The 55,813-nt window shown below is 45.2% G+C and carries 43 protein-coding genes, 2 tRNA genes and 3 pseudogenes; 23 read left to right on the forward strand and 25 right to left on the reverse strand.

All coding sequences use genetic code 11. The annotated features are described in order from the left end of the window. Positions 1–244 precede the first annotated feature (244 nt). The 6 genes from AAEY83_RS08085 to AAEY83_RS08110 all read left to right on the forward strand — a co-directional run bounded on the left by AAEY83_RS08085 (position 245) and on the right by AAEY83_RS08110 (position 6,711). Positions 245–2,182, forward strand: a complete 1,938-nt coding sequence (locus tag AAEY83_RS08085) for an ATP-binding cassette domain-containing protein (RefSeq protein WP_025647251.1) — start codon at positions 245–247, stop codon at positions 2,180–2,182. A 626-nt stretch (positions 2,183–2,808) separates the two neighbouring features. Continuing rightward, a complete protein-coding gene (gene petA / locus AAEY83_RS08090) occupies positions 2,809–3,393 on the forward strand; it encodes a ubiquinol-cytochrome c reductase iron-sulfur subunit (RefSeq protein ID WP_025647252.1) in 585 nt (194 codons plus the stop codon). Between the two features lie 22 nt (positions 3,394–3,415). After that, positions 3,416–4,621, forward strand: a complete 1,206-nt coding sequence (locus AAEY83_RS08095; RefSeq protein ID WP_198013338.1) for a cytochrome b — start codon at positions 3,416–3,418, stop codon at positions 4,619–4,621. Beyond that, positions 4,621–5,334 carry a cytochrome c1 gene (locus tag AAEY83_RS08100; protein WP_025647254.1) on the forward strand — a complete coding sequence of 238 codons (714 nt, stop codon included), beginning with the start codon at positions 4,621–4,623 and terminating at the stop codon, positions 5,332–5,334. Before AAEY83_RS08095 ends, AAEY83_RS08100 begins: the two co-directional genes overlap by 1 nt. Positions 5,335–5,584: 250 nt before the next feature. Beyond that, on the forward strand, positions 5,585–6,199 hold the full coding sequence (locus AAEY83_RS08105) for a glutathione S-transferase N-terminal domain-containing protein (RefSeq protein ID WP_025647255.1): 615 nt from the start codon (positions 5,585–5,587) through the stop codon (positions 6,197–6,199). A 74-nt stretch (positions 6,200–6,273) separates the two neighbouring features. After that, positions 6,274–6,711 (forward strand): ClpXP protease specificity-enhancing factor, encoded by a 438-nt coding sequence (locus AAEY83_RS08110; protein WP_025647256.1) that lies wholly within the window; start codon positions 6,274–6,276, stop codon positions 6,709–6,711. An 81-nt stretch (positions 6,712–6,792) separates the two neighbouring features. Here AAEY83_RS08110 and dcd read toward each other — a convergent pair whose 3' ends face one another. The 6 genes from dcd to AAEY83_RS08140 form a co-directional block, all read right to left on the reverse strand. Next, entirely contained in the window at positions 6,793–7,368 is a 576-nt protein-coding gene (gene dcd, locus AAEY83_RS08115) for a dCTP deaminase (protein ID WP_025647257.1), read from the reverse strand. Positions 7,369–7,510: 142 nt separating this feature from the next. Then, on the reverse strand, positions 7,511–8,731 hold the full coding sequence (apbC, locus tag AAEY83_RS08120; protein ID WP_025647258.1) for an iron-sulfur cluster carrier protein ApbC: 1,221 nt from the start codon (positions 8,729–8,731) through the stop codon (positions 7,511–7,513). A 59-nt stretch (positions 8,732–8,790) separates the two neighbouring features. Then, the gene (locus AAEY83_RS08125; protein ID WP_156924004.1) at positions 8,791–8,946 is read right to left on the reverse strand and encodes a hypothetical protein; all 156 of its coding nucleotides are present in this window, start codon (positions 8,944–8,946) and stop codon (positions 8,791–8,793) included. Continuing rightward, entirely contained in the window at positions 8,931–9,083 is a 153-nt protein-coding gene (locus AAEY83_RS08130) for a hypothetical protein (protein WP_156924005.1), read from the reverse strand. Before AAEY83_RS08130 ends, AAEY83_RS08125 begins: the two co-directional genes overlap by 16 nt. A 201-nt stretch (positions 9,084–9,284) precedes the next feature. Beyond that, positions 9,285–9,914 (reverse strand): CoA transferase subunit B, encoded by a 630-nt coding sequence (locus tag AAEY83_RS08135; RefSeq protein WP_025647259.1) that lies wholly within the window; start codon positions 9,912–9,914, stop codon positions 9,285–9,287. 106 nt (positions 9,915–10,020) lie between these two features. Further along, positions 10,021–10,734 (reverse strand): CoA transferase subunit A, encoded by a 714-nt coding sequence (locus AAEY83_RS08140; protein WP_025647260.1) that lies wholly within the window; start codon positions 10,732–10,734, stop codon positions 10,021–10,023. Positions 10,735–11,368: 634 nt separating this feature from the next. Between AAEY83_RS08140 and metG the strand changes: the two genes are divergently transcribed. The 5 genes from metG to AAEY83_RS08165 all read left to right on the forward strand — a co-directional run bounded on the left by metG (position 11,369) and on the right by AAEY83_RS08165 (position 18,031). Then, positions 11,369–13,432, forward strand: a complete 2,064-nt coding sequence (gene metG / locus AAEY83_RS08145; protein WP_198013337.1) for a methionine--tRNA ligase — start codon at positions 11,369–11,371, stop codon at positions 13,430–13,432. 375 nt (positions 13,433–13,807) lie between these two features. Then, the gene (locus tag AAEY83_RS08150; RefSeq protein ID WP_025647262.1) at positions 13,808–14,842 is read left to right on the forward strand and encodes an ABC transporter substrate-binding protein; all 1,035 of its coding nucleotides are present in this window, start codon (positions 13,808–13,810) and stop codon (positions 14,840–14,842) included. Between the two features lie 148 nt (positions 14,843–14,990). Beyond that, complete coding sequence (locus AAEY83_RS08155; RefSeq protein WP_025647263.1) at positions 14,991–16,034, forward strand: ABC transporter substrate-binding protein; 1,044 nt, start codon at positions 14,991–14,993, stop codon at positions 16,032–16,034. A 252-nt stretch (positions 16,035–16,286) separates the two neighbouring features. Then, positions 16,287–17,186 carry an ABC transporter permease gene (locus AAEY83_RS08160; RefSeq protein WP_025647264.1) on the forward strand — a complete coding sequence of 300 codons (900 nt, stop codon included), beginning with the start codon at positions 16,287–16,289 and terminating at the stop codon, positions 17,184–17,186. Positions 17,187–17,236: 50 nt separating this feature from the next. Beyond that, positions 17,237–18,031, forward strand: coding sequence for an ABC transporter ATP-binding protein (locus tag AAEY83_RS08165; RefSeq protein ID WP_025647265.1), 795 nt, complete (start codon positions 17,237–17,239; stop codon positions 18,029–18,031). Between the two features lie 375 nt (positions 18,032–18,406). Here the strand turns inward: AAEY83_RS08165 and AAEY83_RS08170 are convergent, their stop codons facing one another. From AAEY83_RS08170 to AAEY83_RS08190, 5 genes are all read right to left on the reverse strand, one after another. Continuing rightward, positions 18,407–21,073 (reverse strand): copper-transporting P-type ATPase, encoded by a 2,667-nt coding sequence (locus tag AAEY83_RS08170; protein WP_025647266.1) that lies wholly within the window; start codon positions 21,071–21,073, stop codon positions 18,407–18,409. Between the two features lie 53 nt (positions 21,074–21,126). Continuing rightward, the gene (locus tag AAEY83_RS08175) at positions 21,127–21,600 is read right to left on the reverse strand and encodes a DUF305 domain-containing protein (protein ID WP_025647267.1); all 474 of its coding nucleotides are present in this window, start codon (positions 21,598–21,600) and stop codon (positions 21,127–21,129) included. 236 nt (positions 21,601–21,836) lie between these two features. Then, the gene (locus AAEY83_RS08180; protein ID WP_351058857.1) at positions 21,837–22,751 is read right to left on the reverse strand and encodes a copper resistance protein B; all 915 of its coding nucleotides are present in this window, start codon (positions 22,749–22,751) and stop codon (positions 21,837–21,839) included. A 105-nt stretch (positions 22,752–22,856) separates the two neighbouring features. Then, a complete protein-coding gene (locus AAEY83_RS08185; protein WP_025647269.1) occupies positions 22,857–24,560 on the reverse strand; it encodes a copper resistance system multicopper oxidase in 1,704 nt (567 codons plus the stop codon). Positions 24,561–24,616: 56 nt separating this feature from the next. Continuing rightward, positions 24,617–25,213, reverse strand: coding sequence for a DUF411 domain-containing protein (locus AAEY83_RS08190; RefSeq protein ID WP_413771585.1), 597 nt, complete (start codon positions 25,211–25,213; stop codon positions 24,617–24,619). Between the two features lie 257 nt (positions 25,214–25,470). Between AAEY83_RS08190 and AAEY83_RS08195 the strand changes: the two genes are divergently transcribed. Beyond that, positions 25,471–26,181: a heavy metal response regulator transcription factor gene (locus AAEY83_RS08195; protein ID WP_025647271.1), complete on the forward strand. Its 711-nt coding sequence runs from the start codon at positions 25,471–25,473 to the stop codon at positions 26,179–26,181. Continuing rightward, positions 26,178–27,659, forward strand: a complete 1,482-nt coding sequence (locus tag AAEY83_RS08200) for an ATP-binding protein (protein WP_025647272.1) — start codon at positions 26,178–26,180, stop codon at positions 27,657–27,659. Before AAEY83_RS08195 ends, AAEY83_RS08200 begins: the two co-directional genes overlap by 4 nt. A 197-nt stretch (positions 27,660–27,856) precedes the next feature. Here AAEY83_RS08200 and AAEY83_RS08205 read toward each other — a convergent pair whose 3' ends face one another. The 3 genes from AAEY83_RS08205 to AAEY83_RS08215 all read right to left on the reverse strand — a co-directional run bounded on the left by AAEY83_RS08205 (position 27,857) and on the right by AAEY83_RS08215 (position 32,643). Then, the gene (locus AAEY83_RS08205; protein ID WP_227501917.1) at positions 27,857–28,597 is read right to left on the reverse strand and encodes an aldehyde dehydrogenase family protein; all 741 of its coding nucleotides are present in this window, start codon (positions 28,595–28,597) and stop codon (positions 27,857–27,859) included. Between the two features lie 209 nt (positions 28,598–28,806). Next, positions 28,807–30,843, reverse strand: a complete 2,037-nt coding sequence (locus AAEY83_RS08210) for an alkyl/aryl-sulfatase (protein ID WP_025647273.1) — start codon at positions 30,841–30,843, stop codon at positions 28,807–28,809. 105 nt (positions 30,844–30,948) lie between these two features. Then, positions 30,949–32,643 carry a GMC family oxidoreductase gene (locus AAEY83_RS08215; protein ID WP_025647276.1) on the reverse strand — a complete coding sequence of 565 codons (1,695 nt, stop codon included), beginning with the start codon at positions 32,641–32,643 and terminating at the stop codon, positions 30,949–30,951. Positions 32,644–32,890: 247 nt separating this feature from the next. On the opposite strand from AAEY83_RS08215, the gene AAEY83_RS08220 reads away from it, so the two are divergent. The 3 genes and pseudogenes from AAEY83_RS08220 to AAEY83_RS08230 all read left to right on the forward strand — a co-directional run bounded on the left by AAEY83_RS08220 (position 32,891) and on the right by AAEY83_RS08230 (position 35,730). Further along, entirely contained in the window at positions 32,891–33,961 is a 1,071-nt protein-coding gene (locus AAEY83_RS08220) for a helix-turn-helix transcriptional regulator (protein WP_025647278.1), read from the forward strand. Between the two features lie 260 nt (positions 33,962–34,221). Then, positions 34,222–34,500 (forward strand): annotated as a pseudogene (locus tag AAEY83_RS08225) (manganese efflux pump); the annotation flags it as partial. Positions 34,501–34,564: 64 nt separating this feature from the next. After that, positions 34,565–35,730: pseudogene (locus tag AAEY83_RS08230) on the forward strand (IS3 family transposase). Between the two features lie 508 nt (positions 35,731–36,238). Here AAEY83_RS08230 and AAEY83_RS08235 read toward each other — a convergent pair. From AAEY83_RS08235 to msrB, 4 genes are all read right to left on the reverse strand, one after another. After that, positions 36,239–36,315, reverse strand: a tRNA-Asp gene (locus tag AAEY83_RS08235). Positions 36,316–36,351: 36 nt separating this feature from the next. After that, positions 36,352–36,427 (reverse strand) — tRNA-Val (locus AAEY83_RS08240). A 409-nt stretch (positions 36,428–36,836) separates the two neighbouring features. Further along, a complete protein-coding gene (locus AAEY83_RS08245; RefSeq protein ID WP_025647284.1) occupies positions 36,837–37,325 on the reverse strand; it encodes a glutathione peroxidase in 489 nt (162 codons plus the stop codon). 141 nt (positions 37,326–37,466) lie between these two features. Further along, on the reverse strand, positions 37,467–37,892 hold the full coding sequence (gene msrB, locus AAEY83_RS08250; protein WP_025647286.1) for a peptide-methionine (R)-S-oxide reductase MsrB: 426 nt from the start codon (positions 37,890–37,892) through the stop codon (positions 37,467–37,469). A 402-nt stretch (positions 37,893–38,294) separates the two neighbouring features. Here msrB and AAEY83_RS08255 point away from each other — a divergent pair, with 402 nt between their 5' ends. Further along, a complete protein-coding gene (locus AAEY83_RS08255) occupies positions 38,295–40,013 on the forward strand; it encodes an aminotransferase class I/II-fold pyridoxal phosphate-dependent enzyme (protein ID WP_025647288.1) in 1,719 nt (572 codons plus the stop codon). Between the two features lie 108 nt (positions 40,014–40,121). On the opposite strand, the gene AAEY83_RS08260 is transcribed toward AAEY83_RS08255, so the two are convergent. Together AAEY83_RS08260 and AAEY83_RS08265 are read right to left on the reverse strand one after the other, a co-directional pair. Further along, on the reverse strand, positions 40,122–41,732 hold the full coding sequence (locus tag AAEY83_RS08260) for an inorganic phosphate transporter (protein WP_025647290.1): 1,611 nt from the start codon (positions 41,730–41,732) through the stop codon (positions 40,122–40,124). 562 nt (positions 41,733–42,294) lie between these two features. Continuing rightward, on the reverse strand, positions 42,295–43,938 hold the full coding sequence (locus AAEY83_RS08265) for an ATPase (RefSeq protein WP_025647292.1): 1,644 nt from the start codon (positions 43,936–43,938) through the stop codon (positions 42,295–42,297). Positions 43,939–44,736: 798 nt separating this feature from the next. On the opposite strand from AAEY83_RS08265, the gene AAEY83_RS08270 reads away from it, so the two are divergent. The 5 genes and pseudogenes from AAEY83_RS08270 to AAEY83_RS08290 form a co-directional block, all read left to right on the forward strand. After that, positions 44,737–45,450: an FFLEELY motif protein gene (locus AAEY83_RS08270; RefSeq protein ID WP_025647294.1), complete on the forward strand. Its 714-nt coding sequence runs from the start codon at positions 44,737–44,739 to the stop codon at positions 45,448–45,450. A 101-nt stretch (positions 45,451–45,551) separates the two neighbouring features. Continuing rightward, a complete protein-coding gene (gene ubiE, locus AAEY83_RS08275) occupies positions 45,552–46,667 on the forward strand; it encodes a bifunctional demethylmenaquinone methyltransferase/2-methoxy-6-polyprenyl-1,4-benzoquinol methylase UbiE (protein WP_025647296.1) in 1,116 nt (371 codons plus the stop codon). 48 nt (positions 46,668–46,715) lie between these two features. Then, positions 46,716–47,417: a ubiquinone biosynthesis accessory factor UbiJ gene (locus AAEY83_RS08280; RefSeq protein ID WP_025647298.1), complete on the forward strand. Its 702-nt coding sequence runs from the start codon at positions 46,716–46,718 to the stop codon at positions 47,415–47,417. A 73-nt stretch (positions 47,418–47,490) separates the two neighbouring features. Beyond that, the gene (locus AAEY83_RS08285; RefSeq protein WP_025647307.1) at positions 47,491–49,152 is read left to right on the forward strand and encodes an ABC1 kinase family protein; all 1,662 of its coding nucleotides are present in this window, start codon (positions 47,491–47,493) and stop codon (positions 49,150–49,152) included. A gap of 109 nt (positions 49,153–49,261) precedes the next feature. Further along, positions 49,262–49,543 (forward strand): annotated as a pseudogene (locus AAEY83_RS08290) (FAD-binding oxidoreductase); the annotation flags it as partial. Positions 49,544–49,657: 114 nt separating this feature from the next. On the opposite strand, the gene ruvB reads toward AAEY83_RS08290, so the two are convergent. The 5 genes from ruvB to AAEY83_RS08315 form a co-directional block, all read right to left on the reverse strand. Continuing rightward, entirely contained in the window at positions 49,658–50,641 is a 984-nt protein-coding gene (ruvB, locus tag AAEY83_RS08295) for a Holliday junction branch migration DNA helicase RuvB (RefSeq protein ID WP_025647309.1), read from the reverse strand. Positions 50,642–50,802: 161 nt separating this feature from the next. Continuing rightward, positions 50,803–51,423: a Holliday junction branch migration protein RuvA gene (gene ruvA, locus AAEY83_RS08300; RefSeq protein ID WP_025647310.1), complete on the reverse strand. Its 621-nt coding sequence runs from the start codon at positions 51,421–51,423 to the stop codon at positions 50,803–50,805. A gap of 65 nt (positions 51,424–51,488) precedes the next feature. Continuing rightward, positions 51,489–52,526 (reverse strand): class II fructose-bisphosphate aldolase, encoded by a 1,038-nt coding sequence (fba, locus tag AAEY83_RS08305; protein ID WP_025647311.1) that lies wholly within the window; start codon positions 52,524–52,526, stop codon positions 51,489–51,491. A 281-nt stretch (positions 52,527–52,807) separates the two neighbouring features. Beyond that, complete coding sequence (locus AAEY83_RS08310; RefSeq protein WP_025647312.1) at positions 52,808–53,194, reverse strand: hypothetical protein; 387 nt, start codon at positions 53,192–53,194, stop codon at positions 52,808–52,810. Positions 53,195–53,417: 223 nt separating this feature from the next. Next, on the reverse strand, positions 53,418–54,632 hold the full coding sequence (locus tag AAEY83_RS08315) for a phosphoglycerate kinase (protein WP_025647313.1): 1,215 nt from the start codon (positions 54,630–54,632) through the stop codon (positions 53,418–53,420). A 656-nt stretch (positions 54,633–55,288) separates the two neighbouring features. Here AAEY83_RS08315 and AAEY83_RS08320 point away from each other — a divergent pair. Next, positions 55,289–55,618, forward strand: a complete 330-nt coding sequence (locus AAEY83_RS08320) for a TraR/DksA family transcriptional regulator (RefSeq protein WP_025647315.1) — start codon at positions 55,289–55,291, stop codon at positions 55,616–55,618. Positions 55,619–55,813: the final 195 nt, after the last annotated feature.

The raw sequence follows: 55,813 nt of genomic DNA on the forward strand, positions 1-55,813 counted from the left end.
AACGACGACTAGAACACAGCTTTGATTAACTAGTAGCGATCAGCAGTGCGCATTTGTGAATGTTCAACACGCCCTAAGTCACAGCGATAAAAAAGCATGACGCATCCTAAAGTCCTCTAGGCTCATGTTATACTGCTGACTATTTGCTAGTCTCTATAATTTATTATCAATTTATGATTAATAATGGGCAACTCGCTATTTTATCATCTATTCCACTCTCTTATATATAAGCTTAAGACATTCTATGGCACTGATACATCTAAAAAACATCCACCTCGCTTTTGGCGTAGCACCTATCCTTGATGGTGTCGACTTTAGCATTGAGGCTGGCGAACGCGTCTGTCTGATCGGTCGTAATGGCGAAGGTAAATCCACTTTATTCAAGCTTATCAACGGCTCTATGCAGCCTGATAGCGGCGAAGTCATTATCAATAGCAGCGTGCGTGTTGCTATGCTTGAGCAGGATGTTCCTGAAACTTCGGGGCGTATACTAGACATCGTCATGGGCGGCAGTCGGCAAACCGCTGACCTGCTCATGGCCTATAACCAGCAAACCGATCTATGCGCTGAGGGCGATATGGATGCCTGCGAGCGCATGGCGACTTTGCAGCACGATATCGACGCGGTACATGGCTGGGATTTAGAGCGTGAAGCGACGCGGCTGATTACCACTATGGGGCTTAACGCGGATGATGACTTATCCTCGCTATCGGGTGGTCGTAAGCGCCGAGTGCTGTTGGCAAGAGCCTTAGTCACTAAGCCTGACGTATTATTGCTTGATGAGCCGACCAACCATTTGGACGTCGATAGTATCGAGTGGCTGGAGCGCTTCTTGTTAGATTGGCAAGGTCTGACGCTGCTATTTGTCACTCACGATAGAGCCTTTGTCAATAAGCTGGCAACGCGCATCGTCGAATTAGATCGTGGTCTATTGACCAGCTATGATGTCACTCAAGGCGCTAAAGGCTACGCGCGCTATCAAGAGCTAAAAGAGCAACAACTGCTCGCTGAAGAAAAAAGTAATGCCAACTTTGATAAAAAACTGGCGCAAGAAGAAGTGTGGATTCGCCAAGGAATCAAAGCCCGCCGTACACGTAACGAAGGCCGCGTGCGCGATCTAAAGGCCCTGCGTGAAGAGCGTAGCCAGCGCCGTGAGCAAGTCGGTAACGTCAACATCACAATGGATGCAGGCGAAAAAAGCGGTAAGCTCGTTTGTAAGGTCAAAAACCTTCATCTTGAATACGATGGCAATGTGCTCGTCGACAACTTTAGTACCACCATTATGCGTGGTGACAAGATAGGTATCATCGGTCCTAACGGCGCTGGTAAAACCACCTTAATAAAAGCGCTACTCGATATGTCTGACGATGAAGTCACCAAGAGCGGTACTGTGGAGCTAGGGACTAATCTGCAAATCGCTTTCTTCGATCAGTTGCGTGATCAGCTCGATCTAGAAGCTAGCGTTGCCCAAAACGTCTCTGAAGGCTCAGACTTCATCGAAGTGGGCGGCCGAAAGACCCATATCATGAGCTATTTGCAAGACTTCTTATTTGCTCCGGAGCGAGCGCGCACCCCTGTCAAAGCCTTGTCCGGTGGTGAGCGCAACCGCGTATTACTTGCCAAGCAATTATTAAAGCCTGCCAATATATTAGTGCTCGATGAGCCTACCAACGATTTGGACATGGCGACCCTTGAGTTATTAGAAGAGTCCGTCAGTAACTTTAATGGCACGATACTACTTATCAGCCATGATCGCTCGTTTATGGATAACGTGGTTACCTCTACTTGGGTGTTTGATACCGATGAAGACGGTAACGGCGTGGTCGATGAATATGTGGGCGGCTATCAAGAATACTTGATTCAAAAGAATCGCGCGCAAGCGTCTAAAGCGCCGAGCCGTCCTCATACTTTTAAAGCCAACCAAAAACCAGCTGCAACACCCGCTAAACCTGTTAAAGCGCAAAAAAAGCTCAGCTTCAATGAGCAGCGCGAGCTTGATTCGCTACCAAAAGAAATCACTAAGCTAGAAACAGAGCAAGCCAAGCTACAAGACAAGCTGGCTGATGGCTCTTGGTTTACCGAGGATTTTGATGCCGCGACAGCCGCCAGTGAGCGCTTAGCGGTCATTGAGGAGGAAATGATGACAAAGCTTGAGCGCTGGGAAGAACTTGAGAGTGATTAATGATAAAAGTCAGGTATTGTCCTACTGTCTTTTATCTTCTCACTCTCTCATTGCTATTGACTTGCATGAGAGATTAAACAAAATCGGTTACGTAAAGGTGCTGAAAGTTAGTGAACATTGGGCTGATTTCAAGTATCATCGCCTATAAATAAATATCCTTATCATTTATAAGGTAATCTTATTACTCAAAAGGTGGTATCGATTACCTTACGATGAGAGCAGTCTTTGAGACTTTACTAGTCATTACAGATACTTTTAATAGTGCTTATATTTAATAGTGATTATATTTAATAGTGATTATAAATGCTATTTAACTGAATATGCCAATGGCGCGTACCGTTCAGTCGATACGAATTCAATGCTGATTATTCTGATAATGACTTAAGACTTTTAACAGTGTAAAGCTAATAATAATGCCCGCAAAGGTCGCGTTATTTTTGGCGTACCAATTTATTTTTTAACCAAAATAGCTTAGAATAGTAACAATTAGCAAAATTAGGCATAGCTGATGTGGCTTGTCTCTTTATATTGTCAATATAGTATGAACCAATACTAGATGTTTTATATTTCTAAGTCACAAACCCAGTGTGGGATAATCCCATTTCATTCACCTGGAGGAAGTATTAATGAGCCAAGCCGAAGGCGTTAATGTACAACGCCGTAGAGTTTTGATTGCTTCAACTGCCGTAATTGGTGCAGCTGGAGTAGCGGCGGTAGCCACCCCTTTTGTTCGCTCTTGGACGCCAAGTGCCAAAGCTGAAGCTGCTGGTGCTGCGGTTACTCAAGATATCGGTTCTATTGAAGAAGGACAAATGATTGTCGTCAAGTATCGCGGCAAACCTATCTATGTCGTCAAACGTACTGAAGATATGGTGAGTACTTTAGAGCCTGTTGAGTCTTTACTCGCTGATCCCGACTCAAGCGCATCGCTACAACCTGAATATGCCAAGAACCAAACTCGTTCTATCGAGCCAGGTCTATTAGTGGTTGAAGGCGTTTGTACTCATTTGGGCTGTGCCCCAAACTATCGCCCTGAAGTTGGCGCAGCTGACTTAGGTGGTAATGACTGGTACGGCGGATTTTTCTGCCCTTGCCATGGTTCTAAATATGACTTAGCGGGTCGCGTTTATAGCGGCGTACCGGCACCAACCAATTTACCCGTCCCAGAGTATAGTATGGATGGTACCATCTTGACAGTTGGGGAGGCTTAATATGAGTATGGGTAAAAAATTAATGCATTGGGTGGACGCGCGCTTTCCTGCGACTGAAACCTACGAATACCATATGTCCAAATACTATGCACCAAAAAACTTCAATTTTTGGTATTTTTTTGGTGTGTTGTCGATGGTGGTATTGGTTAACCAATTGGTAACTGGTATCTGGCTGACCATGATGTATAACCCAAGTGCTGAAGGCGCGTTTGCCTCGGTCGAATATATCATGCGTGATGTCAAAGGCGGCTGGCTCATCCGTTATATGCACTCGACAGGTGCATCAGCGTTCTTCGTAGTGGTCTATTTGCATATGTTCAGAGCCTTGCTGTATGGCTCATATCAAAAGCCACGCGAGCTACTATGGCTGATCGGTATGGGTATCTATCTTGCCTTGATGGCAGAAGGGTTCTTCGGGTATCTATTGCCTTGGGGTAATATGTCATTCTGGGGTGCTCAGGTTATCTTGAACTTACCAGCAGCGTTGCCGGTCATTGGTGATGGTCTTGCTGAGTGGGTACGTGGTGATTACATCATCTCAGGTATTACGCTGAATCGCTTCTTTGCGCTACACGTTGTAGCTATTCCGCTAGTCTTAGTTGGTTTAGTATTTATGCATATCGTGGCTTTGCATCACGTTGGTTCTAACAACCCTGATGGTATCGATATTAAGAAGCTCAAAGACAAGAATGGTGTACCGTTAGATGGTATCGAATTCCATCCGTACTACACTGTGCATGACATGGTTGGTATCGTAGTATTCTTTATCTTGTTCTTTGCAGTGGTGTTCTTCTTCCCAGAGGGCGGCGGTTATTTCCTTGAGCCACCAAACTTTGAGACAGCGAACTCACTGAAAACACCAGCACACATTGCACCAGTATGGTACTACACGCCATTCTACGCTATCTTGCGCGCGGTGCCGAATAAGCTGGGCGGGGTCATCGCCATGGGTGCGGCCATCGCTGTACTATTCTTGATACCGTGGCTCGACAGATCACCTGTACGCTCAATACGCTACAAAGGTATCTTGTCTAAGATTGCACTAACTGTCTTTGCTATTAGCTTTATCGTACTTGGCTATTTAGGTGCGACACCTGCCACGCCAACTGCGACTATTATGGCTCGTGTATTCACGATTCTATATTTCTTATTCTTCTTACTAATGCCGTTTTACACTGCTATTGAGACGTGTAAACAGCCACCAGAACGCGTTACCGGAGGTCACTAATGAGAACCCTAATCAAATCCCTAGCTGGTCTAGGCTTAGGCGCGGCATTGACCTTGACGGCTGGTAGCGCAATGGCAGCTGGTGGTGGATGTGGTACATTCACCAACGCTGAAGGTGTGGAAGAGCATTTGGCTTGTAGCGACGCTCCTATTGACTTCACTAACAAGGGTTCGCTACAAAACGGCGCAAAAATGTTTATGAACTACTGTGCTGGGTGTCACTCGGCGAAGTATGTTCGTCACTCACGTATCGCCAAAGACCTTGAAATACCGCCAGAGCTGGTCGAGAAATATCTGATGGTGACCACCGATCAAATCGGTGATCATATCGATGCTGAGATTGACCCTGAGCTACAAGCGTCTTGGTTCGGTGCGGCGCCTCCTGATCTATCTTTAGTCAACCGTTTACGCGGTGATGATTGGGTCTACACTTACCTGTTATCTTTTTACGAAGATCCTAGCCGTCCTTGGGGCGCGAACAACCTAGTGTTAGCTAACGCGGCTATGCCTCACGTCTTGCACAACCTGCAAGAAAGCGTGAGCCAAGAAGAGTTTGAGTCTGAAGTCGGCGACTTAGTTAACTTTATGGCTTGGATGGGTGAGCCGGTTCGTCATGATCGCCGTGTCATCGGTGCTTTTGTCATCCTATTCCTACTAGTATTGCTCATTCCGGTCTACTTACTCAACAAAGAGTTCTGGAAAGATGTTAAATAAGTAAGCGCTAAAGCTAACTGATTTGTACTAAAAAAAGCATTACCTCGGTAGTGCTTTTTTTGTGCAAAAAAAATGTGCAGACAATGTTTAATAGCCATAGACCATTGGGACAGCAGAGAAACCCTCAAACTGGCTACGCTAACAAATTATAGATAACCGCGTGGAATTGGTTAGCATTTACGCTTACTGTCTTGATTAACAAGGTGAGTTTGTTTACGATGACAGCCTTAATAATGAATATTAGGCTGCTATGATTGATGCGAATGACATTCCCAGTAGTCAGCTGATCTTATATGCTGATGATGGCTACGATAGCCATGTCGTGCGCTTATTACTGGAAGAAAAAAAACTAGAGTATTACCTATCGCGCTTGCACTCTGAGCGCCCTGAAGACTTAACTGAACTAAACCCTTATCATACTTTGCCAGTACTACAGCAGCGTGAGACTGCGTTATATGAGATCAACGTTATCTTTGAGTATTTAGAAGAGCGTTATCATGCCAATAAATTACTCCCTGAGACCCCGCAAGAGCGCGCGCAGTTTCGACAATTGGCTTGGCGCATTCAGCGTGATTGGCTAGTCTTGGGTAAACGTCTGCTGATGCACCCTGATAGCTTTAATAAAGCTCAAGCAGCGCTGGCTAAGAAGCAACTAGCCGACTCGCTGATTACTTTAGCGCCCCTATTCGCTCATAAGCCTTACTTTATGGCCGATGAGTTTGGCTGGTGCGATGTCTTGTTAGCACCGCTGTTATGGCGATTAGAAGAGATGCAAATTGAGCTACCACGCAATATCAGTCGCCCATTGCTGGACTATCAAGAGCGGTTGTTTGAACGTAAAAGCTTTCGGGCCAGTGTGCGCTAACCTTTTGCCGTACTTTTATAACTTGAGAATACTTGTTACTATTATTTTGTAAAATATCAGTAGAGGAATAAAAAATGAGTGATACCCCTATCGCTACTACCCCAACGCGCCCTTATATGGTACGTGCTATCTACCAGTGGATAGAAGATAATGCACTAACCCCTTACTTGATGGTTGATGCCACGGCAGAAAACGTACAGATTCCAACTGAGCACGTGCAAGATGGTCGTATCGTCCTCAATATCGCCAGTCGTGCCACCGGTAATATGAGTATGGAAAATGATTATATTCATTTCAGCGCGCGTTTTGGCGGTGTGTCGCAAGAGATTTGGGTACCCTTGCAAGCGGTACTTGGCATCTATGCTAAAGAAAACTCGCAAGGGATGTTTTTTGATCCTAACGAGTACGATAACTATGAGCCTGAAGAAGAGGCTAGCGCGGTAGCGAATAAACCAAAAGCTGCGACTAGACCTAAACGCGATAACAAAGCGGGCTTAAAGATACTCAAATAGTCTGCACAAGATAAAGCATTAAACCATAAAGAAGGAGCCTTATAGATAGGCTCCTTTTTTATTAGCATATGTTTAATCAATCTAAGTTCTAGGCAAGGTCACTCCGCGTTGACCTTGGTATTTACCGCCGCGATCCTTGTAGCTGGTCTCGCAGACATCGTCGCTATCGCTTTGGAAAAACAGCATTTGCGCCACGCCTTCTCCGGCATAAATACGCGCTGGCAAATTGGTGGTATTACTGAACTCTAGCGTTACATGCCCTTCCCACTCAGGCTCTAGCGGCGTGACATTGACGATGATACCGCAGCGCGCATAAGTCGATTTGCCTAGACAAATGGTCAGCACATCACGCGGAATACGGAAATATTCCATCGTACGTGCTAAGGCAAACGAGTTTGGTGGAATAATGCACTCATCGCCAACGATATCAATGAAGCTTTTTTCATCGAAGTTTTTGGGGTCGACGACGACTGAATGTACGTTGGTGAATACTTTAAATTCAGGAGCGCAGCGCACATCGTAACCGTAGCTTGAGGTGCCGTAGCTGATGAGACGCTCACCTGCGTCATTGAAGCGCACTTGACCGGCTTCAAAAGGCTCAATCATCTGCTGATTTTCAGCCATTTCACGGATCCAGCGGTCAGATTTGATAGACATTTTTATTCCTTAGCAAATTTTTAATAGCGACGATTATACGGAATTGATGACTGAATTTACAGGGTCGTCATCACTTTAAAAGTGGCGGCATTATAAAAGCGAGCCTTTGCATAAATGCCTTACCCAATCACACTTTTGACCTTCAAAAAATCCGCTTATCATCGCTAGGTTTGGCAAATTTATTGATATTTTTTTCGATGTTTTTGGCAATGCTCAAATAGTAAGTCGCAAATTCATCATCAGCCAAAACGCTTGGCTCACCTTTATCTACTTGGGCGCGGATACCACTGGCGAGTGGTAGTTGTCCTAATAGTGGCACCTGATACTGCTCAGCGATAATCTCACCGCCGCCCGTTCCAAAGATGGCTTCGGTATGCTGGCAGTTACTGCAAGTATGTAGCGCCATATTTTCAACCACACCCAGTACGGGAATGTTGGTCTTATTAAACATCTCAATGCCTTTTTGTGCATCGAGCAGTGCGACATGCTGCGGGGTTGTAACAATTACTGAGCCAGTCACCGGAATGCGCTGGGCAAGCGTTAGCTGAATATCACCGGTACCTGGCGGCATATCGATAACTAGGTAATCGAGCTGCGGCCAGTTGGTCTGATTATACAGTTGCATCAGCGCGCCTGTCGCTTTGGGACCACGCCAAGCCACTGGCGTATTATCGCCATCGAGCAAGCTGCCGATAGAGAGCATCGCTAAACCGTGCGCCTCGACCGGAACGAACTGATCGTTTTCCAGCTCAGGCTTAACATCGGCAACCCCAAGCATCGTTGGCATACTAGGGCCATAAATATCGGCATCAAGCACCCCAACCTTGTGACCTAGTTTCTGTAATGCCAAGGCAATATTGACCGTCGTTGTTGATTTGCCGACGCCGCCTTTACCTGATGCCACGACAATAATGTGACGAATACGCGGATGCGCGGCTAGAGAGGCTTGGGTGGGAGCGGCCTTAGTGATAGCGGGTTCAGCATCGCTACGAGCGGCCTGTGACGGTGTACTGCCCGCCATAGCATTAGTGGTCTTTGGCATCGAGGTCGCTGACGATTTGGGCAGGCTTGCGCTCGAAGCTTTGGGAGGCGCAGGCAAGCGGACATTCATATGAATAACCTTAATACCGTGAGGACGCAGCAGTTGCCCAAGCTCCTGCTGAATCACTTCAGGGTCACTACTGTGCGGCAAACGCAAGTCTAAAGTGAGCTCATGATCATTACGCTCAAGGCCGGTGACCATAGTCGCAATGCTCGCATCACCGACGTGATAGCTCAGCAACACCTTATCAACCGCGCTATCACGCTGCGCTTGCTGCTCTGGAGTTTCAGGTTTGGTCTTTTTTTTAATAAAATTAAACATAGTTGCCTTTATCATTATTATCAGTATTTGTCGTTATTATAACATCAATAAGACGTGTCTTAGCCGATAGCCAAAAACCTCGAGGCAATAAATAGGTAGATAAGCACACCTGAGGCATCGCTGATTGAGATAATCAAAGCCCCAGCGGTACGCTCGGCATAAGCGGCAAGCCTGCGAATATCCTCTCGCTGCGCTTGCGCTAAAGCAACTGCCAAGCAGAACTAGGGTTGATGAGCGCCAGTATATCCGCAATATCAATGGGTCGTAGCGCTTCAACCTGATCGGCTGCTTTATCATATTGTTGTTGGTCAATAGCACTACTTATCTTTAATGCAAAAGCTTCATTATCCATTCTTTTACTCCGAGCAGCCTAAACGATGCACTTAGCAATCATAAAAAAGAGCCAATAGTATGAATAGTATTGGCTCCAATTAATAGATGTTATCTGTCAGTGCCAAGATCGAATGTTCAACACGCCCTAAATACTGCTCTTGATTTTTATCGAGCAGTAGCTGTTGGTTTTAGCTATCGCATTATAACGACTGAAAAACAGCTATTGAGCAATGGCTACTGGCGTCTTTTCTTGTAGCTCAGCAAAGCTGACGCCCTCGGCCAGCTCAACCAGTTGTAAGCCGTTATCAGTGACGTCCAACACCGCAAGCTCAGTAATGATGCGATCGACTACGCCTTTACCAGTCAAAGGCAGCTGGCACTCGGCTAGTATTTTAGGATCGCCATGTTTGTTAACTTGCTCCATCAGGACAATCACCCGCTGCACGCCGGCGACCAAATCCATCGCCCCGCCCATACCTTTGACCATCTTTTTGGGGATCATCCAGTTGGCCAGATCGCCGTGTTCCGAGACTTCCATCGCGCCTAGTATGGCAAGATTGACATGCCCGCCGCGTATCATCGCAAATGACTCTGAGCTACCAAAATAGCTTGCGCCAGAAGCTGCGGTAACCGTTTGCTTACCAGCATTGATCAAATCGGCGTCGACGGCATCTAATGTAGGGAACTCACCAATACCCAGCAAGCCGTTCTCTGATTGTAGCCATACGTCTACGCCTTCAGGAATATAGTTAGCGACTAGCGTTGGTAGACCAATGCCTAAGTTGACATAATAGCCGTCTTGTAGCTCTTTTGCCGCGCGCTGTGCCATCTGCTCTCTTGTCCATGCCATGTCGTACTCCTTTTTTGATTACTTTTTAAAGTTGCTTTTTTAAGCGACTATCATTCATTAACACTCTAGTTATTACCACGATCTAAAGTTACTCCAAATCGCGTATTCAAGCGCTGCCAGCCTCTTTGACCGTGGTTTTTTCGATGCGCTTTTCAGGGCTAGCATTCAATACAATACGTTGCACAAAAATACCGGGCAGATGCACTTCATCTGGATCAAGCGCGCCGGTCTCGACGATTTCTTCGACTTCGACGATGGTGATTTTTCCCGCCATCGCGCAGTCTGGGTTGAAGTTGCGAGCGGTCTTATTAAAGATAAGGTTGCCAGCTTTATCGGCTTTCTGCGCTTTGATAAGAGCCACATCGGCAGTTAAAGAATGCTCAAGCACATAAGTACGACCATCGAAATTTCGTGTCTCTTTACCCTCGCTAACTAAAGTGCCGACACCTGTTGCGGTATAAAACGCTGGAATACCTGCCCCGCCTGCGCGTAGTTTTTCGGCGAGCGTGCCTTGCGGAGTGAGCTCAACCTCAAGCTCGCCTGCTAAGTACTGACGCTCAAATTCTTTATTTTCGCCAACGTAGGATGAGATCATTTTTTTAATTTGCCGCGTTTGCAGTAGTAGCCCTAGGCCAAAGTCATCGACGCCAGCGTTATTACTGATACAAGTTAAGTCCTTAACGCCGCTATCCCGTAGCGCTGCGATGAGCGCTTCAGGTATACCGCAGAGCCCAAAGCCTCCTATAGCAAGGGTTTGGCCATCCTTGACGATATCTTGTAGAGCGCTCTTTGCACTGTTGTACACTTTTGATTGACTCATGCTTATCTCCTTTAAGCTATTTTTTTCATTTATTTTCGATAATCACTTACGCATTTTTTTATTTTAAAAAACATAGACTTAACGATAAAAATTAAACGGTAAGCGTATTACACTAAAAAGATACGTATCATATCGTTATATATTATTTAAAAAGATTATGCTAACTTACCATAATATTTTGATAGAGCCTAGAGAAAAACTCAAAGCCGTAATAATGAGTTGTAGCAACTTATACCGACAGCAGTACTAAGTCATCCCTCGCTGCCTTTTATTCGCTTTTTGACGCTACTCTTTATCAAATCATTATTTCAGTTAGCAGTGAGTATATCTTACTCATTATTTTTTATGCCAAGGAGAGGCGGTTATGTTTAGTACCTTTGCTATTGTTATTACCTTGCTACTACTGATGTTCTTCGCTCACCGGGGATATTCAGTACTGATTTTGGCCCCGATTGATGAACCGCTGTTGTTTAGATAATTACTAAGCACTATCACATAAATGATAGATTTACGGTATCATAGACAAAATTTTTAATTTAGAAATATCTCATTATTAGGATCGATAACGATAAAGCTTGAAAAGTCGAGCCGTGAGATAATCAACCCATTTATATCGATAACAAAGGTGATAAAAGTGCGTGAAATTTTAGTAACTAGTGCCCTACCTTACGCCAATGGCTATATTCATTTAGGCCATCTTGTAGAATATATCCAAACTGACATTTGGGCGCGGGCAATGAAGGCACAAGGCCATCAAGTCACTTATGTTTGCGCTGACGATGCTCATGGTACGGCTATTATGCTAAAGGCTGAAGATAACGGCATCACGCCAGAGGAGCAGATCGCTTCGGTCAAAGCCTCGCACGAAGCTGATTTTGCTAAGTTTTTGATTGAGTTCGATAATTATCACAGCACTCACTCCGCTGAAAATAAGCACTACTCAGAGCTAATTTATCGTCGGCTCAATAGCGCCGGTCACATCTCAACCCGTGACGTCGAGCAATTATTTGACCCTGAAAAGCAGCTGTTTTTGGCCGATAGATTTGTCAAAGGCGAATGTCCTGAATGCGGATCGGCCGATCAGTACGGGGACAACTGCGAGGTTTGCGGCACCACTTATGATGCCACTGAGCTGAAAAACCCGCGCTCAACGTTATCGGATGCCACGCCAGTACTTAAAGTCTCTAAGCATTACTTTTTTGATTTACCAGAGTTCGAGCAGTTCTTACAAGATTGGACACGCAGTGACAAGCGTCTACAGCCTTCAGTTGCCAATAAACTACAAGAATGGTTCGATGCCGGTCTTGCCAGCTGGGATATCTCGAGGGATGCGCCCTACTTTGGCTTTAAGATACCAGACACCCCTGAGGGCGAGCCGGATAAATACTTTTATGTCTGGCTGGATGCGCCTGTCGGCTATATGGCAAGCTTTCAAAACCTGTGTGATAAGCGCGCAGGCACGGACAACGCGCTCGAATTTGATCGCTACTGGGCGGCTGAGAATGAACATAAAACGGAAGTTTATCATTTCATTGGTAAAGACATCGTTTATTTCCATGCTCTATTTTGGCCGGCGATGCTTGCGGGTAGCGAATTCCGCACGCCCACTGGCGTCTTTGCTCATGGCTTCTTGATGGTCAATGGCGAGAAGATGAGTAAGTCGCGTGGTACTTTTATTAAGGCTGAGACTTATGCAGAGCACTTACACCCTGAGTACCTGCGCTATTATTTTGCCAGTAAACTATCAGATAAAGTCGAAGATATTAACCTAGATCTTGAAGACTTTATGCAAAAGGTCAACTCTGACTTAGTCGGCAAAGTGGTCAATATCGCCAGCCGTAGCGCCGGATTTATTGTCAAAAAATATGATGGCATGCTCACTGAGGTTTGCGCGGAGCCTAAACTACTAGAAGACATCACTAAGACTGGTGATGAGATCGCCACCGCTTACGAGAACCGCGAGTTTAGCCGTGCTATGCGTCTGATCATGCAGTGCGCGGATAAAGCCAACGAGTACATCGACGAGAAAAAGCCTTGGGCGCTTGCCAAGCAGGAGGGCACTGAGCAAGAAGTACAAGACGTCTGTTCAGTAGCGATTAATATCTTCCGTCAATTGATGGTGTATCTGGCTCCGGTATTGCCTGAGCTAACCCATAATGCCAAAGCGTTTTTGAATATCGATGATTTGAGCTTTCATAGCCGTAACGAGTGGCTGCTCGGTCATCAGATTAATAAGTTCAAGCCGCTGATGCAGCGTATCGAAGAAAAAGATGTCACTGCGATGATTGAAGCCTCAAAAGCGTCATTGGGCGAATCAAAAGAGGAACCAGCTGCAACTGATAAAGAGGACAACAGCGCTGAGCAAGCCGACTATATCGGTATCGAGGATTTTAGCAAAGTTGAGATGAAAGTCGCGCACGTTTTAGAATGCAGCCACGTCGAAGGCGCAGACAAGCTTTTGCAGTTTACGCTCGATGTCGGCGAAGACAAGCCGCGCAATGTGTTTAGCGGTATTCGTAAGTTTTATGAGCCTGAGCAGTTGATCGGTAAAAAGGTGATATGCGTGACGAATCTTGCGCCGCGTAAGATGAAGTTTGGCACCTCAGAAGGAATGGTGCTCTCTACTGGCAATCCTAAGACTCAGCTCACGGTCGTGACTTTGCCTGATGCTTGTGTGGTTGGTGATTTGCTTGCTTAGTTTTATATTTACAAGCTCATATACATTGAGTCTTATAAACCCTAAGTCTAAAAAGGTGCCTAGCTTGGCACCTTTTTAGACTTAGGATTCAACCTTAGCGCTAAATCTTTTGAACATTTTAAAACTCAATAGTATTGAGTGATAAAATCATTAAAACATCTGACTTGCCGAATGATAATTTTAGCGGTTTTTTGAACTTATAAAACTTATCCGCTAATTTTTTATTGCGAATCGTTACATTACTGTCATAATATAACCAATTATATTTATGAATCCTCTATTTTATCTCAGTCAGCTGCAGGCGCGCGCCGAAAGTGGCGCTTGGTTAAGTGGACGAGCTGACTTGCATTTTCCAACCGAAGAGTTAATTTGATAATGACTATTGCTACCCCTCTACGCCTAAGCCTATGCGGAGCTGCTCTCAGTGCCATCAGTATATTTGGCTTAGTAGGTTGCTCAAACTCGGCTACTGAAACCACCACTGATGATGCGGCTACTGGTAGCGAAAAACCAGCCAAGACTCTCGCTATTACCCAAATCGTCGAGCATCCATCACTCGATGAGATCAGACGCGGGCTTATAGAAGAGCTGGCAGATAACGGCTACGTAGAAGGCGAAAACCTAACGGTGAATTTTCAAAGCGCGCAAGGTAATCTAGCCACCGCCGGACAGATTGCCAAACAGTTCGCCGGTGACCTGCCAGACGCTATCGTCGCTATCTCAACGCCCTCTGCACAGTCTATTGTCGCTTCCACGACTCAGGTTCCTGTCATTTATACCGCTATCTCTGATCCATTAGCTGCCAAGCTTATCGATGAAAACGGTGTCCCTGCGCAGTCTAATGTCACGGGCTTATCGAGCCAGCTGCCTATTGAGCCACAGTTAGATCTCATTCAGAAAGTTGCGCCTAATGCCAAAACTATTGGCTATGTTTATAGTCCTGGTGAGGCCAACTCAGTCACTGTGCTCAATCAGCTCAAAGCAGCGGCTCCTGCGCGCGGGCTCGAAATCTTGGATCTAACCGCTAATCGCCCAACCGATGTGGCGATGGCGACTCGTAGCCTAGATGGTCGCGCCGATGTCATCTATACCTCGCTCGATAATAATGTCGTCTCAGCGTTTGAGGCGATGGCAAGCGCAGCAAACGAGCTCAAAATCCCAGTCATCGCCTCTGATGAATTCAGCGTTAGACGCGGCGCCACTGCCGCGCTTGGGGTCAATGATTATGACTTTGGCCGCGTCACAGGTGAGATGGTTTACCGAGTATTGAACGATGAAGCGGTCGCGACAGTTAAACCTCAAGTGATGAATGATCTGACTTTATATGTCAGTCCTAAACATGCACAAGCGCAAGGCGTGACTTTATCTGACGAAGTACTAAAAGGCGCTATCAACGTCGATGACCAGTAAGCCTAGGACGTTGGCGATAAAAGATTAATTGAAGCATTATTAAAATGAGTATAGGAATTAGCAAAGGATTTGCTAATAACTACTGATTATGACCCTATCTTCCTTTACTGGTTGTATGGACACATTTTTATCTTTAGGAGTAAGACCTATGTTGTATCAGAAACGAGCTAGCCGTTTTAACTTTACCAAAGCTTTAATGCTAGGCGGCGTTTGTACCGCTATTTTGACCGGCTGTAATCAATCGCCAAACGATGACCCTGACACTATCGATGGTGCCGCTGGTGGTGAAGTGGCCACAGAGACGAAATCAGTCGCTATTACTGCTATCGTTGAGCATCCAGCGCTAGATGATGTACGTAAAGGCGTGGTTGATGAGTTGGCCGAACAAGGCTTTAACGACGGTGAAAACTTGACGCTAAACTTCCAAAGCGCGCAAGGTAATACCGCCACTGCCGGCCAGATTGCCAAGCAGTTCGTTGCTGATGAAGCCGACGTCATTGTCGCTATCGGTACACCATCAGCGCAGTCTGTAGCGGCGGCGACTAGCACGATTCCGCTAGTATTCTCAGCAGTAACCGATCCTGTTGAGGCTAAGCTTGTTACTACGCTTGATGGCTCTGGTACTAACGTTACAGGCGGCTCTGATGCGCTCCCTTATGAGCCGCAAATCGAGCTGATGCGCCAAATTATCCCAAGCCTAAAAAATGTCGGCTACGTCTATAGCCCAGGTGAGGTCAACTCAACCATTACGCTCAAAAACCTAAAAGAAAAGCTCTCACCGATGGGCATTAATGTCCTAGAAGCACCTGCAGCTCGTAGTAATGATATTGCTATGGCAGCTCGTAGCCTAGAAGGTAAGGTCGATATGATCTACACCTCAACCGATAATAATGTGGTTTCAGCCTATGAAGCGCTTTATCAAGTCGCTAAAGAAAGTAAGATCCCACTTATTGCCTCGGACACGAGCTCCGTTGAGCGCGGCGCTATCGCAGCCTTAGGCGTTGATTACTATAGCTTAGGCCGCGAAACCGGTAAAATCGTTGTCAATATTTTAAATGGTGAAAACCCAGGCGCTATTCCGGTTTATACCCCGCAAAACTTAAACCTACATGTCAGCCCAAAACATGCTGAAGAGCAAGGTATTACTTTGCCGCAAGCGGTTATCGATGACGCAGAAGAAGTGGTAGAATAGGCTTATTTTGCTGCTCGCTAAGCTTAGAGACAGCCCAGCTATCCCTTTATAGACTGGGCTTGTTTTTTGATGCTATTATTTTGCTACTTTCTATTTTTTTTGCTACTGATAACGCTATAAAATAAAAGCTTGTTATCTCTTAGCGAATACACGCTTTGGTTCACCCTAATCGCAGATTGCATAATCTGTTTAACCCACCGCTTAGTCGCTGCTAATGTTAGGTAGCACTTGGTTATGACTTACTGATTACTTATGTCTTTAATTGCTTTTTTTGGTGCGCTTGAGAGTGGTCTAATCTACGGTCTTGTCGCCCTAGGCGTCTTAATATCCTTTCGAACCTTAGACTTTCCTGACTTGACCGCTGATGGTAGTTTTCCTCTAGGCGGTGCGATTGCTGGGGTCTCTATCGTTGCTGGGGTTAGCCCTTGGCTCGCTTGCGCCCTTGGTATGCTCGCAGGTTCAGTTGCAGGCGTAGTCACCGCTTGGTTGCATGTTAAGCTTGGTATCTTGCAGCTACTGGCCAGTATCCTTGTGATGGTGGCGCTGTATTCTGTCAATCTGCGCATTATGGGCGCGCCCAACCTGCCACTCTTAGGTGAGACCACTGTCTTTAGCTCACTGGTCACAAACGATAATGGCTTTTGGATGCGCTGCTTGATTATCGGCGCTGTGGTGATGCTAGCCAAGCTGTTTTTGGACTGGTTTTATAGTACTGAGTCTGGTCTATCGATGCGTGCAACCGGCTCTAACCTGCGTATGGCGCAAGCGCAAGGCATCAATACCTCATGGATGACCATTATCGGTATGGCGATCTCTAATGGTTTGATTGCACTAGCCGGAGCGCTCTTTGTTCAGACGCAGGGCGGCGCGGATATCTCTATCGGTATCGGTACCATTGTCATCGGTCTGGCGGCAGTGATCATTGGTGAGACCATTATTCCTGCTAAGCGTATTTGGCTTATTACTTTAGCCGTCATTATTGGCGCGGTGCTCTACAAGCTATTTATCCAAGTGGCCTTGTCGAGCGATACGCTACGTAGTATAGGTTTTGGGCCGCAAGATTTGAACTTGATTACAGCACTGTTGGTCGTGCTAGCATTAGTACTGCCTAAGGCAAAAACCAAGTTTTTATCGCGTAGAGTCAGAGCTTAAAGCAAGCAGACTATAAACCTAGCAATCTAGCAATATAGGCACTTACGATTATGATGCAAGCCAATGATTTACGCCTGACTTTTAACCCAGGCACCCCTATCGAAAACCCTGCTCTTCGCGGGATCAATCTCAATATCGCAGATGGCGAGTTTGTCACAGTCATCGGGACTAATGGCGCGGGCAAATCGACTTTTTTGAATGCAGTTAGTGGTACGACGCGCGTCGATAGTGGTTCGATTTTATTGAACGGTATCGATGTCACCAAAAAGTCAGCCCATCAGCGCGCGCACTGGGTAGCACGTGTGTTTCAAGATCCGATGGCGGGTACTTGTGAAGCGCTGACTATCGAAGAGAACATGGCCCTAGCTTATAAGCGCGGCGGCAAACGTGGTTTGAGCTTCGCTTTAAATCACAATAACCGCGAGCTGTTTCGCGAAAAGCTATCGGTATTGAAATTAGGGCTTGAGAATCGACTTACCGATCGCATGGGACTATTATCAGGTGGTCAACGTCAAGCGGTCAGCTTGCTTATGGCTTCCCTGCAGCCCTCCAAAATCCTATTACTCGATGAGCATACCGCAGCGCTCGATCCAAAAACGGCCGCTTTCGTCTTAGAGCTGACCGATAAAATTGTCACCGATAATAATTTGACAACCATGATGGTCACCCATTCTATGCAGCAAGCCCTCGCCCACGGTACGCGCACCGTCATGCTGCATCAAGGTCAAGTGGTATTAGATGTGGCAGGCGAAAAGCGTCAAGGCATGACAGTACATGATTTACTTGATATGTTTGAGCGCACCCGCGGTGAAAAGATTGATGATGATAGCCTGATTTTGAGTTAATAGGCTCTCGTTTAGACAGTAAGTATTTTTTTTAATGACTGGCCGACTGCTAAAAAACTCAAAGACGCGCGTTATTAAAAATAACTTCTGCTAAAAACCAATAAACGCTCTCACCGATAAAACAAAACCTCAAGGGCTAAATACGCTTAAGGTTTTTTATATAAAAAGGATAATTGCTTTAAAAGCTGACAGTTTATAGACTATCTAAAATTTGCGCTGGCAAAGACACCACATCAAACGCTAAAGCAAAAGGCAATAATACCAGCTTACCCGCTGTACTAGTGCCGCCGCTTGTAGTTTGTTACATCTATGTATTTTGACCAAAAGATTCATGGTATAGGGCTTACTTAGCGCTCGGTACTTAAATCTTACTATCTACTTTGACAAATCCAAAGTACGCAGTCTGAGCGCGTTGGCAATCACTGATACCGAAGACAGACTCATTGCCGCCGCTGCTATCATAGGACTAAGCAGTAGTCCAAACGCAGGGTAAAGTACGCCTGCGGCAATCGGTACGCCAATAGCGTTGTAAATAAAGGCAAAAAATAGGTTTTGTCTAATATTGCGCATGGTCGAGCGGCTCAGCTTATGGGCTTTAGCAATCCCCATTAAGTCGCCTTTGAGTAGCGTCACCCCAGCGCTCTCCATCGCCACGTCAGTCCCCGTACCCATTGCAATGCCGACATCGGCTTGTGCTAAAGCTGGCGCATCATTGATACCATCGCCTGCCATCGCAACCAATTTACCGCTATCTTGCATCTCTTTAGCGATACGATTTTTATCTTCAGGTGAGACATCCGCATGCACGTCATCGATGCCTAATTTATTGGCGACGGCTTGCGCGGTTTTTTGGTTATCACCCGTTAGTATAATGACTTTTAGTCCTGCATCGTGTAGCAGTCCTATAGCGTTCTTGGTGCTGGGCTTGATAGGATCAGCTACGGAGATGACACCAGCGGCCTTGCCGTCTATCGCGACAAACATTACCGTTTCGCCCTCTTTTCTGCGCACGTCAGCCTTGTCTGATAAATCTTGATCATAGCTATTTAAGCTCTCCATGAGCTTTGAGTTACCGATAGCCACGGCTTTACCATTGACGATAGCTTCTACGCCCTCACCGGTGGTTGAATTAAAATTTTGAGCTTTAGGGATAGTCAAGGATTTATCTTGTGCAGCTCTCACAATCGCTTCTGCTAAAGGGTGCTCACTAGCGCTTTCTACTGCGGCCACTAATGCCAAAAACTCATCTTCATCTTGACCTGATAGCGCATCAATGGCCGTCAGCGCAGGTTGTCCTTCGGTCAGGGTTCCGGTCTTATCAACCACGATGGTATCAACTTTCTCCATAGTCTCAAGCGCCTCAGCGTTTTTGATCAATACGCCGTTTTGTGCGCCTTTACCTGTCCCGACCATAATAGACATAGGAGTGGCCAGACCAAGGGCACAAGGGCAAGCAATAATCAGTACTGCAATCGCGTTTACCATAGCGTAGGCCATCGCAGGCTCAGGGCCGAATATGGCCCAAACGATAAAGGTAATAATAGAGATCACAATAACAATAGGCACAAACCAGCCTGCCACTTGGTCAACTAAGCGCTGAATGGGCGCGCGACTACGCTGGGCATCGCTTACCATTTGCACGATTTTGGACAGTACTGAGTCCTCGCCGACATTAACCGCCTCAACCAGTAGCGTACCGGTACCATTTACCGTACCGCCTGTGACGTCGTCGCCTTGCTCTTTGGTCACGGGGATGGGCTCGCCTGTCACCATAGATTCATCAACACTACTACTGCCCTCAACGACCATACCGTCGACAGGAAGCTTCTCGCCGGGTCTGACGCGTAAGTGATCACCCGCGACCACTTCATCTAGTGAAACCTCCACCTCTTCCCCTTTGTCGTTAACTCGTCTAGCCGTCGGCGGTGCCAGCTCAAGCAGGGCACGAATCGCGCCTGAGGTTTGACTTCTGGCTTTGAGCTCTAACACTTGACCGAGCAGAACCAAAGTCGTAATGACTGCGGCCGCTTCATAATAAACGCCAACTTGACCGGATGCCCCTCGAAAGCTATCTGGGAAGATGCCTGGGAAGAAGGTTGCGACAATACTAAACCCAAAAGCTGCGCCGACCCCTAACGAGATTAGGGTAAACATATTAAGGTTGCGGCTTTGAATCGACTGCCAACCGCGCACAAAGAAAGGAGCCGCGCCCCAAACCACGACAGGCGTGGCGAGCACTAACTGAATGATTTGACCCATTTGCCCTGAAAGATCCAGCGGCCCGATCTGCTCAAAGTTAAGGCCGACCATCTCACCCATAGCATAAATAAGTAGCGGTAAGGTCAGCACAGTACAAATCCAAAAGCGACGCGTCATATTATCAAGCTCTTCGGTATCTTCTTCTTCGCCCGCTGTAATGGTCTCAGGCTCAAGCCCCATACCGCATATCGGACAGCCGCTGTTTCTGACGTCTCTAACTTCTGGATGCATAGGGCAAGTGTAAACCGTACCATGGTAATCTTTTGGTACTTTGTCGTACCTGCCGCCTTTAACGGATTTTACTTCACCACCGTCAGCACCTGCGCCGTGACAGTGCGCATGGTCGTGCTCATTAGCGTCTGAGTTGGTAGCTTCTTTAGCAACTTGGTCTTCAGGTTGCAAGAACATACCACATATCGGGCAATCGCTTTTTTCGACATCTCTGACCTCAGGATGCATCGGACAAATATAAATCGTACCGTTATAGTTTTCGGGAACTTTATCGTACTTGCTGCCCTTTACAGATTTTATGTCATTGCTATCCGCATCCGCTCCATGATTATTCTCATGGGGCTTATAGGGCGCATGATTATTGTCATGGCTATTAGCCTCAGTGACTTCGCTTTCAGGTTTGAGCGCCATGCCACATAACGGACAGCCATTATCCTCAATGTCTCTAACTTCAGGATGCATAGGGCAAGTGTAAACCGTACCATGGTAATCTTTTGGTACTTTGTCAAACTTGCCAGCTTCACTCAGTTTTTTGTCCATATTATGAGACATGACGCTGCTCCTTAAACACAGTAAACAACGGTACGTATTAGCACCATTACTCTTTATTCAAGCTCTTCGATTAATGCTTGCATCTCACCGATTTCGCGCTTTTGCGCTTTGATGATGTCATCTGCCAATTGACGAACACGTGGGTCATCGATATCGGCGCGTTCACTGGTCAAAATAGCGATAGAATGGTGCGGTATCATCGCCTGCATCCAATCCACCTGATCGACGGTTTGCTGTGAGCGTACGCCCCATAAGCCAAAGGCAAATAGCACGATACCAAGACCATAAATCATCAAATTGACTTTGGTTTTTTTGTACATATTACCCATAAAGGCGAGCATGATGACCGCCATCATCGCGCCCATATATAGCGCCATATAAGCACGCGTCTCACTAAAGTACACATGATCCCATTTATAGGTATTAAAATACATCATGATATACATGACGATGGTCGAGGTCAGAATCATCAGACCAAATTTGACATAAGGATTCATTTTTTGCTTATGGTTCATATCGTTGTTCATGCGATTACTCCTTTTTTATAGTTATATGGTTAAGCCAATTTAAAATTGATCTATAGTTGCTTAATCAAACCATTAATATACTTATTAAATTTTGCTAAATAATAACTTAACAAAAAAGCACCTTCTAAAAGGTGCTTGTTTAGTCGTTAACACGTTAGTAATAGTATCAAGGTTCATACTAACGTTAATCTCAGCACTCTAAATAATGAGATATTTGTGCATTTAGAACTAGGAACCTAGAACCAAAATTTTACCCCTGCGGTGACGCTACTGGTATCAACATCTTCGTTGTTTTGGCGACGTAAGTCTCTTGCATCTGATAATGCTGTCTCGTAGCTAAAGCCTGCATACGGAGAGAGCTGACGACTGAGCATTTCATAAGTGAGCCGAACTTCAGTTTCTAACTCATTAAAGCCTTTGGTAATGTTATTGTCAGTATCACCCTTGCTAAATACCTTTAACCCAGCTTCTGGGATTACCACCCAATGCTGGTCTAAGCGCCACTCATATTCTGCACCAAGATCGAGCTGGACTTGACCATCAGTATAGACATAGGCTCTAGCATCCGTCTCAATAAAGTAAGGCGCTGTGCCGACGATACCCGCCATTAATGCCGCTTTGTCGTTTTCGGTATTATAAGCGGCGCCGGCTTCACCATTCCAAAAGGTACCGAGCGGCTGCCAATAAGCAAGCGAGCTTAGACTATCGATTTCTTTGTCATCTTTAGTCGCGGCGTGACCTTCAGTACGTAATCGGAGACGCCTACTATCATCACCATACCAACCCTCTATCTCAAAGTTAATTTGATCGTCTTCGAACTGATAGCCTAAATCATCTACCGATATGCCCCAAGTAGGCAAACTACCCATCATCACAGGCTTACCATACTCGCCATAGCCCACGCCGTTTGAATAATCAGGGCTACGCGCATCAGCAGGCGGCTCGCCGCCTTGCATACCCGACATATCCATATCACCATGATCCATACCTGACATGTTCATGCTGCTATGATCCATACCTGACATGTTCATGCTGCTATGATCCATACCTGACATGTTCATGCTGCTATGATCCATGCCTGACATATCCATACTGCTATGGTCCATATTCGACACGTCCATACTGCTGTGATCCATGCTTGACATGTCCATTTCGGCTGCTACTAAGGGTGACGCTAGCAATGCGAATGATGATAAGCCAATGAATAGCAGACTTTTTTTAATTGTTTTCATAATAAACTCACATTCCACAATTCATTAAACGACAGCAACTTCTCTAAACATGCCGGTTTCCATGTGATAAAGCAGATGGCAATGCCAAGCCCAGCGTCCTGCCTCGCCCGTCACATCAAAACTCACCTTTTGCGCAGGATGTACTAAGATAGTATGCTTGCGTACTTGAAAGTCGCCATTAGGCGCACGCAAATCACTCCACATACCGTGCAGATGCATCGGGTGGCTCATCATGGTGTCATTGACTAAGGTAATACGCACGCGCTCGCCCGGTTTGATATTGACAGGCGGCGCATCCTTAAACATAATGCCATCGAGCGCCCATATATAGCGCTCCATATTACCCGTTAGATGAATTTCAACCTCGCGATTCGGTTTGCGCTGTTCGCTCATGATCTCGTTGCCAACAGAACGCAGCTGGCTATACGTCAGCACCTCTCTATCGATGTTACGCAGATTAATCCCAGGATCATCGAGATTCATGCGCGGACTATCGACGCGCATATCGGTCTTAAAGTCATACTCGGTCTTGGCATGGTGTGCGTCATAACCCTTGTCGCCCATAGCCCCCATCATATCGGCCATGGTGAGCCACTCGATGCCATCCATCTGAGGCGTGGCAGCGCGCGCGCCTTTGCGAGTGGCTAAGGTTGCGGTCACATAATCGGTACGATCGATGTTTTGCGCAAAGATAATATGGGCGTCTTTAGTTGGCGTGACGATGACATCATAAGTCTCAGCGACGCCAATGCGAAAATCATCGACCTCGACAGGTGCAACATCATTACCATCAGTACCAACGACTTTTATCTTAAGACCCGGTATGCGCACATCAAATATCGTCTGCGCAGAAGCATTGATAAAGCGTAGTTTGACCGGCTGCCATGCTTTGACCAGCTGCACCCAATTAGCGGCAGTGGTTTTACCATTGATAAGATAAGTAAAAGTCGTTTCCCCCGATAAATCACTAAAATCAGTCGGCATCATACGCATCTGATTCCACATTTTGCGCTTATCAAAAGCGGCCTCTATATCGGTGGCAGCGATATCGGATAACAGCTTTTTAAAATCGGGTAGATGATAATTATCAAAGTCAGCGCGCTGTTTGAGTAGTTTGAGTAACGTATGCGGATCACGGTGCGTCCAATCACTGAGCAAAATAACATGATCTTCTGCCACCGGATAGCGCTCCGCCGCTTTTGGCTCGATGACGATCGCGCCGCGCATACCCGTTTGCTCCTGAAAGCCTGTATGCGAGTGATACCAATAAGTCCCTGATTGTTTGAGTTTGAATTTATAAGTAAAAGTGCTATTGGCGGGTATACCATCGAAGCTGATACCCGGCACACCGTCCATCTCAAAAGGTACGAGCAGACCATGCCAATGAATAGAAGTCAGCTCATTCATCTGATTGTGCACGCGGATGATGACCGTATCGCCCTCTTGCATCTTCAGCGTTGGCGCCGGCAAGGAATCATTAATCAGCGTCGCTATACTCGACTTACCATTGACGATAACAGGCTTTTTGCTGATATACAGATCGAACTCATCACCCGACAAGATAGGCACTTTATGATCAGGTCTATCGCTATTAATGATCGCCTTGCTTTGCGAGCCCACAAGCGCACTATTTGCCATCGTTGGCAGGCTTGATAGCATAGACGCCCCTACCAAGGCGGACGATCCCGTCAAAAAGCTACGGCGGTTGAGCGTATTTTTATTATTCATAATATGACTCGTAATAAGGAATTAATAAATACTAAAATCTCTAAAAACGCTTCAAACTATAGTTGCTGCTGCGGCGACTCAACTTGTGCATAAACCGTGCTGCTACCGTCTTTGTTAATTTGCATGATTTGATACGGATCAAATCTGTTTTGATACTCCATACCTGGACTGCCCATAGGCATGCCAGGTACGGCAAGGCCAATCGCCTCGCTTGGCGGATTTTTTAGGAACTGTGCCACATATTTGGCCGGGACATGACCTTCAAACACATAGCCATCACTCGTCACCGCAGTATGACAGGAGCGCATATTATCAGGCACGCCGTAGCGCTGTTTAAATACCGCCAAATCGCTGACATCTTGCCCGTTTGCCGTCATACCATGATTCTCGGCATGACCGATCCACTCTTTACAGCAGCCACAATTGGCATCTTTGTAGACGGTGGCCGAGACGTTTTGTAAAATGGTGGATGACGGCTGTAGGTCTGATGCCTTTGTGTTTGACGCTGGGCTTATAGTCTCTACTGGTACTTGTGTGCTCGCCGTCGTTTGCTTATCAGCCGCATCGACATCTGGCTGACTACAAGCCATCAGCCCAACGCTCGTCGTCAATAAAACAACGCCACCCAACCACTTATGGTCTGTATTAAACATCATGTTTTTATCCTTTTTTATCCCATTGTCTTGTATCAGATAATACTGTAGAGCGGGCGGCCTTTTACTAAGTCAACAGCCGTTATAAATGCAGCGGCCGCCGATGCCGTTCATAGCCTATATACTAGCGACCCCATTCTGACCGGCAGATGACATGCAGATGACAATCCTGTCATCTTTGCCACCATCGATGTTCATAGCAAACAGAATCCTTTAGTATGGCCTTATGCTATGAACCTAATCTGCAAGGTGGAATGATGAAGGTATTACTGGTAGAAGACGAGATCAAACTTGGCGAGTATATAAAAAAGGGTCTGAGCGAAGCCGGTTTTATCGTTGAGCATCAAGCGACAGGCCTCGATGGCTATCATGCACTCATGACCGATGAGTATAGCGTGGTGCTGATGGATGTCATGTTGCCTGATATCAGCGGCTTTGAGCTGATACGCAATTATCGCGCTGCCGGTAAGCAGACGCCTGTGCTGTTTTTGACCGCAAAAGACGAGTTAAGCGATAGAGTCAAAGGCATCGAGATCGGTGGCGATGATTATCTGACCAAACCTTTTGCCTTTGCCGAGCTGATCGTGCGTATAAAAAGCCTCTTGCGCCGCGCCAATCAAGCGGACTATAACAGCACGATATTACAGATAGCAGACCTACAGATGGATATCGCCAAGCGCACTGTGCATAGAGGCGATACAGTCATTAAGCTGACGGCCAAAGAGTTTGCTTTGTTGCAGTTTTTATTAGAGCGCCGAGGTGAGGTGCTCCCGCGCTCTGTCATCGCCTCACAAGTATGGGACATGAATTTTGATAGTGATACCAATGTCATCGATGTGGCCATCAGACGCCTACGGCTCAAAATCGATGATGACTATGAGACCAAGCTGATTCACACCGTGCGCGGTATGGGATATCGCTTAGATGCGGCAGATACTGCCATAGCAGAGACGGATAACGCGCGATGAAATACCGCTTTGATAATCGGCGCTTACCACTATTATGGCGTACGATTTTTTTATTGACGATCGTTGTCGTCATCTCCCAAATCGTTATTTATATTTGGGTACAACGCTCGGTCAGCGGCCACTTTGAGCAAATGGACTCAGAGATCATCACACATGCTGCCTTTAATTTGCGCAAACGTGCCGATTATTTCAATGAACGCACGACGGCGACTTTGCCATTGTCCTCTACGCCTTCAGCGCCACTTTATCCTGATGACCTGCACGCCTCATGGTCAGACTATAATCTAAAAATCCTAGTGATTGACAGACAAGGGCATCGACTGTCCAGTGCGCCAAGTGGTTTTAGCCATGAGCTGCCTGCGGACTTTGACCTTTGGTCATTGTGGCAAACGCATCGCGAGCAGCAATTTGTCACCAAAATCAACGACCGAAACTACCGCGCGTTGCTCATCAAAGACGAGCAGATCCTTGCCTTGATTGCCTTACCAATCGATGTCCATCATCAGTACCTTTTACAGTTCAATCGTCAGCTAAGCCTGATTTTACTTGCGATTACGTTGTTACTGGTTTCTGTTGCGGCCCTGAGTGTCTATTGGGGATTTGCGCCTTTATCCACCATTGTACAAAAGATGCAAGGCATCAATCCAGAGCGCTTGGATGAAAGAGTGAGCGTCAGTGACATGCCGCGCGAGCTACGGCCTTTGGCCGAGTCTTACAACCTAATGATGAGTAAACTTGAGGGTAATTTTGCTTCATTACTGCGGTTTTCGGACAATATTGCCCACGAGCTGCGCACACCACTGGCCACCCTTGGCACACAGACCCAAGTCATGCTGAGTAAGACCCGAGATACGGAAGAGTACATCGAGCAGCTACACCATCAGCACGACACACTCCAGCAGCTATCAAGCCTCATCAATAATATGCTGCTGCTTGCCAAAACCCAAAAAGGGCTAAATAACTCACAGCTTGCGCCAGTAAATACTGAGGAGTTGATCATAAAACTACTGGATTATTTTGAGTTGATAGCCGAAGACCGCCACTTACTCTTTAAAAGAACAGGCAGTTTTGAGGTGGTATTGGGCGATGAAGGTCTGCTACAAAGACTGTTTGCCAACCTTATGTCAAACGCTATACATTACGCCGCCAATGACAGCGTCATTAGCGTCGACGCTGCCATCGAAGACCCATCAGAGCTGCAACCTACCAAACCCTCTAGCATCAGTACAGCTCATCGGTCAGCGCTCATTATCACCATTACCAATCGCATGGCGCAGCCTATCAGTCAAGCAGAAGCAGACAAGCTGTTCGAGCGCTTTCATCGTCATCATACCACTACCAACATGCATGCTGGATCGGGGCTGGGGCTATCTATCGTACAAGCCATCGCCCAAGCCCATGACGGTACTGTCAGCATTCGCATCAGAGATCATGAGTACTTTGCCGTGAGTGTTAAGCTGTATCTGGCGCAAGTATAGTGGAGTCCAAATACATCAGCTATGGATACTTGTCTTTTACCAACAGTTTTTACAGACACAAAAAAACCTCAAACAATCTAATGTTTGAGGCGAAACTTGCTTAAACTTGAGAGTTTAAATTCGTTTTAAATATGGCGCAGCGGACGGGACTCGAACCCGCGACCCCCGGCGTGACAGTCTAAGACCAACAAAATATATTAAATATCCTTCGCTATAAACTGCGCATGATGCTTACGATTGATGAGGACGTAATCAGGGGCTATACAAGTCTGTCCAGCATTTAGGGTTTTTCCTGTCATAATTCTATTGACGGCACTCTCTAAGTCGGCCTCTTCGAGTACAATCACGGGTGACTTATCTCCAAGCTCAAGCGTAACATGGGTTAGGTTTGGCGCTGCTGCCATGATTTTTTTACCGACTTCTGTAGAACCAGTATAAATAAGGTGGTCAAAAGGCAACTGGCTAAACGCCACCGCAATATCTACATCGCCGACCACGACACTAACCATGTCAGCCAAAAAATACTGACTCACCGCTTCAGCAAACGCTTGCGCAAACTGCGGCGCGGCTTCACTCATTTTTACCATGACACGATTCCCAGCTGTCAGCGCGTCTATCATAGGTCCAATCGCTAAGTATAATGGATAGTTCCAAGGGACCATTACACCGACCACTCCTAATGGTTGAGGTTCAATCTCATTGCGGGCAGGTAGATAGACTGCTGAGATAGGTGCTTTTCTTGTTTTCATCCAAGACTTGCCATGTTTTTTAGCATGACTGATGCTGGTAAAACTTGAGAATAGCTCGGCAAACTTGGTTTCGCCTTCACTACGCTGGCCAAAGTCTGCGTTAATAGCCTGAGTCAGTTTGTATTTATTCTCGCTCAACAACTTCTCAAGAGTATCCAGCTGCGACTTTCTGGTCGTCCAGTCGAGTATCGGCTGAGTGCGACTTAGTGCTTGTAATGTTGCAAACTACGTTTGTAGTTGCTCTTTATTAGTAATGATAGAAGGTGATTTGCTCATTGAAGCGCTGGTGTCAGCTTCAGGTTGGGTACTATTCATTTCTTTGTCTTTGAAATATCTTTTATAGTGTGAGCCTATTAAGATGCTAGATAAGCATACTTAATAGGCTCTTATTTCTCTTACTATTCTGGAAGTACGATACCAAAAGAAGGATCTGGCGTCTCAAATAAGCTAAAAAAGGTTAGCAAGTCGTTCTGGTTGCCCTCTACGCTTGAGTCTGCCGAGGTCAACATTTCTTTAAACCCAGCTTTCCCAATTAGCAAGTCGACGAATAAAGGCTGCGTTAGATTTAGTGTGGTTTTCACTTCTTTTTTTGAGGGATTTGAGCCATCAAGCAGTCGATAATGTAAAACCGAGTTTTCAATCCACAGCAGATAGTTTTCGTTTATATCAGTGAAGTTGATCTGCAGGTTGGTGTTGAGGCCGTTCGCCTCTTCAGACTTTAAGCGAACAGACAGCGCATCAAAAAAGTTCGAAACTGGCGTCTGTAAGAATACATCTCGCATCACAGACATATCAACGCCTACGTCAGGTGTTCCCTCGCGCAGCTCTTTCGCGCCAGTTAAGTAGCTATCACGCCATGGACCAGATTCTGCTTGATAGCCTAGCTGTTCATATGTTTTGGCTAATAGCTCTCTGGCAGACATATTATCGGGATCATCAAACACTAAATGGTTTAGAATTTCTGCCGCCCATCTATAATTACCAGTATCAAATGCAGACTGAGCTTGCGTCATAACGCTTTGACTGCCTCCAGCGAGTTTGACGTAAGCAGAAGCACGTTGTGGGTCTGGCAATGGGTCTAGATGGGCAGGGTTAGAGTCATACCAGCCAATGTAGTTTTGGTAGACTGCGCGCGCATTGTGTTTGACTGTGCCGTAATACTCACGATTGGAAAACTCAGATGCCAAGCTTGGCGGTAGTTTGAGGTCTTCAGCGATCTCACCGGGTGTCATACCTTTATTGATACGACGTAAGCTTTGATCGTGGATGAACTTATACATATCTCGTTGCTGCTTGAGGAAAGTTTGGATTTTTTCTTTGCCCCACATTGGCCAATGATGGCTGGCAAAGTAGTACTCTGCATCACCAAACTCATTGCGAGCTTCTTCAATATAATTACTCCATTGCAGAGCGTCCCTTACCTTAGCGCCTCGTAAAGTATAAAGGTTATGCATATTACGAGAGACCAACTCTGCCCCAGCTAAAGCTTTGTATTTCGGAAGATAAAAGGTGAACTCTGCAGGGGCCTCTGTTCCAGGTGTGTATTGAAACTGGAAGTCGACACCATCAATCTCTAAATTGGTAGGGGTTTTCTCAATTAAAGTATTTGGCTCGACGATGCTGAACTGACCATAGGCTGGGCCTTTACCTAAGCCACTACCAATATGTCCATATTGGTTGCGGGGCAAATCTTTGCCATACATATATGACGAGCGACGCAGCATTGCTGTACCAGCCAGAATGTTTTCGCTGGTAGCTTCTTCCATAAACCCGAGTGGCGCGATTACAGGAATGTTATTTTTTTCAATCTCTTCTTGAGAAATAATTCCTAAAGTGCCGCCAAAATGATCCATATGACTATGGGTAAGAAGGACTGCGCTGATACTCTTAGGCATATCTGGATAACGTTCTACAAGATGTTTCATAGCAAAATCATAAGCATATTTTGCCGTCTCTTTTGAGGTTAAAGGATCGACGACAATCCAGCCTGTATCACCTTTAATCAACGTCATGTTTGACAAGTCAAAACCACGCAGTTGATAAATACCGGGTCTGAATTCAAACAGCCCTTTGATATTATTAAGCTTAGCTTGTCTCCAAAGACTAGGGTTCACCGAATTGGGTGCTTCACCCTTAATAAAGTTGTACTCTTTAGTATCCCATACGTATTTTGTAGGATCTGCTATCGATGGTATCTGCAAATCTTCAGGGCTAGCGATGAGACCACGGATCGCCTCTTCAAAGTCTCTTGGGTCGTCTAAGTCTAGCTGACTGACTGACGCTGCATTTGCGGCAATCGTTGTCGTAGTAGCTGCTTTGTTATTACTCACTTGAGCTGTTGAGGTCGTGCAAGCGGCAAGTAGCATACTACTTACTAGCAATAGCAAACGGCCAGGATTAGTTGATGTAAATTTGACTGTAGTTGAGTTTTGCATAGTGGTATTCCTTACCATAATAGATCCATTATTGTCGTTGACAAGATTGTTGTCAGTTTAAACGGCTTTGTACCTTATCGTTTAGATAAGCCTTTGCAGGTTTTGCTAAATCTTTGCCATTCCTTGTGTTTGAGCGTTTAGTTTGTGAAGGTTTGCTGCGTCAGTATGGTTCATAGCCTGATTTAGAACGTGGCGCTCAGCTTTTATTTCATGAGCGACTTTTTCTGCAATCGCTATCGTTGGAGCGTTAGTATTGGCACTATTGAGCGTTGGCATAATAGAGGCATCTACCACGCGAAGTCCGACAACACCCCTAACCTTGAGGTCCAAGTCCACTACGGATTCAGCGTCCGAGCCCATTCTACAGGTACCGACTGGATGATAAATCGTATCTGACTTATTACGGATATAACCTAACAAGCCATCTTTTTTTAAGAAGGGCGCTGCGTAATCTTCAGTAATATATTTCGCCATTGGTTGCTCTTGCATGATGTCACGTGTACGCTGCGCACCTGCCATCATCATCTCAATATCTTTTGGATGATCTAAATAGTTAGGATCGATTAGTAGGGCTGCACTAGGGTCAGCAGAGGCTAGCTTTACAGTGCCGCGGCTTTCAGGTCGTAGATAACAGCTATGAACAGATATCGCATAACCCCATTTAACTTGACGCCCATGATCTATCACTCTAGATATAACAAAATGAAGCTGGGTATCAGGCCAATCATTAGGGGTTGCTTTGGTAGCACTAAAGAACGCTGCACCTTCAGCGAAGTTGGTCGATAATAACCCAGTCCCATCTCTTCTCCAGTCACTTACACCTTTTATAAGGTTCAGACCAGCGGTAAAGCCTACGCCAAACACATCTTTTGTATTGACCTCATAGTCAAAAACTACATCGAGGTGATCTTGTAGGTTTTCTCCTACATTTGGGGCATCATAAACAACGGTAATGCCATGTTGCTCAAGTTCCTGTTTAGGACCAATACCTGATAGTTTTAGAATTTTTGGCGAGCCGAAAGCTCCCGCACACAAAATGACTTCTGCATTGGCTTTAATAGTGTTTTCTTGGTTATTCTTAACATAAACCATGCCTGATGCGATACCGTTCTCAATCAGAACACGAGATGCAAGTGCACTTGTGACAATCGTTAAGTTTGGTCTATCTTCTATAGGGTGGAGGTAAGCGGCGGCAGCCGAACAACGCTGGCCTTGTTTTTCACCATGAAAATGAGTGACTTGATACAGACCCGCTCCATCTTGCTTATTGCCATTGAAATCGTCATTTCTATCTAAACCATTGGTGACACAAGCATCGATGAAAGCAGAAGTAATAGGTCGAGGACTTAGAGGGTCAGCAACATGTAAGGGTCCGCTATCTCCATGAAACTCATCTTCACCGCGAACATTATTTTCAGCTTTTTTAAAAAAAGGTAATAACGCTTCAAAGTCCCAACCCTTACATCCTTCATCAGCCCAGCGATCATAATCTTTGGCACTGCCACGAGTATAAACCATAGCATTAATGGCTGATGAGCCACCTAAGCATTTGCCACGAGGTTGATAACCAATGCGATTATTTAGGTTTTTTTGCGGAATAGTATTTAGACACCAATTATTTATCTTAATCGGTTTATCTCTCATTTGTGCGATAACAGCTGCTGGCATACGCACAACTAAATCTTTGCCGTCACCGCCTGATTCTAAAAGACAGACTGTAGTTTTCGGGTCTTCACTTAAGCGACTTGCCAAGACAGACCCTGCTGATCCACCGCCAACGATAATATAATCAAATTCCATGATTAATATACTCCTTCCTTGTATTGTCCTAGCTAGTACTAGGCTTTTTTTGCTAAAGTGCTAAAGTTAGATAATTAATCTAACGGATAAAGCAGGTAAAATATTGATAAAACTCATTAATATCTTTTATTAGTATGCTTTTTTATGAACTATTATTACTTATAAGTGTCTTGATCATGATGCTAAAGACACTCTAAAAGGTGAACTATAGTTTTAAATTATATCAAGATAAACACAGAGTAAAACTATGGAACTCAATGAATATACGGTTCATAAAATGACAGCAATCTGTTATAGAAAAGCCGTAGCAACTTATCTGATACAGATAAATCGCTCGTCTGATATACCCAGAATAATGTCACAATTTAGTGATCTTGATGATTTTGAAGGCGATAGGATGCCACTCGCTGTCGTTACAAATGAGTTCAATTTGGCTACCTACTTCTTCCAAGATGATTACATAGGGTTAAAAGTTTTTAACTATATTGAAATCGAGTCTCTTCCTTTTTATAAAGGAATAAGCCAATGTATCAATCCTTTAATAAACGCTAATATCGATATCCCTCTTATTGTTCTCTGCCGCTTGATTTCGCGTTACTTCAGAGTAATGACTGAATCAATCGAGGTTCATTTATTTGAGAGAAAAGATTTAATCCGTCTTGAGTTCAATCCAAGCATGCCTGAACAGATTAATAAACATCAAATTGATGGTATTATTTTCTCTGTTTATAAAATCATATCGACATTTAACTCACTCAAACCTGTAGAACTCACTTTGGCACATCGTCAGTCTTCCCAAGGATTTGAACTATATAAACAGTTTTTAGGTGTTCCAGCAGAGATGTCTAAAACAATTAATAGTTTAACGTATCGGATTGATAGGGTTGATCACATTTACTACTCATCGGAACATGCAAAAAATACGATAGGAAGTACATTTTTTATCAATCCTTTGCACCATATGCTTGATAAAAACTTTACCCATACCAGCTATACGCAACGTTGCCAACATATACTCATAACAATCATGGGGCTAAATGAAGCAACTCGTGAACGAGTTGCTCAGGTGCTCAATATGAGTGTTAGTAGCTTGCAGAGACGCCTAAGAGAAGAAGGTACCTCTTTTAAAGCGTTGCTATTAGATGTTCGAAAAAAGTTAGCGCATAAGTACTTAATAGAGCAAGGGTTGTCAGCTACTGATACGGCATTCTTACTTGGCTATCATTCTAGCAGCCAGTTTTTTGGTGCTTTTAAGAGTTGGTTTAAAATGACTCCAAAAGCCTATATAAAATATCAATCAGATCAACAAAATTTATAATAAAAAGGGTAAAATTATAAGAGTGAGACCCTGGTTACTTATAGTTAGTCTGTTAACTTTAACTTATGATTATTCTTAGTGATATATGTATTTAGGTCAAAGTAAATAAATTTTGTCTTAATTCGGGTCAAGCATCAGTAATGCTCAATAAGTTATTAAAAGAAGACAACACGTTTATTGCGCACGAAAGAGATTATTATCTTATTTAAAAATAAATTATTCATACATATAAACTTTGCTAGCGTTCAACTTACGCTTCAATCGGTCTTAGCTTAACGTATAGAAACGATATTAAGCCGTAATTTATAAAAATTGACTTACTTATTGGTGTGTATTTCGGGGTTGCACAAGGGGTGATGTCGCTAATTGATTATGCGCTTGGTTCTATTATGCTGGGTTGATTTTCTGAAGGGGCTGCTTGGATTGCCTTTGTCATACTGATAGTGCTTGGGATTAAAATGCTCTATGAGTCGCGTTCAGTGAACGATGACGATACTAAGATCAATTTAATTCATAAAACACTACTGTCATTAGCTATTGAGCTATGCTGAAGAAACCTTACAAGTAAACTTGGTAAACTAACGACTCAACGAAGAGTTTACCATGGCCAAGAAAGTAAGAACCTACAGTGACGAATTTAAAGCCGAAGCCGTAAAGAAGATAGCAGAGAACAACGGCAATATTTCAGCGACTGCAAAGCAGCTAGACATCGCCATGCAAACCTTATCGAACTGGCAGAACAAAGCTAACCAAGTTAAGCTTAAAGGGTCTGAACAATATGATCCACAGCTTATGGCCGTGATGGAAGAGAACAAACGCCTCAAACGACAGCTTAAAGTCGCTGAGGAGGAGCGCGAGATCTTAAAAAAGGTGACGGCGTACTTCGCCAAGCACAGCTAGTAAAGTACGCCTTTATCAAAGACAATCATTAGATATTTAGCACCACTACTATGTGCCATGTATTAATCATTAAGCCCTCAAGCTACTACGATTGGCTAAGTCGTGACATCAGCGAACAGCAGGTACACCGCAATCAGTGCGAGCTACTGGTTAAAGCCGCGCACAGTGAAACTAAAGAGCGCTATGGATATGAGCGACTACATGCAACGCTCACCGAACAAGGGCATGATATTAGTCTATACATGGTCAGAAACATCAAAGAAGAATTTGGCATCAAATGCTGTCGTCACAAGCGCTTTAAAGTCACCACTGACTCTAATCATAACAAACTGGTCTATCCAAACGTGCTCGATCAGAAGTTTGACACCAGTCGCCCTAATGAGTCTTGGGTTAGCGATATTACTTATATCTGGACAAACGAGGGCTGGCTGTACTTAGCAGGGGCCAAGGACTTATATACCGAAGAGCTGGTCGGCTATGCTATCAACAAACGCATGACCGCAGATTTGGTCTGTCGCGCATTGAACATGGCCATCAAGAACAAACGACCTGCCAAAAAACTAATAGTCCATTCTGACAGAGGCAGCCAGTATTGCAGCCATGCCTACCACAAGATCGTTAAGCAGCATCAATTTACAGGCTCAATGAGCGCTAAAGGTAATTGCTTCGACAATGCTCCGATAGAAAGCTTCTGGGGCACTTTAAAGAACGAGCTGGTATATCATCAGGATTATAAGACTAGATTTGCAGCGATCAACGATATTATTAGATACATCGAGTTGTACTACAACCAAACGAGAATTCAAAAGGGTTTAGGCTATAAATCGCCAAGGCAGGTGTGGTTTGACTACTATCGTCAAGCTGCGTAACTAAAATCTCCCAAGTTTAACTGTACGGATTTGACGGCAGAGGTCACCTTTGGAATGTTTTTATTTAGCAGAAAAATTGAGGTTGTGGGCAATACCATTTTGTATTGAAACTGACAAAGTGGTTATCGGTGAATGGGTAGAAAGGTTTCCGTCTTTACATCAAACTTAGTTTGAGGCTGATCCTTTAAGCTCCTGAACTTATCGATAAGCATAAAAATTGGCGATCAGTTACCGTCAGCAACTTTTAATAACCTTGGTCACGAAATGGTCACCGTTTGGTCACCGAGCACTTGGTCACCGACTTTCAAAAGGCAGAGTGCATGTATGCAGACTTATAGAAAATACATTATTAAAGAGTGGACTACTTCTTAAGGGTTGATAAAGAAAAAATAACCAACCCTTACGGATAAAGGCTTTAAGCAGAAATTCAGACACAAAAAAACCCCAAACAATGTAATGTTTGAGGCGAAACTTGCTTAAACTCATAAGTTTAAATTCGTTTTAAATATGGCGCAGCGGACGGGACTCGAACCCGCGACCCCCGGCGTGACAGGCCGGTATTCTAACCAACTGAACTACCGCTGCTTAGGTCGTTTAGCTTTTTTGCCACAAGCTAGTAAGTGGTGGGTGATGACGGATTCGAACCGCCGACATTCTGCGTGTAAGGCAGACGCTCTACCAACTGAGCTAATCACCCTGAGCGAGGATATAACGAAGCACTGCTTCGTCCGAGCGCAAGAGAATTTACATTTTCGTAAATTCTAAAAGCTATACATCCAAACTAGGTATTACTGAATTTTCCTTAAAGGGAAAATTCTAGAAACCTTAACCCAAAACTGAGTTTAAGATTTCTTATATCCAGCTAATCAAGACTGTCACATATTAATTAACCTCTGACAGCTCAGAACCAATAAAGCCCCTTGCTGTGGGTGTGTATTATATAGATTTGGTGATGCCTGTCAAACAGTTTTCATCATTTTTAGTAATTTTTTTTGCTTTTTATAGTGACTTACTAGCAAGCAGCTGTTTTTATTAGCTTTATATTCAAAAAATATTTAGATAATTTGTTTCCTGCTTACTAGCTACCTCGTCTTAGTAATAGAAATTTATTTAGCAGCGGCCAGCGCTTTTTCAATATCAGCTTTAAGAGCCTCAGGCTTAGTGGTTGGTGCATAACGCTCAAGCACTTGCCCATCGCTACCTATCAAAAACTTAGTAAAGTTCCATTTGATACCATTAGTGAGCAGGCCACCTTTTTGCTCTTTAAGCCACTTAAAAATTGGATGGGCATCGCTACCATTGACATCGACTTTGGCCATCATCGGGAAGCTGACGCCGTAGTTTTTTTGACAAAAAGCGCCGATCTCTTCGTTACTACCGGGGTCTTGTCCGCCAAACTGATTACACGGAAAGCCAATGATGGTTAATTTTTGGTCTTTATACTGCTCATTTAGGACTTCAAGCCCCTCAAACTGCGGGGTAAAACCACATTTGCTCGCGGTATTAACCACTAGCAGCACTTGCCCCTCAAAGTCAGCAAAAGACTGCTCTGTGCCATCCATACGCTCAGCCGTAAAATCATAAATCGTACTCATTATTCATCCTTAATTAAATTGTCTTTTATTACGCTTCACCTATTTATAAAAAAACCTACTGATAAAAAAATAAGGGAGCCTTATTAGCTCCCCTACTATATCTTAAAGCCTGCGTGATAAGTAGCTCATACTGAATACCGCTTAATCTTCCGCTTTATCCAAATCAATAGACACCGAGTTGATGCAATAGCGCATACCCGTGGTCTCACGCGGCCCGTCAGGGAACACATGGCCTAAATGCGCGTCACAATTACTACAAGTCACTTCAGTACGGCGCATACCTAAAGAGTCGTCAACGTGCTCATCGATAGCAGCATTATCGATACCTTGATCAAAACTTGGCCAACCGCAGCCAGCATCGAACTTGCTCTCTGAATCAAACAATTTGGCACCGCAAGCTTTACAGCGATAGATGCCTTTATCATTAACGTCATTATAGACGCCAGTGAAAGGACGTTCGGTGCCCTTCTCGCGGATGACATGATACTCATCAGCACTTAAACGCTGTTTCCAGTCGTCTTCGGTTAACTGAGCGATCTCTTCTTTGGTAAGTTGGCTGTCTTGCATAGTCATTCCTTATTCTTGGTCTCTAGATTAAAAGTCGCTTGATTAAAATTTTGAGTCTTCAAAACTTTCTGCCCTATAAGATATGATGTTTATCACTTATTATTCAATGTATGGCTAGCCGCGATTACTAAAATCACACGTTAAAATTCGCTTATATTTTTGTAAGTATACAAACTACTTTTGCTTTGATTGATACTTACAACGAATCTTAAGTATTTGATATTAATTAATTTTATAAAGCACAGCTCTTTAAGCTTACGTAAGGGAGTAGAATCAAATCATAAATTGCAAGAATAACTTGCATAAACTTAGTATAGGCGACTTGCATTATTATTTTTAATGCAATAATATCTTGCATTAAGGTATTTTATAAAGTGTTAACAAGCTGAGGTCAAAACCATTATGAGTAAAATCCAAGCTGACTCCGCTCAAGACCAGCGCTTAGCACAAGCTGAGAGACTGGTACAACTTCGCCGTGACAAAGGTCTGACCGCCGAGCAATTAGCACAGGCGATGACCAATGCGGGCGCTAAAGTCAGTCGCGGCGCTATCTCTAACTGGGAGCGCGGTATTAACGGTATTGTCTCATCCAAGCTGCCTACGCTTGCCCATATCTTAGGCTGCACAGAAGGGTATCTGCTTCGTGGCGATAGTGTCCGTGAGACTTCTAGCAACAACAATAATACTATCCGCCAAAGTTCGAGTAAATCAGCGGCTACACCTCTACCTACTTCCTCAGCAGACACCAACCAAAACCCTAAATCCTCAAGCACTTATCTTAACAACATGGCTGATACTACTGTATATCAAGTCAAGGATGGTACTACTATGACCGAGCTCAAAAAATCTGAAAAACTACAAAACGTTTGCTATGACATTCGTGGCCCTTTATTAAAAACGGCTAATAAAATGGAAGCCGAAGGTCAACGCATTCTCAAACTCAACGTCGGTAACCCTGCCCCCTTTGGCTTAGAAGCGCCGCATGAGATCCTGCGTGATGTGGCGATGAATCTACCAGAAGCGACAGGGTACTCAGACTCACAGGGGATATTTTCGGCGCGTAAAGCAGTGTTGCAGTATTATCAGTCAAAAGGTTTGCTATCGGCAGTCGATGTACGTGATGTCTATCTAGGCAATGGGGTCTCAGAGCTGATTGTGATGACGATGCAGGCGCTGATGAATGATGGCGACGAGGTCCTCATCCCAATGCCTGACTATCCGCTATGGACAGCAGCAACTAACCTCTCAGGCGGTACTGCAGTACACTATCGCTGTAATGAAGATGACAACTGGCAGCCTGATATCGAAGATATTAAGTCCAAAATCACCAGCAAAACCAAAGGCATCGTCGTTATCAACCCGAATAACCCAACGGGGGCGCTATACTCTGATGAGAACTTGAAACAGATAATCGAAGTGGCTAAAGAGCATAATTTAATTATTATGGCGGATGAGATTTATGATCGAGTCTTATACGATGATGTGGAGCATAAGCCTATGAGCACGCTTACTGATGAGGTGTTAGTCCTATCTTATAATGGCTTGTCAAAATCGCACCGTATCGCAGGTTTTCGCGCCGGCTGGATGATGGTGTCTGGTAAAAAACAGCATGCTACTGACTTTATCGAAGGCTTAGATATGCTCGCCTCTATGCGTCTGTGCTCAAACGTACAAGGACAGTATGCCATTCAAACAGCGATGGGCGGCTATCAAAGCATGAAAGAGCTGACCTCAGAGAAGGGCCGTTTATTTAAGCAGCGCGAAATGGCTATATCGCGTCTCAATGCGATACCTGGTATCTCTTGTACTATGCCGCAAGGGGCGTTTTATTGCTTTCCTAAGATGGACCCTGAGATCTATCCTATCAAAGACGATATGGAGTTTATGATGGATCTGTTGATTGATGAAAAGGTGCTGATGGTACAAGGTACTGGTTTTAATTGGGATACGCCTGATCATTTTCGCTTAGTATTCTTACCTAATCTACATGATTTAGAGAACGCTATGGATCGCCTAGATCGCTTCTTTGCCAAAAAACGCCAGCAGTTCGGTACAGACCAGCAGTTTGATCCAGACAAGACAGATAATCAAGCGGCTGGCAATCAAGCTCTTGAGGTTTAAGTGAGTGACAAGAGCACTACATTAAACCCCAGCCACACTTTGTAATAGTAAAAAAGCTTATCGATGATAACCGATAAGCTTTTTTGGTTTTTTATAGTTGGTATTTTACTAACTAAAAATCTGATTCAGTACTAAGAAGCTAATAGCCGACAGCGTGGCGGCGACGGGTAGAGTGATAACCCACGCCAGTCCAATAGGCTTCATAAGCGCCCAATTGGTGTTTCTATTGACGATACCAATCCCCAATACCGCACCGACCAACGTATGCGTACTCGATACTGGCAGACCCATGGTCGAGGCGCCCATCACGACGGCAGCGGCGGCCAACTCTGCCGAAAAGCCAGAAGCGGGATGCATTTTTGCCAAATTGGTACCGACGGTTTGAATGACTTCTTTACCAATAAACCAAAGACCGACGATCAGCGCCACCCCAAACGTCAACATCACCGCTGGTGGCACTGCCGCTTGTGAGGCAATCTCATTGGTACGAATGACATCCATAATAGCCGCAAACGGGCCGACGGCGTTGGCAATGTCGTTTGAACCATGACTAAAGGCAAAAGCGGACGCCGTAAATACTTGCATCCAGCTAAACATAATAAAGGTCGCTTTGGTCAAATCCTCTTTATGCTTACCGCGGATACTTTTGGTATAGATAAAGGTGGCCAACCAGACCAAGGCAGCAATCATGCCCATGATTAAAAAACCTTGTAGCGTCGTCAGGCTATTATTGACGTTTTTAAGACCTTTAAACACCACCAAAGACGTCATAATCGCGCCGCCAAGCGCGGCAATCATCGGCACCCATTGCTTGAGTGCTTTTAGCGTATCTAGACTGCTACGCTCATTTTCGATCTCATACAGCTTTTTGTAATAGTCCGTTTCTAAATCTTCGACGACACAATCATCATCTTTGTAGATTTCTTGGTCGCGCAGCATCGCTGAGGTATAAGCCAGCTGCTCCGACTCGGTCAGACGCTCCAGATACTCTTTATGGTTTTGTTTTAAGACTTTTTTACTGGCTTTTAATTCACCAATATGAGCCTCGGTTCTATCATTATACTCGATGATGTTTTTCTTAATTTGACCGTACAATATATAGGCCAAGATACCGCCCAATAGAGGCGATAACACCCATGAAATGGCAATGGTGCCAACCGTGCCCCAATCGACTGTCGAGAGTGCCGTCGCGCTGCCACCCAAATCAAAGCCCAACACGATAGAGCTACCAACCACCCCGCCGATGATAGAGTGCGTGGTGGAAACCGGTAGACCTTTTTTGGTAGCGAATAATAACCAAAACGCGGCAGCAATTAAGGCGGAAAGCATGACATAGATGAACTGATTAGGACTCACCGACAAGCCATCTAAATCAACAATGCCTTTACGAATAGTATTGGTGACGCTGCCCCCTGCTAGCACCGCCCCTGACACCTCAAATATCGCGGCCACCCCCAAAGCTTGCGGAATGGTCAAGGTACCTGCGCCTACTGAGGTGCCAAAAGAGTTGGCGACGTCGTTACCACCGATATTGAATGCCATAAAGACACCAAAGGCAGTAGCAACGATAAACAACGTCGTTTGCTGACGCATCGTGTAGTCGAGACCCCACCATAAGAAGTAGCTGGTCATCACAATCAGTACAATAGCAAAAAATAAATTGATTCTCATAGAACCAACCGGCTTAGTTGATGCTGCAGAGTTGCTGCTAATACCCATAAAATGAGACGCCTTGAGTAAGATTAAAGAGACTTGCTAGTAATAATGATGTCACAATACACGCTGATATCATGCTCAGTTACGTGGTTGCGGCTTAACTTCATCGTGCTTGAATCTGGATAGAGCTACTCTATTGAATGTATAGCAATCCTTCTAAACTTGCCTGCCACAGGCTATAGACATACAATTAAGCCGCAAGTAACAGTCCGAATCAATTGATTAAGGCAGCTCGCGGCTTAGGTCACTAGCGGTTATCTACATCATAAATATCCGCTGACAAGTTTATTAGAATGGAACCATTAGAATTAGAACAAATCATTAAAATGCGACAATGAAATACCAAATAATAAATATAAAAGCTGTAAACATCGACGCACTAAAACACTGAGATACTGTATTTAGGACTGATCCTAGAAATTAAAGAATCATCAGCCCTTATTTGTGCGCCCATTATATTAAAAATTTAGCATTTATGCACATTGAAATTGCCAAAATTGTAACGACAGGTTCATCAGTGCCTATCTTTTTGTTTTACCGCTGATTTTGTCTTTTATTTTGCCACTTATTTATAGGCTTTTAGTTGTGCAATAGCATGATCGAGTACATCAAGACGCGCGCGGCGCTTATCATTGGTCGCAACAATACACCAAGGCGCGTGCTCAGTATCCGTATGCGCGAGCATATCAGCTGCCGCTTGTACATAATCTGACCACTTCTCACGATTGCGCCAATCATCATCAGTGAGTTTAAATTTTTTATGCGGAGTCTCTCGTCTTGCCTCAAAGCGCTTGAGCTGCTCGTCTTTATCGATAGCTAACCAGTACTTAATCACAAGCGTGCCTGCTGCTTGCAGATCCGCCTCGAAGCGATTGATTTCCCCATAAGCGCGTTGCCAATCGGCAGGCTCAGCAAGTGCTTCAACACGTTCGACCAACACTCTTCCGTACCAAGTGCGATCAAAGATAGCAATACGGCTTATGCGATCGGTCTGCTCATTAGGCAACCGCGTCCAGAATCGCCAGAGATAAGGATGCTGCAGCTCGTAGAGCATCGGTGCGCCGATATTATAAATCTGATACTCACGCGGATCGAGTGGTGCTACCATCCTTTTTATTGAGCCGCCCTTACCCGCCGCGTCCATACCTTCAAAAGCAAATACCACATGACGACCTCCGCGAGCTCGTATGAGCTTTGCAAACTCAGCTTGCTTCTCCGCAAGCTCCTCTTTGTAATCTGACTTATCTAGGTCATGGTCTTTGATATCAGTGAGCGCTTTTGGTACCTCTGCCGCTACAAAAGTAGAAGCGGCAATATTAGACGCTGAGACGTTATCTGAGTTTTCTTCGACAGGCACCTCACTACTCGCTAATGCCGCTTGTATAGCATGAAGCACTTCATGACAAAAACTTATCTGTGCTTGCGACTTGTCATTACCATCAATGATGACCCAGTCGCCTTGCTCACGCAATATCGTTGCGGCTATTAAGTTAAACTGCTCGAGCACCTGCTCATCGCACCAGTCTATCTGATATAGATACTGAGGATCTGCGTTATCATCATTAAGACGCTCCTTTAGCGTCTCAGCATCAATATGAAACCAGCACTTTAATACTTTGGTATGATTGGTGCGCAAATCTTGCTCAAAGGTCTGAAGCTCAGCCAATTGCTCTGTTAAATAAAGGTGCCAATCTGCTGTTGGCAATTCTTGTTGCCCGCTTGCGCGGTCTGCTGATGCCTCTTGAATCATGCGCATGACGTTATGTATCAAATCGGCGTACCAATTCCCAAAATAAACCATCACATCGCCGTGACGCGGCATCGCTTTAGTATGGGCCTGCCAGATAGGCTGATAAGCTAAGGGCGGGTAGCCAATAGTAGCCTCTACTTTTAGTAGCCTTGGATCGACCCACTGCCGCAGCTGCTTGACTGAGCTGCCTTTACCTGCTTGCTCCATACCGTTGACGAGCACCAGCAAGCCGGTAGGGTTATTGGTCGGCGGCGGTGTTTGTTGCCTGGTCGCCCTAAGCGCGAATTGCGCAGTGACCAATGCAAGCCTTAGCTCGTCTTTATCCATCGAAAACTCACTCAATGGATTGGGCGTTAGCCGGCTACTAACCACTTTTGGATCTAAGCGCGCGCTGACGGCTTGCTGGGTATCATCATTTTTTTTATTGGCACCGGTTTTATGCTCTTTATCGTTAGACATAATAGCGACTCACTTAGTCATTATTTTTAGGAGGGAGTAGACGAATAATAGCATTCACTTGCCACCGAGATAATATCACTGTGTAACAGTTTGCCATTTGTATTGTTTTTTATTTAAAGGTAACTTGAGTACGATACGGCATAGCCCATATCTATAACCACTGATAATCCGCCACTGTGTAATGTCGGCACAGCAAGCTTTATAGCAAGTCTGGTAGCGGTATCGTCTCTCTTTGAGCGCAGCAAGCTTTATTCAAGCTTTTGTAAACGTAAACTTATAATTAGGGCGTGTTGAACATTCAACCATGGCACTGACAGAGACTATTTTTTAGGCGATTTGCAGATAGAAATTTTAAGTTTAGTCGTTCTAAGCGTCTATTTTTACCAATAAAGCGGCAAAAAATAGTCCTGTCCCTGTTGTTAGAGTGAGGGCTGATGCTAAAATCGCCCTAGTCGTTGTAAAAATTTAGCTAAGGCATCTGCATTACCTGCAATTTTCACTTAGACTAGAACTATTTTAGCTATCAGCAGTGCGCATTTGTGAATGTTCAACACGCCCTAGTAAAGAAAGAAAAAAAAGCGCATAACAACGGAAAAGCGCTAGTCTTTGATGTATCATAGCCTCATAACAAAATACCAAAGTAGTCGCTAGACTCATTTACGAAGTCTTGGGGTTCATAAAAAGCTTTGGTTTACAAAACAAGGTTACGCTCACCACGCTTTTTTGCTATTAGTATAAGTCACAAACCGCATATACTCTTAGACACGGGTTTTAACACATTTATTATAGGATTTCTTCATGTCTGCTCTATCCGATTTACAACAACACTTAGCTCATTATTGGCAATTACCTCACCACGATGATGAGGCACTCAATCAAAAGCTGACCGAAGTACAAGCTTGGCAAAGAGCACGTATCAAGCGTACTCATAGTGAGCTATTTAATAAGCCCAAAAATAAGCTGATGGCGGATTATTTTTTGACTCAGCTCTATGACGGTGCTGAATTCAAAGCGCTTGCCAAACAGCTACAGCGCATCGTTCCAAAGGCTCAGAAAGTCGAGCGTTTTGCGCCTGCTACTGCTCTAGAAACCGGGAGCATGGCAATATCAGCTTCCACTTTAGCGATTGAATTAGATTTGCATTTGGCTGAGTGGTTAATGGAGCATAGCCTACCTGTCAATGAAGACACTATGCTCAAAGCCTACCGCGCTGTTGACGAAGGCGATGCTCGTAAAGCTCAGCTCGAGAACGTCAAAGAAGTTTGTTACCGCGCTGATAAGTACATCAACTCATTTATGATAAGAAAAGCGTTTGGTATGACAAAACGTACCGCTTATCGTTATAACTTCAACTCTTTATACGACTTTATCAATTCAGGCTTCGCTGCGATGCGTCCTCTTGATAGTGTCAAAGGCTTTATCGATCCCTTTTGTGCTCGCGAGCTCAAGATTATTGACAAAGTCCATAACAGCGATAGCGACAACGCCGCACAAGTGTTTGAGGCCGCCTAAATAATTATTGATTTAAACAAATTTATTCAAATGAATTGATTTAAATGACAGTCCTTTAGCGCTTTATTCATCGCTGTGTATATCAGTAATAGGAAATATTTATGACCGATCAAACAACCTCTTCCGGCCATGGTTTAGCTCAAAATCAGAGTTTGCCGAGCGATAAACAACGAGACCAATTAGTGAAAGATAGTATTGCCACTAATCAGCAGATCACCGAGCAAGTTAAAGCACAGCAAAACACCAGTAAAGATGGCGCTCAGCAAGCCGATGATTTCACCCAAGTTCAAGACTTACCGGTAGGAACCCCGCAAGGTCAACAGACCTCGCTGTCTAACTATGATATGCCGAATACGGCTACTGATAGTCAAACCCAGTCTCAGGTGCAGTCTGCATTAAATAGCGGTGCAAGCAAAAAAGCTGCCTTTAATCAGCGCGACGATATCAATAACCCGCATACGCCAGACACCGATGGTCTAGAGCAAACGCATTTTGGCTACAAGACAGTCAATAAGGCTGAAAAACAAGCGCGCGTGGCAGACGTCTTCACCTCAGTCGCCAAAAAATACGACATCATGAATGACTTAATGTCTTTTGGTATTCACCGTTTGTGGAAGCGCTTTGCGATTAGCTTATCAGGGGTTCGCGCCGGCCAAAAGGTGCTCGATATCGCAGGTGGTACAGGCGACTTAGCAAAGGTGTTCAGCCGTGAAGTCGGTCGTCACGGTCATGTCGTGCTGTCAGATATCAACGCCGCGATGCTCGAGGTTGGCCGTGAGCGCTTAATCAATGCCGGCTGCAATAACGTCGATTTTGTCCTTGCCAATGCTGAGACGCTAGCGCCTTTTGATGATGATAGCTTTGATTTATTAACCATCAGCTTTGGTCTACGTAATGTCACGGACAAAGATGCTGCACTACGATCCATGTACCGTGTGCTCAAGCCCGGCGGACGTCTACTGATTTTAGAATTCTCTAAACCCATATTTGAGCCGTTATCAAAAGCTTACGATTTATACTCGTTCACCGCGCTACCGATGATGGGTAAAATCGTCGCTAATGATGCGGAGAGCTATCAGTATTTGGCTGAGTCAATCCGTATGCATCCCAATCAGCAAACGCTTAAGCAGATGATGCAGCAAGCGGGTTTTGTCAATTGCGATTATCATAACTTAACGGCTGGTATCGTTGCTGTGCATCGCGGTTTTAAAGCGTAGCTGCTTAAGTCTAAAGCTGAACCCTAATCTGATTACTGTGAGAATATTATGCTAACGGTCTTACTTTTGGCAGGCGCTGAGAAGCTAATTAATGTCGCTTTGATGAGTGATGAGATTACCCAAGCCGGTCTTGAGCCGCTTGCTGGTAAAGTGCTTCGCCTCAACATGGCGATGCCAGAGCTGCATTTAGACGTTATATTCAATCATAAGCGCCTACGTTTTGAACCAGTAACGACTCCTAGTGTGTTTGAGCCGCGCGGCGGCGATCCGTTAGATGAGCGCGAGCAGGCAGATATGGAGATGGCGCGGCTAGGCCACAGTCAGCCTGACTGTATTATTACCGTAGATAATCCTGCGCAGCTGCTTAACTTGCTGCGCGAGCCAAAAGGTAACTTGCCGATAGAGGGAGACTACAAAGTGCTCATGCAGCTCAAGCAGTTAGTCGCTGGGTTTGATCCTGACATTGCCGGTCAGCTAGAGCCATTGATTGGCAAACCTATGGCAAGTCAGCTACAGCTATTAATCACGCAGCTCAAATGGGGACTACGCCACAGTGGTAAGCGCGTCTTTGATGATGTCACTGACTGGGCCAATGATATCGCAGGTACTAGTGAGCCGGATCCAATTGATAAAGCTGAGGTGAACGATCTAAAGCAGCAGCTACTCAAGCTGCGTGCTGATGTCGAGCGCGAGCAGGCTAAGCTGACAGCGCTGAGAATGGAGCAAGCGCGTTTAAGACAAGATCAATAATTTACTGCGAAATCTTCTCAAACACAGCTACCACTGTTTTAACCTTGTCCCTTATCTAGAGTAATTATTATTCATGCTACTATCTCATCGCACGCGTCTACTCGAGCTTTGGCGTATTGCCGCCAGTTATCGACTCGACACCCATTTTCCTGTAGAAGAAGCGCCGCAGCTGCAGCCCGTAGCGCGTTTACTGCGGCTGCACCCTGCCGCTTGGGGCAAAAAGCATCAGCCTAATGCCGTCAAGTACGCACTTGAGGATATGGGTACGCTGTTCTTAAAATTAGGTCAGCTGCTCTCGACTCGCCGTGATTTAGTGCCGCCTGAGATCATCGAACAGCTCATTCAATTACAAGATAAAGTAAAGCCTTTCGATGTTGCTACAGCTATCGCCCAAATCGAAGATAGCAAGTATGGCTTAGGTCAGAATATTGATAGCCTATTCACCCGCTTCGATACTAAACCCTTAGCCGCCGCCTCCATTGCACAGGTACATACCGCTGCCTTGCCTGATGGCCGCGAAGTCGTCGTGAAAGTGGTGCGTCCCGATATTCAAAAGACTATCGTCGCTGACTTTGAGCTGCTGCGCGAGCTTGCGAGTTGGGCCTCTGCGCGCATAGAAGCGGCGCGTGCGGTGCATCTGATCGATATCGTCGAGGACTATCGGCAAGTGATGCTCAATGAGCTCGACTTGACGCTAGAGGCTGATAATACCACTAAGATGCGTAATAACTTCTTAGGCTCCGCGCTAATGTATGTGCCTGAGGTTTATGACGCTTCAAAGAACGTCATGGTCATGGAGCGTATTCAAGGCGTGCCGATCTCGCAAGTAGAAGTCTTTGATAAGCTTGGTTATGACCGTGCGGCATTAGCAGAAAAAGGCTTAACGATATTTTTTACCCAAGTCTTTCGTGATAATTTCTTTCATGCCGATATGCATCCGGGTAATGTCTTTGTCGAAACCCCGCCTGTTAAAACTCTTAATAGTGAGATAACCCCTGTCGACTTAGGTCATGCGCCGCGCTACATCGGTCTTGATTGTGCCATTATGGGTACTTTATCAAAGGAAGATCAGCTAATAGTGGCGCGAATGCTGCTTGCAGTGATGAATAATAACTTCACCGCCTTAGTTGATATTGTGAGCCGCGCCGGCTGGATACCGCCCAATACCGATAAACATGCCTTAGTACGTGACATGCGCCGTACGGTCGGCCCTATGGTGCAAAAATCGATCAACGAGATAGATTTTGCTGGCGTACTCATGCAGATATTAGACATTGCCCGCCGCCATCACATGAGTATCCCGCCGCAGCTGATGCTCCTGCTTAAAACCTTAGTGCATGTCGAGGGTCTAGGCCGCGATCTGTATCCTGATCTTGATATCTGGTCATTAGCTAAGCCAATTCTAAGCGGATGGATCAAAGAGCAGCTCGATCCTATGCGTAATCTGCAGCAGCTACGTCAGCAGCTGCCTGAGATTTTGTTATCGAGTACCGATATTCCAAAGCTGCTGGATCAGGGCTTACAGAGCCTAGCCTCGCAAGGCTCAAGACAAGACAGCCAACTGCGCGAGATGCAGCAAATACGCGCGGATATGCTCAATGACCGCCGCCGCGACTGGTTAGCGCTAGCAGGATTCGCGATTAGCATTGCCATTGCCACCCAAGTCATCGGCTGGTTGTCGCCGCTATTTTATATCTTGGCAGTTTTAGCCGTGCTTTGGCGTATTTTAGCTTAATAACAATCTTCAAATCCTGAGTCAAAGTAGCGCTAGCAAGGTTAGTGACACTGTCATAGTTACTGCTATGATCTTTACTGCTATAAGACGTTAAAGCCTATTTGTTTTCGGCGATGGTAATTTTCATGTGTTACTATTAGTCGATACCGAGAACCCTGAGGAGATCGCCACGGCCGATGCTATTATTAGCCGTCTAGCGGTACGTACCATCGAGATGGAAGGCACTTGTACCGGCGAGCACGGTATCGGTCAAGGCAAACAAAAACATATGGCACAAGAACACGGTAATAGCGTCGCCGTTATGCAAGCAATAAAGTCTGCACTTGACCCAAACAACATTCTTAATCCGGGGAAGATTTGGCCACAGTCGCTAGCTACAGCTGATTCATAAGCTGATAACTGCTTTTGTAAGTTCTTTTAAAATAAAAAACGCTCTCTAAAAAAGTGAGCGCTTTTTTTATTCTAAATGGCCGTCATGTTTTAAACAGCGATAAAACTTACAAACCTACTCCATCTGATCGATCGCCATCTGCGTCAATATGCGGCCGCGCGCAGTACGCAGTACATAACCTTGCTGAATAAGGTAGGGCTCAATGACATCCTCAAGCGTACCTCTATCCTCAGCCATGGCGGCCGCGACGGCTTCCACGCCTGCAGGTCCACCATCAAAACGCTCTAACAAAATCTCGATATAGCGTCTATCTAAGTGGTCAAGCCCGCGTCTATCAACGGCTAGCATATCAAGCGCACTTGCCGCTATTACTCCATTGATACTACCATCGCCTCTAACCTCAGCATAATCGCGTACTCGGCGCAGCAAGCGATTGGCAATCCTTGGCGTACCACGAGCACGGCGTGCAATCTCCACTGCCCCATCTTCGCTCATAGGAACTCCCATCAAGCGCGCTGCGCGGCTAACAATAGTGGTCAGATCAGCGATATTATAAAACTCCAAGCGCTGCACGATACCGAAGCGATCACGTAGCGGTGAGGTCAGTAGGCCCGCTCGCGTCGTCGCCGCAACCAAAGTAAAAGGCGGCAGATCAAGCTTAATGGAGCGGGCAGCGGGCCCCTCGCCAATCATAATATCGAGCTGAAAGTCCTCCATCGCTGGATAAAGGATCTCTTCGATAACTGGGCTTAAACGATGAATCTCATCAATAAATAACACATCGCCTGCCTCTAAGTTGGTCAGCATCGCCGCCAAATCACCTGCCCGCTCAAGCACTGGCCCTGAGGTTGAGCGCAGATTGCCGCCCATCTCACGCGCAATGATATTGGCAAGCGTGGTTTTACCTAGACCGGGTGGACCAAATATCAGCGTATGATCTAGCGCCTCATCACGAGCCCGCGCCGCACCAATGAACACCTCCATCTGCTCACGCACCACCGGCTGTCCGATATATTCAGCGAGTAATGACGGACGAATATTGGCATCAGGCGTATCACCTGCGCCTTCTAAGGGATTAATTAATCGCTCTTGGGTCATAGTTGTATCATTTTATAAAAATATTGAGTTAGCAAATAGCATAACCAAAGTATTGGTCTATGTCATGCATAAACCCTAATTCAGAGACAATATAAGGTAAATAAGCGACATCTAGTGTCGCTTATTTATGAAGAATTAAAAGTTGTGATCAGCGAAGTTAACTAAAATCTCGACAACTGCTGCAAGGTCGCTTTCAGTAGACTTTGGGTGTCATCAAAGGTAGCGCCGTCAGCTTTGGCTGCCTTGATGGCTTGCTGAGCTTCTTTTTCTTTATAGCCCAAGCTCACTAGCGCCCCTTCCACCTCCGCTAAAATACTACCTTCAGAGGTGACAACAACAGGCTCTACATCAAGCACTAAAGAACTATCATCAACCTCAATGTTTTTCAGCTTATCTTTGAGCTCAATCAGCAAGCGCTGCGCGGTTTTTTTGCCGATACCTGGTATGCGAGTGAGCGCAACTTCCGAATCCGCTTCAACGTGCATTTTGAGCTCCGCAGCTGACATCGCTGAAAGCATCGCTAAAGCCATCTTAGCACCGACGCCGTTGATTTTGATCAGTTGCCGAAACACGTCGCGCTCTTTACGATCGATAAAGCCAAACAGTAGCTGCGCATCTTCACGCACATGTAAGTGCGTCCAGATACTCGCTTGCTGTTCAAGCTGCAACTGACAGAACGACGACAGCGGCAGCTCGATATCATAACCCACCCCAGAGGCGGTCATAATACAAGCGGTTGATGCCATCAAATGCTGCACTTGCCCAGTAATCAGTCCTATCATATGCGCCACCTATCGTTAATAGAGTTATAAGATATCATTAAATAAGCTATTTTGACCAAGTAAACTTACTTATAAAACTCAACCATACCCTCAAGGCTAATCGGACGAATTTTATGCGCTTGACCTGCTGAGCCAAAGGCTTCAAAGCGATTAGTACAGATGTCGGACATCGCTTGCATAGACGCTTTGAAGTATTTACGCGGATCAAAGTTGCTCGGGTTTTGGGCCAAATGCTGACGAATCGCCCCTGTGGATGCCAGACGCAAGTCAGTATCGATATTCACCTTACGTACACCATGCTTAATCGCTTCAACGATTTGCTCGACGGGTACGCCGTAAGTCTCGCCGATATCGCCGCCATACTCATTGATAACTTTGAGCCATTCTTGCGGTACCGATGACGAGCCGTGCATCACTAGATGCGTATTGGGGATACGCGCATGAATCTCTTTGACCCGCTCGATAGATAAGATGTCGCCAGTCGGCGGACGGGTGAATTTATAGGCACCATGGCTAGTACCGATTGCGATCGCTAGTGCATCGACTTGGGTGTCTTTGACGAACTGCTCGGCTTCGTCGCTGCTGGTTAATAACTGCTCATGACCTAACACGCCTTCCGCGCCAGAACCATCTTCCTCGCCTGCCATGCCCGTCTCAAGGCTACCCAAACAGCCGATCTCCCCTTCTACTGAGACGCCGCAGGCATGAGAGAACTTGACGACTTCACGAGTGACGCTAGCATTGTAGTCATAGTCCATCGGTGTTTTGCCATCTTCACCTAAAGAGCCATCCATCATCACTGAGGAGAACCCTTGCTGAATAGAACGCTGACAGATCGCCGGCGACATACCATGATCTTGGTGCATAACGACCGGAATATGCGGCCATTCTTCAATAGCCGCTAGAATGAGATGACGCAAAAAAGCGGATCCAGCATAAGTACGTGCTCCTGCACTTGCTTGCACTATCACTGGTGAATCACAAGCGTCGGCTGCCATCATGATTGCTCGCATCTGCTCTAGGTTGTTGACATTAAAAGCAGGTACGCCGTAGCTATGCTCAGCGGCATGATCTAGTAGCTGACGTAGGGATATTAAGGCCATAAAACGCTCTCTATTTAAATTTTAAAGACATGAAAGTAACACTGATAATTGTTGCGGGGCGATTATAGCAAAATATACCCCTCTCTCGTAGTGCTTGTGTCTGTATTTATCTTTTTGCCACCTTAATCATAAAACCTAATAATAGACAAGGTTAGTTGGCACGACTAAACGCAAAAAAAAGCCTTGGTAATAACCAAGGCTTCTTCAATAAAGTAGAGATTTATCTTTAACTCAGTGCTCTTAAAGCTAGTGCAAAATAGTGTCAGCGGCTTAAATGAGTATTAGTACTGTTGGTCCGCTTCTACGGCCACTTCATTAGCAGCGTCTTCTGTAGCGTCAGCACCGTCAGCTACGGCTTCAGCTGTACCTTCGACAGCAGCATTTGTGCCATCAGCGATAGCATCGCCAGTATTAGCTAGCGCTTCAGTAGCAGCGGCTCCGGCTGTTTCAGCGCCTTGAGCGATTTCATCACCAGCGTTTTGCGCAGCAACTTCAGCGTCTTGAGCAGCCAATTCAGCTTCAGTAGCGGCAGCTTCTGTGTTAGCTGCGATGTCATCACCAGCAGACTCAACAGCAGCTTCGGTGTTCTCTTCAGTTTGTTGGCTACATGCAGTGACTGCAAAAGTACCAGCAAGGATACTGGCAAGTAACAAATGACGTTTTAACATAATAAACCTCTCGTAAATAATGCATGTCAAATTACATGGTTTCGCTAGTTTATAGTTAGCAAATAGGACATGCAATAAAATTTTCAGTATATTAACAATATAATAACTGCTCCATACTATTATTCTTCAACGCTATTAAATGACGATAACGTTTGCGAATAATTTGACAGCCTACCTGAGTTAATTTATGAAGTTTGTACTTCTAGTGTTACTATCAGCGATTTTAAGCGCTCAATTGTAAGGCGGCTACGGCAGGTAAAACCTTCCCTTCAACAAATTCTAAGAACGCGCCGCCGCCTGTCGACATATAGCTCACGCCATCAGCGACTTGATATTTATCAATAGCTGCTAGCGTATCGCCGCCACCAGCTATCGAAAACCCGTCGCTGTCTTGCACAGCTCTAGCGATAATTTGGGTGCCTGTACCAAAAGCATCCACTTCAAAGACCCCAACCGGGCCATTCCAAAGAATAGTCTTCGCATTATTGATAGCGTCGGCTAGTTTTTTGGCGCTTGGCTCAGCGACATCTAAGATCATATCGTCAGCGGCTATATCGGTAACCGCTTTTACCTCAGCCTTGGCTTGCTGCAGTGAGCCGGTAAAATCTGCAAAATCGATGTCATTCTTGCTGGCGGTAACCACATACTCTGGTAATAAAATGTCAGTTTTGGCCATAATATCACGCGCGGTATCGACTAAGTCTGCCTCAAATAAAGAAGCGCCAACATTGTGCCCTTTTGCTGCTAAAAAAGTGTTAGCAATACCACCGCCAACGATAATTTGGCGGCAGACGGCAGCTAGGCTATGCAGCACCTCAAGCTTCGTAGAAACTTTTGAGCCGCCAACAATCGCTAGCATAGGCTGAGCCGGCGTCTCAAGCGCGCGGCTGAGTGCATCGAGCTCAGCCGCTAGTAGTGGCCCTGCACAAGCGACTTTATCCGCCTGATGCATCGCTTGGGTCACCCCTTCTGTAGATGCCTGCGCCCGATGAGCGGTGCCAAAAGCATCCATCACAAAGACATCGCATAAGTCAGCATAATGCTGCGATAAGCTAGCATCGTTACTCTTCTCGCCTTTATTGAAGCGAACGTTCTCAAGCAGTACCACCTCTCCTGGCTGAATGTCGACACTCTGCTCTAAATAATCACGGTTTAAAGTGACCGGTTTATCAATCTGCGTGCCCAGCTTTTGGGTCAAATAGTCGGCAACTGGCGCAAGCGAGTATTTATCTTCCGGACTACCTTCAGTCGGACGACCTAAATGAGAGCAAATAATAACAGCTGCGCCTTTGTCTAAAGCCATTTTGATCGTTGGCAAGCTTGCTTGTAAACGGGCATCGCTCATCACTTTGCCGTCTTTGATGGGGACATTGAGATCTTCACGAATTAAAACCATCTTATCCGCCAATTCCAGCTCACTCATACGCAAAAAGTTCATGACCTTCTCTACCTTATCGTCTCTTATTGAATGCTTAATTTATTCATTAGCTCATGTTGAGCACGTCCAACTGCTTTGACACTATTTCATTTTACAAGCCGCATCTGCTAACTTGTTACCAGCTAGCTTTTAATCGCTAGCCCTCATATGCTGGCTCTTATGTATAGCGTTATTTGCTGGCCGCATTTTAGCGGTCTATTTCATATACCGTCAACTTTATCTCGCTTATATTTATACTTAACAAAACAGGCCACATGATAACAAACCTTCGATAAACGCTTTTAGGGCGTGTTGAACATTCAAATGTGGCACTGGCGGCGGCTATTTTTCAGGCAATACGCAGTGAAATTTTCGAAGCCTAGTCATTCTAGGATAGACAATTTCGCCATGTATTGGCAAAAAAGAGCCCCGCCCCGAAGGGCTGATGCTAAAATCACCCCAAACGGTGTTGTAAACCTAGCTAAGGCCTCGACATTATCGTCGGTTTACGCCTAGTTTGGTGCGATTTTATCTATCAGCAGTCCTAATATTTGAATGTTCAACACGCCCTTATAAACCTATTCAATAAATATCAGTAACATTTCGTGGTGGCACTATTTGCTTATTCGCCTTAAGCTGTTACGGTACAAAACAACAAAAACCAATAGGAGAGTACAATGAGTATTGATTTAGATGCGGCCAAAAAGACACTATTAGAGCTACAAGAAGAATACCAAACCCGCATCGATACTATCGAAGACCATATTCAAAACCCGCAAGACGAGCTCAATAAAGACTGGGAAGATCAAGCGATCTCTATTCGTCAAAACGATACGCGCCAGCTGCTGGCTGAAGAAGCTAGGCAGAACCTTATTTATGTTAATGAGGCGCTAAGCCGTATCGAAAACGGGACTTATACTGAGTGTGAAGTCTGCGGTGAGCCTATCCAAGAAGAGCGTCTAAAAGCCGTGCCTTACGCCACTTTATGTATGGACCACGCAGAATAAGCTATCTAAAATTTAAAATCGGGTTGTTATTAATAAACATTGAGGCATACTGTGATAAGTATGCCTTTTTTATAGCAATATTTTGTCGCAAACGTTTAAGTCATTGATGCTAAGACTTTATTAGGGCGTGTTGAACATTCGACCATGGCACTGACAGCGACTATTTTTTAGGCGATTCGATGTTAAAAATAATAA

Origin of the sequence: Psychrobacter sp. TB20-MNA-CIBAN-0197, from assembly GCF_040309765.1 — a bacterium.
Taxonomy (GTDB): Bacteria; Pseudomonadota; Gammaproteobacteria; order Pseudomonadales; family Moraxellaceae; genus Psychrobacter; species Psychrobacter submarinus.

What these genes read in the sequence shown, in the direction of transcription:
- AAEY83_RS08085 (WP_025647251.1), top strand. Translation starts at nt 245, where the DNA reads ATGGCACTGATACATCTAAAAAACATCCACCTCGCTTTTGGCGTAGCA.
- petA (WP_025647252.1), top strand. Translation starts at nt 2,809, where the DNA reads ATGAGCCAAGCCGAAGGCGTTAATGTACAACGCCGTAGAGTTTTGATT.
- AAEY83_RS08095 (WP_198013338.1), top strand. Translation starts at nt 3,416, where the DNA reads ATGCATTGGGTGGACGCGCGCTTTCCTGCGACTGAAACCTACGAATAC.
- AAEY83_RS08100 (WP_025647254.1), top strand. Translation starts at nt 4,621, where the DNA reads ATGAGAACCCTAATCAAATCCCTAGCTGGTCTAGGCTTAGGCGCGGCA.
- AAEY83_RS08105 (WP_025647255.1), top strand. Translation starts at nt 5,585, where the DNA reads ATGATTGATGCGAATGACATTCCCAGTAGTCAGCTGATCTTATATGCT.
- AAEY83_RS08110 (WP_025647256.1), top strand. Translation starts at nt 6,274, where the DNA reads ATGAGTGATACCCCTATCGCTACTACCCCAACGCGCCCTTATATGGTA.
- dcd (WP_025647257.1), bottom strand. Translation starts at nt 7,368, where the DNA reads ATGTCTATCAAATCTGACCGCTGGATCCGTGAAATGGCTGAAAATCAG.
- apbC (WP_025647258.1), bottom strand. Translation starts at nt 8,731, where the DNA reads ATGTTTAATTTTATTAAAAAAAAGACCAAACCTGAAACTCCAGAGCAG.
- AAEY83_RS08130 (WP_156924005.1), bottom strand. Translation starts at nt 9,083, where the DNA reads ATGGATAATGAAGCTTTTGCATTAAAGATAAGTAGTGCTATTGACCAA.
- AAEY83_RS08135 (WP_025647259.1), bottom strand. Translation starts at nt 9,914, where the DNA reads ATGGCATGGACAAGAGAGCAGATGGCACAGCGCGCGGCAAAAGAGCTA.
- AAEY83_RS08140 (WP_025647260.1), bottom strand. Translation starts at nt 10,734, where the DNA reads ATGAGTCAATCAAAAGTGTACAACAGTGCAAAGAGCGCTCTACAAGAT.
- AAEY83_RS08150 (WP_025647262.1), top strand. Translation starts at nt 13,808, where the DNA reads ATGACTATTGCTACCCCTCTACGCCTAAGCCTATGCGGAGCTGCTCTC.
- AAEY83_RS08155 (WP_025647263.1), top strand. Translation starts at nt 14,991, where the DNA reads ATGTTGTATCAGAAACGAGCTAGCCGTTTTAACTTTACCAAAGCTTTA.
- AAEY83_RS08160 (WP_025647264.1), top strand. Translation starts at nt 16,287, where the DNA reads ATGTCTTTAATTGCTTTTTTTGGTGCGCTTGAGAGTGGTCTAATCTAC.
- AAEY83_RS08165 (WP_025647265.1), top strand. Translation starts at nt 17,237, where the DNA reads ATGATGCAAGCCAATGATTTACGCCTGACTTTTAACCCAGGCACCCCT.
- AAEY83_RS08170 (WP_025647266.1), bottom strand. Translation starts at nt 21,073, where the DNA reads ATGTCTCATAATATGGACAAAAAACTGAGTGAAGCTGGCAAGTTTGAC.
- AAEY83_RS08175 (WP_025647267.1), bottom strand. Translation starts at nt 21,600, where the DNA reads ATGAACAACGATATGAACCATAAGCAAAAAATGAATCCTTATGTCAAA.
- AAEY83_RS08180 (WP_351058857.1), bottom strand. Translation starts at nt 22,751, where the DNA reads ATGGACATGTCAAGCATGGATCACAGCAGTATGGACGTGTCGAATATG.
- AAEY83_RS08185 (WP_025647269.1), bottom strand. Translation starts at nt 24,560, where the DNA reads ATGAATAATAAAAATACGCTCAACCGCCGTAGCTTTTTGACGGGATCG.
- AAEY83_RS08190 (WP_413771585.1), bottom strand. Translation starts at nt 25,213, where the DNA reads ATGTTTAATACAGACCATAAGTGGTTGGGTGGCGTTGTTTTATTGACG.
- AAEY83_RS08195 (WP_025647271.1), top strand. Translation starts at nt 25,471, where the DNA reads ATGAAGGTATTACTGGTAGAAGACGAGATCAAACTTGGCGAGTATATA.
- AAEY83_RS08200 (WP_025647272.1), top strand. Translation starts at nt 26,178, where the DNA reads ATGAAATACCGCTTTGATAATCGGCGCTTACCACTATTATGGCGTACG.
- AAEY83_RS08210 (WP_025647273.1), bottom strand. Translation starts at nt 30,843, where the DNA reads ATGCAAAACTCAACTACAGTCAAATTTACATCAACTAATCCTGGCCGT.
- AAEY83_RS08215 (WP_025647276.1), bottom strand. Translation starts at nt 32,643, where the DNA reads ATGGAATTTGATTATATTATCGTTGGCGGTGGATCAGCAGGGTCTGTC.
- AAEY83_RS08220 (WP_025647278.1), top strand. Translation starts at nt 32,891, where the DNA reads ATGGAACTCAATGAATATACGGTTCATAAAATGACAGCAATCTGTTAT.
- AAEY83_RS08245 (WP_025647284.1), bottom strand. Translation starts at nt 37,325, where the DNA reads ATGAGTACGATTTATGATTTTACGGCTGAGCGTATGGATGGCACAGAG.
- msrB (WP_025647286.1), bottom strand. Translation starts at nt 37,892, where the DNA reads ATGCAAGACAGCCAACTTACCAAAGAAGAGATCGCTCAGTTAACCGAA.
- AAEY83_RS08255 (WP_025647288.1), top strand. Translation starts at nt 38,295, where the DNA reads ATGAGTAAAATCCAAGCTGACTCCGCTCAAGACCAGCGCTTAGCACAA.
- AAEY83_RS08260 (WP_025647290.1), bottom strand. Translation starts at nt 41,732, where the DNA reads ATGGGTATTAGCAGCAACTCTGCAGCATCAACTAAGCCGGTTGGTTCT.
- AAEY83_RS08265 (WP_025647292.1), bottom strand. Translation starts at nt 43,938, where the DNA reads ATGTCTAACGATAAAGAGCATAAAACCGGTGCCAATAAAAAAAATGAT.
- AAEY83_RS08270 (WP_025647294.1), top strand. Translation starts at nt 44,737, where the DNA reads ATGTCTGCTCTATCCGATTTACAACAACACTTAGCTCATTATTGGCAA.
- ubiE (WP_025647296.1), top strand. Translation starts at nt 45,552, where the DNA reads ATGACCGATCAAACAACCTCTTCCGGCCATGGTTTAGCTCAAAATCAG.
- AAEY83_RS08280 (WP_025647298.1), top strand. Translation starts at nt 46,716, where the DNA reads ATGCTAACGGTCTTACTTTTGGCAGGCGCTGAGAAGCTAATTAATGTC.
- AAEY83_RS08285 (WP_025647307.1), top strand. Translation starts at nt 47,491, where the DNA reads ATGCTACTATCTCATCGCACGCGTCTACTCGAGCTTTGGCGTATTGCC.
- ruvB (WP_025647309.1), bottom strand. Translation starts at nt 50,641, where the DNA reads ATGACCCAAGAGCGATTAATTAATCCCTTAGAAGGCGCAGGTGATACG.
- ruvA (WP_025647310.1), bottom strand. Translation starts at nt 51,423, where the DNA reads ATGATAGGACTGATTACTGGGCAAGTGCAGCATTTGATGGCATCAACC.
- fba (WP_025647311.1), bottom strand. Translation starts at nt 52,526, where the DNA reads ATGGCCTTAATATCCCTACGTCAGCTACTAGATCATGCCGCTGAGCAT.
- AAEY83_RS08310 (WP_025647312.1), bottom strand. Translation starts at nt 53,194, where the DNA reads ATGTTAAAACGTCATTTGTTACTTGCCAGTATCCTTGCTGGTACTTTT.
- AAEY83_RS08315 (WP_025647313.1), bottom strand. Translation starts at nt 54,632, where the DNA reads ATGAACTTTTTGCGTATGAGTGAGCTGGAATTGGCGGATAAGATGGTT.
- AAEY83_RS08320 (WP_025647315.1), top strand. Translation starts at nt 55,289, where the DNA reads ATGAGTATTGATTTAGATGCGGCCAAAAAGACACTATTAGAGCTACAA.